We start from the raw sequence: 57,671 nt of genomic DNA, 5'->3' as shown, positions 1-57,671 counted from the left end.
TTATTGATGATGATGTGCAGTTAACCCCTGGATTTTTAGCAGCTCATGGGAAAAATTATCTGCAAAACCCAGAGGTGGGGGCTGTTGCTGGTCGGGTATTTGACAGAATGAAGTTGGGTGATTCTGGTGGAGAAATGCAGATTGAATATCTACCTCCCCAGGCAATGGACCCAGGAATTGCTTGGTATCATATTGATTTAGTGCATACGACTAAACCCCAACAAGTGCTGACAGCTAGGGGGTGCAATATGTCGTTTCGCCGCGAAATCTTTATCAAGTACGGATTGAGATTTGACGAGCGGTTTGGCGGTAGTGCGGTGCGGGAAGAATCAGATTTTTGTTTGCGGCTGCGGCAAACGGGATATAAGATTTGGTATGACCCAGAAGCTTATTTGGTGCATTTAGGGGAAGAGACGGGGGGTTGCCATGATATTAGTATGCGATCGCTCCAATATCAACTCACCTTCTACCACAACCATTTCTTAATGGGGCTGAAAAACCTGACTGCTACCCAAGCTTTACGTCTATACGCCCGTTTATTTGATTGTCACGTCTTGGGACACCCCCCTTGTTACAAAAGCGGTTCCCCGATAAAAATTGTCACTCGCGGTATTTTCTACATTTTGGGCTTTCTTAAAGCCTTGGGTACAGTCATCCAATCAATATGGAATGATGGGCAAGTTTACAGTAAATTGGATCAACAAATTTAGAATTTTATAACTCTATATTTCAGTAGACTGAGCATTAATCAGCCTACAATTACCAATTACCAATTACCAATTACCAATGAGAATTCTAGTTGCCAGCCACACATATATTGTAGACCTCAATTGTGAAAAACTACGCGCTTTATCCCAACTAGACCCCAGAATTGAAGTGACAGTTGTCGTACCAAAGTGCTGGCGGCCAGGCGGTGTCCAAAACAAAATTATTGAAACTGAATACCGGGATGAAGGCAAATTTAAAATAGTTCCTATTTCTAACTTTAGTCAAAATCATCAAGCCCTCCTCACTTTTGGCGCTGATTTGATATCTTTGATGCGACAGTTTCGCCCCCAAATTATCTATGTAGAACAAGGGTCTAGAGGTTTAGCTTATACTCAAATGATTGTCCTAAATCAGCTATTAGGACTTAAAGCCAAAAATGTATTTTTTACTTGGTGGAATCTACCCTACGAACTGAAATTACCAGTTGCTCTTTTAGAAAAATATAACCTTAAACATAGCCACGGCATTATTAGCGGTAATCAGGATGGTGCAGAAATATTACAACAAAGAGGATATCAAGGGCCAATTAAAGTCATACCGCAACTGGGTGTGGATGAAAAATTGTTTGTTTCTCACCCACAACCAGAATTAGCTGCTAAATTGGGCATTAAAACAGGGGATTTTGTTGTGGGCTTCGTTGGGCGTTTTGTCCCAGAGAAGGGTTTGTTAACACTTTTACAAGCCTTGGTAACTTTGCCTGATAAACCTTGGAAATTACTGCTGCTAGGACGAGGAGAATTGCGAGACGAATTAATTAGAACAGCAGTAGAAAACAACATTCAAGACAGGGTAATTATTGTAGAAAGTGTTCCCCACGATGAAGTCACTAATTATATTAATTTAATGAGTACTTTGGTACTGCCTTCAGAAACTACTTACAAGTTTAAAACTTTAACGGCTGTAGGCTGGAAAGAACAATTTGGCCATGTGTTAATTGAAGCAATGGCTTGCAAAGTACCAGTTATTGGTTCCGACTCTGGCGAAATTCCCTATGTAATTGGTGAGGCTGGCTTAATCTTTCCTGAAAGCGATGCTAAAGCGCTGGCTAATTGTTTATTGCAACTAATAGAAAATCCAGATTTAGCCCAAAGTCTTGGTGAAATCGGTTATCAACGAGCAATGGTTAAATACACAAATAAAGCTTTAGCACAGCAACAATTAGATTTTTATCAAGAACTTGTTAGTAGTTAGTAGTAATTAAACTTCTTGGAAAAGCCAATTTTATGAAAATGAAACCACAGATAAACCACAAGATTTACACGCGTAAATCAGGGTGTGTTTATCTACGGTAAATTATAAGAAAGTATAATTTTTGCCAGAAGTCTAGAAATTATTAGTAAACAACAACTGACAACTGACAAAAAATGAAGATATTACAAATTGTTCCCTCGATTTCCCTGATTTATGGTGGCCCTAGTCAAATGGTACTAGGACTAGCTCCAGCTTTAGCTAGAGAGGGTGTAAAAGTTACAATTCTCACAACTGATAGTAATGGCGATTCTGGGCAAAAATCCCTGGATGTTCCTTTAAATCACCCAGTAAAACAAGACGGCTATGAAATAATTTACTTCCGTTGTGCGCCATTTCGGCGCTATAAATTTTCCCTGGACTTACTACGTTGGCTAAAACGCCATGCTCATGAGTTTGACATCGCCCATATTCATGCTTTATTCTCTCCCGTAAGTAGTGCCGCTGCGACCATATGTCGTCAACAAAAGCTGCCTTACATTTTGCGTCCTTTGGGAACTCTCGATCCTGCTGATTTACGCAAAAAAAAGCAATTAAAACAGTTTTATGTGGCTATTTTAGAACGTGCTAATTTAGCAGGTGCGGCGGCTATTCATTTTACCAGCGAACAAGAAGCCAAAGTATCAGAAAGGTTTGGCGTATCTACGCGGGATTTGGTAATTCCTTTAGGCGTGATTCCTCTAGTTGGAGAGAAGGGGAAAGTACGGAGTCAGTTGGGTATTCCCGGTGATGTGCCTTTGGTGCTGTTTATGTCGCGAATAGACCCGAAAAAAGGGTTAAATTTGTTGATTCCGGCACTAGAGAAACTATTAGCAGAAGGCTACAATTTTCACTTTGTTTTGGCTGGGACAAATCCCCAAGACCCAATTTATGAAGAGAAAATTAAGTCTCAAATACAAAATTCCCCACTGCGATCGCACACTACGATTACTGGCTTTGTTAGGGGTGAACTAAAGGCTAGTTTACTACAAGCTGCTGATTTATTTGTTTTGCCATCATACTATGAAAACTTTGGAATTGCTGTTGCTGAGGCGATGGTAGCCGGAATACCTGTGGTAATTTCTGACCAAGTGCATATTTGCCAGCAAGTAGTAGATAGTGCCTCTGGTTGGGTGGGAACAACGGATGTGCAATCACTCAAAGATTTGCTGCAAGAAGCCTTCAAAAATCCCGCTGAATGCCAGCAGAGGGGATTAAATGCCCAAAAATATGCCTTACAGCATTTCAGTTGGCATGCGATCGCTCGTCAAACTATCCTTGCCTACAATCACATTATCGCCAACCAAAAATAAAGGAGACTTACATCTGAAAACTTAAAATTTTGTTGCAAACCGCTGAAGCCCGATGGGGGAACCGGTGTTTTGTGTCATTATGGCAGAATAGAACACATATGCCTTTTTAACTACTAGGGAATCTCGCATGACTCTCCGTCTTGGTGACACAGTACCCAACTTTACGCAAGCCTCGACACACGGCGACATAAATTTTTATGAATGGGCAGGTGACAGCTGGGTAGTGCTGTTTTCTCACCCTGCTGACTTTACACCTGTTTGTACGACTGAGTTAGGCACTGTTGCCAAACTGAAACCAGAATTTGATAAGCGCAACGTTAAAGCGATCGCACTCAGCGTTGATGATGTAGAATCCCACAAAGGATGGGTGGGAGATATCGAAGAAACCCAAAGCACCACTCTTAACTACCCAATTTTGGCAGATTCAGACAAAAAGGTTTCTGACCTTTATGATATGATTCACCCCAACGCAGCTGCAAACATCACAGTGCGTTCCGTCTTCGTTATCGACCCCAACAAGAAACTGCGTCTTAGCTTCACCTACCCCCCCAGCACAGGACGCAACTTTGATGAACTATTGCGAGTAATTGACTCCCTGCAATTAACTGATAATTACAGCGTAGCTACCCCCGCTGACTGGAAAGATGGGGATGATTGCGTGATTGTCCCCTCACTCAAAGATCCAGAAGTACTCAAAGAAAAATTCCCCAAAGGTTATCAAGAAGTCAAACCCTATCTGCGTTTGACTCCTCAACCTAACAAGTAAGTTCCGAAGATTATTCAGCACAACACACGTAAAGGCGCTAAGTCATATCTTGGCGTCTTTGCGTTTTTGCATCAGCATAAAATGCGTTAATTATGAGGAAAATTTGGGAGAAAGCTAGTTATTTTTAGCCGATAAAATCGTGTAAGCTTCATTAACTGACCTCATCTTCTCTTGCGCTTGCTTTTGCAGTTGTGGCTGATTCACAAATAAATCTGGATGGCATTTTTTCACTAAAGTTCGATAAGCCTGTTTGACTTCAGCAAGGGAAGCACTCGGCTGTAATCCTAAAATGCTATAGGCGCGAGTAATTTTATCTTTTTCTACCAGGTTATTAGGTTGATTAGGTGCTTTATTGCTTTGATTTGGCTGCTTACCAGTTTGCGAACCAGAGGAACGCATTTCAGCTTTCATCCGCGCTATTTCCTCATCTAGTTCCCAATTGCGGAATTTCGCCTCTACCTCTTCAGGACGCGGTGATGGTGGCGAAACTGGCTGACGCGGCAGTTCTACCTTTTTCTCGGTATTTGGAGCAGTGTTTTTCGGCGGTGGTGGTGAGGAAACTTTTTGACGCGGAAGTTCTACCTTTTTCTCGGTATTTTGAGCAGTATTTTGCTGCGGTGACGGTGAGGAAACTTTTTGACGCGGAAGTTCTACCTTTTTCTCGGCATTCGGAGCAGTATTTTCCTGTCTTTGCTGGTTCGTAGTCTGATTTACTGGGGAAGATTCCTTAGTGGTATTTCTAGATTTTGGTACTTCTTTATAAGGTTGATATTTGGCAGGTATATTTGCTTTTGCTAATTCTTGCAGCAATTGATTAAAACCATTTTGCAACCGCTGCACATCTTCCCGCTTCTTAGTAATTTCTAACGGTTCCTGACTAACTTCAAAGTGAATCACTTTTGCTGCTTTCTGCTCATATTCAGCCAAAATTGATAATCCTTGACTGCTAAAACGAGATAAATAATTTTCAGCCGCTGCTATACAAATTTTGGCAACCTGTTGATGGTAAGATTCCTTGGCTGATTGTTCATCTTGTTTTTGAATATTCTTATTTAATAAATAGGAAATACTGCCAACAACAGCCGCTCCCACTGGTCCACCTAATAACCACCCAATGCCACCACCTACGGCTATCGAACCAGGTTCATCCAAATTATTATTATTAGTATTATTTGGCTTCAGGGGTAGAGTTAATTCTGGTTCGTTGGGGAAAGGAATTAATAAGTCTTCTGGTCTTTCTCCCTGGAAAAAATCATAAGCTTGATAAAGCCATTTCACCACAGCTAACTGTAACTCTGTCAGGTCTTTTTTTAAGCTACCTACTTGCCAAGCTTTAAAGCTATTTTCTGCCATCGCCATAGCAGCATCAGCTTGATATTTCGCCAGCAAATTGGGTAAAGATATCCAATTGCGTAACTCAAAAATGCTAGTACTAAAGCCTTGTTTAATTAGGTTAGCAGCTTTCTGCTTAATTTCAATTTTAGCATTTTGTTTATCATCAAATAATTTAATTTCAATAGCTAGAGTATAAATCTTAGCAATTAATAATGGTAGAATTTGCGAGGCAATTGCCTGCACTCTTGGCAAGCGCACACCGCCGCGATTTTGTTGCAAAATTTCCACAATATTTTGTAAAGCTGTTTCAAAAGCGGCTAAACCGCTACTTTGTGCCGCCGCAACATCACCTTTTAATCTTGCTCGTAAGGCAGGTAAAGCATCAACTCTATATAAATTACTAAAACCAGGAGGTAATTCCGCGCGAAAACTTTCAGCCATAAATAGCAGGCGATTTTGGATTTGTTTTTGCTCGTCTGGTTCAAGTAAGTTAATAAAATTAGCAACAAAGATAACTGTTTTAATGCCGCGATCTAATAGCCAATCTCGCAAGTTTTCCCGCTCACCTAAAGTCATTAACTTGCGTGCATCTAGTAATTGGATAACTAAGTCTGCATTTAAAAGGCGATCGCGCACTAATTGATCTTGTGCTTCTCTGTCATTTGTCCCTGGTAAATCAACAAATTCCACACCCGTTTCCAAGAAGGAATGGGGACAAAAAACTTCCACAGACGCCACATCTTTTCGCATCTGCCTATTGCCATCAAGAATGGCAAACTGTTGTAAAATTTCTGTCCCACTGCGGTAGATTTCTGTACCATCTACCAACATAATGCGAGTTCGCAAATTTGTGCCATACTTAACAGTAATAGCTGCACCTGTTGTCGGAATCAAATCTATCGGTAAAGTGCGATTTCCCAGCATGGCATTTATCAAAGTTGACTTGCCATGATTAAAAGGGCCAAATACCGCAATCCGTAAGCTGGGATTAGCCAGATGATCGCAGATGGTAATGAGATCTTGATGCAGTTGCGATTTACGCTCTAAATTTAGTAATACAGCCGCAGATTTAAGAGAATCTGCAAGCTCCCTGTAACCTTCGTACTCTTGTTGCATAAATCCCTATTCCATAGGTTCGTTTCACCCCTCCCTGCTAGCAGAGAGATGTTAGGGGAGTGATTGGGAAGTGAGGTTAATCGTTAGCTATAGTAAGCTAATAAATTACTATATGCCGCTTCAATTTTTTGCAATTGTTCAATTACATTTTCCTGCAAAGTTTTAAATCTTTTTAACTCACTTTCTCGATTGATTTCCCGTGTTTCTTTCTGCTTCAGCAGATTATCTAATTCAGCTTTGCGAGATGTAATATCATCATTAATCCGCTGACTTACTTCTTTTTCGTAAGCATCAAAGCACTCTTTGACAGCATTATATACAATTTGAGATTGCTGCGAAGCTACTTGCGGTAGATATTTTACTAATTCTTTTTTAGCAGTTTTTACTAACTCTTTACGCGCTTGATCTGCTTGTAAAAATCCCACTCCCAAGCCTAGTAGCGCAAATCCAATGGGACCAAGAAAAACTCCTGTTACTGCCGTAATCATCCCACCAATACCAATTACGGTGAAATAGTTTAACAAGATATTTTTCCAATCAAAACCTGCACCCGCTAGCGCTACACCAGCCAAGTTACCACTAGACAAAGATAACAATCCTATGGCCCATTTTGCCCATCCCGGAGAATTATCATCTTCTGTAGTAGTATTGACTGTGACTTTCTGTCCTGTAAGCTTTTCGGTGATTTGGTCTGTTACTTGACTGTAAGATGCGCCATATTTTGCCGCACTACGAGAGAGTTCCCGAAAAGCTGCATTAATATCTTTTTCAGCAGCTAAAGTCCAAGCAGAAAGCTTATCAGTAATGTATTGTTCAAAGGCTTTTTGTAATACAGCGTTAAATGCTTCCCGTTTACCATTGCTGAGAAAATCAAACAAATTTAATTCTGGTTGATAGCGCAGGAAATCGTTTTCAAAGGTATCACCTAAACTTAAGACGTAGCTGCGGAATGATTCAGAAGTTGCTCGCGCTTGGGTATCCCTAGTATTGATAATTTCTTTTTGGAATTGATCTCGAATAGTTGTGAGTTTGTTGAACTCTGGTTCTACAGAATCAATCCGTTTTTTTAATTCATCAACATCTTGGTCGAGTAATGGTAAGCGTCTGGCGATCGCTTCACGGGTATGATTACTGGCAAGTCTGGCTAATGTTCTGACTTGACGCAGTTCAGCGATCGCTCTTTCTCTAGTGAGAAAAGTATTCAGCGCTCCCATAAACTGAGGAAAGCCAGTTCCCCCTAATTCAGCTTGGGGGTTTTTCAACCGTCGTCTGAGTGCTTGAATTGAAGAAAGTTCAAACACACGCTCTTCATAAACATTTTGACCATCTATAGCACAATATTCTGCTAAATTGGCTTTAAATACTTGTCGTAATCTGTTTTCAGATGCTGCTAGTTCCTCTATATCATCAGGATCAATTAATGATTCTCGCACCTGATCCCAAGCATTGATTAAGAAGAAAACCGTCAATCCTCGACCTTTGATATAATTTTCTAGGTAGCGACGCTCACCCAAAGTACAGGGTTGAGATGCTCGCATAACAAACAGTATAGCGTGGCAATTATTTACATAACCTAGAGATAGTTCATTCCGCGCTTCTGTATCATTCAAACCTGGACTATCGACAATTTCAATTCCCTTTTCCAGTAGGGTTAAGGGATACTCAACTACGGCATGATCAACATCTGGAAACGCTTGCTTTTGCTCTTGTTCTAGTTTTTTAGCTTCGTCTGGGTTAATAGTATATTTATATTTGAAGCTTTGAAAATCTAACTGTTGTGGTCTTTTGCCATCATTAAAATGTATAGTGACTTTCTTTTCCGAGCCATAGCGTAAAACAGTTAACACTGCTGTACAAGGATTAACATCACTCGGCAGCAAATTTTCACCAATTAACGCATTAAGAAATGTGCTTTTTCCCCGTTTCATATCGCCCAGAACTAACAGACGGAACACACCTTGGCTGAGGTTTTTACTGGCTACGGTAATATCTTCAATATCTCGTGATAAACTAAGTTTTCCGGATGAAATATCGCCAGATAACTCAGATTGGTTAATTGTGTCGGCGATTTTTCTCAAGCAGATAGAAATCTCTGAGCGCACTTGAGCAACACGCTCTAAATCATTGATGAATTTGTCAGTTCCAACTTGATAACTCATGGTAGCGATGCTCTAATTAATATTTATTTATTTATTTTGGATTCAAAAAATAGTTTGTAAACTAACCAACCCAGAGCAGCGAACATAATAACTCCCACTACCTTTGAGGCTATTTGCGCTGCAACAAATGTCGCAACAGCAATACCAAAAAGCTTTGCACCAAGAATTGCTTTTTTCATCCACGGTTTTTGGATATCTATAGGCTGATGCTTCTCAGTTTTATGAAAAGGTGCAGTAGCATCTAGATCATTGACCTGAGTTTCTAGTTCCCGGAGTCGTCTTTCAACCCGGCTTTGAAGTTCTTTATTGTGTTCATCTTGAGATGTCATCGGTGTCCACCCTGTCTAGGACAGTGAAATGATATCAGCCTTTATTAGTCACTAATGTTGTATATTAGCTGACTCATTTATTTAAAAACCACCGTAAAGTTACGTTTAAAATGCTGTTACATGAACATCTGTTCATGCCGTGTAAATTTTATGGGAAGATAAAATAAGACCGTCCCTGAGTTCAACGAGTTTGTAGAGCAACTATCTCAGCGAACGCGAAGCTAACTTGACTGATGCCACACTACAAGATGCCTCTTTAGAAGGCACAATATTTAGGGATACCATTACGCCAGATCGAAGTATCTGCAACGATAACTGTTATTCCCCATCTTAAATGCAAGGCTAAGAGCGAAAATGGTTGTTAAGTCTTCCGGCAACGGGAGAGCAGATCCCCAAATTTTTATAGACAAGAACTTAGGAAAATACAAAATGGATATCAAAAATGGATTTGTCGGTACAATTGGTAACACACCGCTGATTCGGTTAAACAGCTTTAGCGAAGAGACAGGTTGCGAAATTCTGGCAAAAGCTGAATTTCTCAATCCTGGGGGTTCCGTTAAAGACCGCGCCGCACTATATATAATTGAAGACGCGGAAAAAAAAGGTTTACTTAAACCTGGTGGTACAGTTGTCGAAGGCACCGCTGGTAACACTGGCATTGGACTGGCGCATATTTGCAACGCCAAAGGCTACAAATGCCTAATTATTATTCCTGATACCCAATCACAAGAAAAGATCGATGCACTGACGACTTTAGGGGCAGAAGTCCGTCCTGTACCCGCTGTACCCTACAAAGACCCCAACAACTACGTCAAGCTATCTGGCAGAATCGCGGCTGAGTTAGATAACGCTATTTGGGCAAATCAGTTTGATAATTTAGCTAATCGCCTCGCCCACTTTGAAACCACAGGGTCAGAAATTTGGGCACAGACCAACGGCAAAATTGATGGTTGGGTGGCATCCACAGGCACTGGCGGTACTTATGCTGGTGTGGCGTTGTACTTGAAAGCACAAAATCCAGCGGTTAAGTGCGTCGTTGCCGATCCTTTGGGTAGCGGTCTATATAGCTATATCAAAACTGGTGAAATCAAGATAGAAGGCAGTTCTATCACTGAAGGTATTGGTAACAGTCGCGTCACAGCCAATATGGAAGGCGCACCTGCTGATGATGCTATTCAAGTTGATGACCAAGAAGCTTTGCGGGTTGTTTACCAGTTACTACGGCAAGATGGTTTGTTAATGGGCGGTTCGACGGGTATTAATGTTGGGGCAGCTGTCGCCCTTGGGAAGCAGTTGGGGCCAGGACATACGATTGTTACTATTTTGTGTGATAGTGGTTCCCGGTATCAGTCACGGATATTTAATCATGAGTGGCTGGCATCAAAAGGATTATCAGTAGATTAGTCAGTCGCTGCACTCCGATTCAAAATTCAAAAATTAGATTCTTGATTTTGAATTGATTTGCGTCTTCTGTGATTCGTAAAAAAATGTCAGACACAACTCAACCATCAAATTCCCCAATCACGAACAAACTAAGTTTTCCTAGATGTGTGCGGGTCTGCCAATATCGCGCCTGTCAAAGGCAAGGTGCAGCAGAAGTGTTAGCAGCTTTTCAAGCTTTGCCAGTTCCTGATGTGACAGTCACATCTAGTGGCTGTTTAGCACAATGCGGCAATGGGCCGATGGTGCTAGTGTTACCAGATAAGGTCTGGTATAGCGGCGTTAAGCGGGAAGAAGTACCACTATTGGTAGAACAACATTTATTAGGTGGTCAAAGAGTCAAACAGATGCTTTATTATCGGTTTCATCCTCAGGGATAAAGCCGATTGAAATTCATAAAGTTTAAATTTTGTTGACTGAAGCGAGGAAAGTGATGGACATTCAGCAGCTACGTCAATCATTGAAAATGAAGTGGCTGATTTACTACGAGCAAAATCGTCTCTGGTTGGTCAAAATGCGAGTTTGGGACACCTATGATGGTCTGCGGCGTCCTCTGTCTGGTTATATTTTGGCGACTCTGTCTGTTTTGGAACCGCAGTTTGAGCAGATACTTTCTTTTATTCTGGATTTGAATAACGATCCCGATCAGATCGTTGCGGCTTTAGGTCTTAACTTTAATCCTGATGAGGAGTTAAGGTTACTAAAATCAGAGCTTTCTGTGGCTACAAACCAGATGAAAATTGAGTCGCCTGACAAGGTGATTGCTGAAGATCAACCTATACCACAGGTTAAGCTTCAGCCTCCGGTAAAAACGCCATTCACTGGGGGATCTAGGGGAGAAAAATCATTTTCATTTAAAATTCCTACGGGGGTTGAACACCAGCGCCAACCTGTATCATCGGTTGTAGCCACCACCCAGGTTAATCGCCAGCCTCCAGTCAGGACGCTAGTTTCCCAAAAACAGCCTACTAAGCTGTTACGCGAACCTCCACCTGTGCGATCGCCTTCGGCACTGCGCTTCGCGCAATCGCTCATCATCGCCACAAAGATTCCCTATAAAACTAAATCCCTGCCAACTCTGGCAATAGCCACCGAGATTCAACACATTGGAAAAACTCTGCCAACTCTAGCAATAGTTACCAAAGTTCCCAGCAACGGCAAATTTGTCAAGATGCCCAAGTACATATCATCCGGCACTAATGCCCGGTGTTTGGCGAATTGGGTTGATGAGTGTTGTCAAGGTGCAGGATGGGATCGAGAGGAAGTTATTCCTATGAAATTTTCAGATTTCTCCTAAAAGGGGAATGGAAATTGTAGAGATGTTATGCGTAATGTCTCTACATTCCTAAGGTTGGCGTTCTGCCTGTAATTGATTCAGTTGCGCTCCGACTGACTATGGGTATTCATGGGAAACAAACGGGACTGCGACTATTTCCCCCTCGGTTTCTCCTACTAGGACTTTTAAGCCAATACCACCTGCTTTGCTGCGGATATAACCTAACCCAAAGTAACCATCAGCGGTTTCTGTGTAACTGGTAAGTTTACCGACTTTTTCATCGCCGATGGTAATCACGCTGCCCACTTCAACGGGACCACTGAGACGAATACCCCAAAGATATTGTTTTACACCTTTATATGTGTTTAACCGGGCGATGGTTTCTTGTCCGATATAACAGCCTTTACTAAAGGAAATTGTCTGCCATAAACCAGCTTCTAGTGGATTGTAATCATCTGTCAGTTCTAAATCTGGGGATGGGCGTCCTTGGATGATTCGCAATGTATCCCAAGCGCGATCGCTCAACTCTACTGCCCCTAATTCTAAAATTTGCCTCCACACCTTGTCTTTGGCAGCACTGGGCAGAATTAGTGTATATCCTGGAGTTGCCAAGCCGCTACCGACAGCAACTATCACTTTGCCATCAACTAGCAGATGATTACCATAGGGTTGGCTGATAATTGCCCCAGCACCCAGCTTTTCGATGATAGCGTCACTTTCTGGACCAATCAGGCTGAAGGTTGCAGTTTCATTGGTGACATCGGTCAATTGCACCTGATCGGCAAAGAAGATATAACGATCTAGCCATTGTAAGAGGAATTCGCGGCGGTTAGGCGAAACCAGCAACAGCACCGCATCATCGAGAACGTAGGCACTGGCCAAGTCAATCGTGCGGGCGGTGGATGTCACCATCACAGTATCACAGCCTTCTCCTGGTTTGAGACGCAGGAAATCGTTAGTGCTTTGGTTGTGTAAAAAGCGGAGACGGTCGGCATCAGAAACACGGATGCACCCCCAATGGGAGCGATCGCACACTGCAACCCCTTCTTTCGCTGCTTGGATAGAAAGTGCGTCTGTACCGTTAATTGCAGATGTTGGCATGGTGATGAAGAGTTGCCTTGTTGATGATGTTTTCACCTTGGAAATCTTAGCAAATAAGTTGCTCTGCCGCTTCTCTCTTTTTCTTTCCTATGGGTGTAGGCAAGGATAAATAAACGCAGGTAGTGGCTGGATAATTTTTGTCATCTGTCAAACTCAGGATATAGCATTCCCTATTTTGTCCTCAAAACCAAACTGTATACGTCAAAGTAAAGATGTAAAAATTGGCTATTTGGTGTTAAATGTTGGATAAATACCGAATTTGTTGACCAAAATCAACAAAATCCTTTATTTATCTATTGTGGACAAATTCTTGTTGGAGTGAATGTGAATACTATGTTTCTTCGTAAAAGTGTTTTTTGGTTGCCAAGTGTAACTGCGATCGCCATCCTACTAGGTAGCGGCTTATCCGCAGTCGCCCAGACAGTAGACAAGGTGAGCAATCAGCCATTAACCGGATCTGCTAACCAGTTAAATGCGGAACCACAGACTCAAAACCAAAACCTCTCTACAGTATCCGATGTGACAGGAGTGCAGCAGTTCCCCAATATCACGACAGAGACCACCCCCAGTTCTATAGTCACACCCTTTCCAGGAACAGTGGCCACCTCATCAGCAGCCCTAGTTTCTGGGTATACAGAGCCTAATTCTCAATCATCTGCACCTCAAGTGGTGCAACCGACTAAAGTGGCGCAATCGGATATTGATGCAGGTAGAGCTACCCGTGGAGGCAGAAGCTATATCGGTGTCGCTGGCAACATTGGTTTGGGTGGCGGTGACTCCGCCTTAGGTGATGGTAACTTCACAGTCATCAGCAAAGTTGGTCTGACAAATACTATATCTGTGCGACCATCGGTAATCTTGGGCGACAATACTACATTTCTCATTCCCATTACCTACGACCTTTCCTTGCGGCAGGGAGGAGATGTATTTAATGAACCGCTACCTATCGCTCCATACGTAGGAGTAGGTGCAGCCATTAAAACTGGTGACGATTCCCAAATTGCCTTCTTAGTAAGTGGTGGTATCGATGTACCTTTAAATGCACAATTTACAGCCAACGTTGCAGTAAATGCCGGATTTTTTGATCAAACCGATGTCGGTTTATCCTTAGGAGTCGGTTACAACTTCACTGGCTTTTAGAAGTTTTGAGTTTTGAGTTAGAAATTTTTAACTCAAAACTCAGAATTTAGTAAAAATTATGCATTGACAATATACATCAAACCTGGATCAGGTCAACAGACCTTCAGTTTTTTTCTCCTCGACTTCTATACTTAGGCGAGAGGACAAAAACGAGTACAAGAAGGAATATGGTCATGAATAAAACAAATATGTTGTTTACCCTAAGTTATAAATTTATCCAGCTTTCTAGGTGTTGCTGTTATAATTATTTTTATTACTGTATATATGATGTTATAACTTTAAAAGTTTAAAGTATTGACTGATGAGTTTTATACTTATTGTCAAATGTGCGTATATCTGAGTTAAAACGTTGATACAATAAGCCTATATTATATATTACTAAAGATATATGCTCTTAATATCCATAGTATAGTATTTATTGAAAATAACAGTAAAAAAGCTTACAATTATTTTTCTTACGTGTTACCCTTACTACAGCGCAATTAAAATTTGTGCCTGTATCAAGTAAGGAGAAATCTAAGTGACAGCAGAAGTTTTAATTATTACAAAAATGGCAGTAGCCCTTGCAGCAGATAGTGCTGCAACAATATCATTGAGAGCTTTGCCTAAATCTAAATCTAAAACTTATAATTCTGCCAATAAATTATTTGCTCTTTCAAAGAATTACCCAGTAGGCATAATGATTTATGGTAATTCTGAAATAATGAGTACTCCTCTAGAAATAATTATAAAATTTTATCGAGAAAAATTAGAGGAAAGACACTTTAAAACTCTAAAAGAGTATTATGATGATTTTATAATTTTTTTAGAAAACTTTTTTTCAAAAGATGATCAATCTAGTTATGTTTTTAACATAACTAACGATATTTTCGAGTACATTAGAGAAGCAATTCAAGAACGAGTCCTTCAAAAAATTAAAGAAGAAGAATTATTAGAGGAGGAAGTTGAAATGCTCAACCTTGAAATTTCTAATGAGATAATAAGTAATTTTCATGAAACGTGGGCAAGTAAAGAGGTTTTGCCTTTTGCCGTCAATTTAGATGAGTTTCAAGAATTATTTAATAAAAATTACGAGCCAGAGATTTTAGAAATACAAAAAAAAGTTTTTGGTCAACTGAATGTAGATGATTTGTCGAGAAAAAAACTTTTAGAGATTATCACTTTTTTCTTTTGTAAAGATATTTTTAATAGTCCTACCGACATTGTAATAGCTGGATTTGGAGAAGATGATGTATTTCCTTCTATGTTTTCATTTGAAGCTGAATGTATAATTTGTGAGAAATTAAAACATAAGGAAGAAGATACATACGAGCAACAACAAGTAAAACAACAAGGTGCTCGCGTTTTTGCTTTCGCCCAATCAGATATGATAAATACTTTTACCTTTGGTATAGATCCGGCTTTAGAATATTTTGCTACTCAGTTTGTGGAAAAAAGTTTTAACGAGTATTCAAAAACTATTGAACAAGAAGTATTAAAAATTATGCAAACCTATGAATCTGATACAGGGAACATAAATGAACTAAAAGATAATCTGAAGAAAACTATTGAGGAAGTTAATCAAAGATTTAATATGATTGACAACTATAAAAAAGAAATGATAAAATATCAACTTGAGGAGCACTACATACCAATTATAGTACGGTTAATTAAATTACTATTTTCCTGCTTTAATGGTGTATATGTAACAGGTAAATTACTACTATTAGATATATCAATGAATTCCATGCTATGCTTTTTTGTTTTTAGATATGTATATCCCAATACACCTTCATAAAGCTTGAATTTTGCTAATAATTCTCTTTCTGATATGTTGTTTGTACGGCACACCATTTGAAGGTTCCATTTAAATAAACCTGCCCTTACAGGAACAAAAATAGATAGCCTTATATTATCTACCAACCTATGTTTAGTTTTAATATTTTTTTTAAGTTCTTTTAGTTCTAACTCTATACCTGGAATAACATTGTCTTTAATTACACTAGCTAATTCATTATCTTCTTTTGCTTTATTGTTTAAATCAAGCGCCCAAACAATTAGATATAGAAGCAAAATTATAATGACAGAGATTACGGAAGCACTGTATTCATTTTTGAACAAAATCCATTCTCTAGGAATTGGACTTTGTTCCCCAATAAAAAATGATGTTGTATCACCAAAACCAGTGATAACTAAACTGAAAATGGAGATTATAAAAATAAAAGCTTGAGTAATTTTTAATTTTCTGCGTAAATAATCAACTTCGTAAACCACAATCTTCTTTAAATAACGCCCTTCTATTTTTCTCATGCTTTTAATTACTTTACAGGGAATGGATGGTTATATATTCTATCGATTTCAAACATCACAGTAGTTTGATTATTCTGCCAGATTAGTTTACAAATAATGATATCTGCATACGCCATCCAATTTTGATCAACTAGAAGAATTGGTGTATCTATAGGAATAATTCTGTAATCTTCCTTGACAGCTTGATACTGTACTCCTTTTGTTAATTCTGCTGGATAGCCTTGAGATGGCTTGAGTTTAAGGATACTGTTAACTTCACAGGGCATACCCATATTTTTATCCTCAACTTAATAATTAGTATTAATAGCTCTATAATCTGGTTTTAGTGCTAATTCTTACATTATATATTAGTATTACATGCATATGCCATCTTAAGCGCGAGCGAGAAGCTAAAGTACAGTAATTTTGGTTCTTTTGTACTTACTATGCTAAATTGGTTTACCAGGTTCTAAAACCCTTGCCATATATGGATTTTAGGTTAGATCATCGATCTATTTGACATAAATTTGGCATCAAAAACAATAAAACCCTTTATTTATAAGGGTTGTAGGGTAAATAAACTAAGATTTGGTTTACCAAGTTCTAAAACCCTTGCCATGTATGGATTTTAGGTTAGATCATCGATTTATTTGACATAAACTTGGCATCAAAAACAATAAAACCCTTTATTTATAAGGGTTATAGGGTAAATAAACTAAGATTTGGCATAATAGGTACTGAAGACACGTATTTTTTTAGGGTTGATGATACAGTTACATCTTCAGGACTTACGCACAAGTAACGGAAAAACGTAGACCAAAGGGCCTGCCGTAGGCTACCACAGAGGACGCAGAAGACACGGAGGAATAAGAGTCTGAGAGATTTTTTTTGTAAGTCCTAATCTTTACAAGCACTTGTTGAAGATATCTGTTGTAGAAACCATCAACAACATTAAAACCTATTCTACATATGGATTACAGACAAAATAGTATAAATAAAAGACCCTTCTAGTTCTGGGGTTTTCACACTACATTTTCATAAAAAATAGCGAATTGAAATTAGTTTGTCGGATGGGTGAGACACCTATTATCCCCTTGAACTTAATTTCAATTCGCTACGAATTTGGGAAATCCTGTATTTAAAACTTTCTATTTAGGGCTAACTTTGTCAATCACCTTAATTTTGCCATCGTCTCCTACTGTCCAAACATCATAGACACCGACGACATCACCGTTGGCGTCAACATCGACGTTGCCGCTAGCACCTTGGTAGTTAATCTTTTTACCCTCTTTCAGCAGTTTCAGTCCCTCACAAACATCAGTCACTTCTGTGCCAGTCCCGCTAGCTACTTCACGAATTTTATTAGCTATGCCAACGCCTGTATTTTCTTTAGCGGCTTGTGCTGCCAATGTTAATAAAGCGGCAGCGTCCCAGGCTTGAGGAGCGTATTCTCCTGGTACACCGCCTTTTTTCTCTTGCCACAGCTTGTTGAAAGCTGTTAATGCTTTACCATCAGAACCAGGTACTGTACCGATCGCACCAGATAAAATATATTTACCGTCGCTACCTTTGCCGACTTGCTCAGGGAAAGTCGGCGACTTCACCCCATCTGTGAGCATAACTTGTACCCCTTTAGTCACACCTTGCTGGTAGGCTGCTTTGAGAAATAGACTGCCGGTTTCGGCGTACATCACAGCTAGTACTGCTTCTGGTTTACCTGCAAAAGCAGCAGTGGCTTCGGTGTCAAATGTCTGGGCTTTGGGGTCGTAGCGGATAGGCTTATCTTTATTAACTATGGTTCCGCCCAATTTCTCAAAAGTTTGGACAAATGCTTTTTCAAAGCCGACGCCATAGTCGTTGTTGATCACAACTGTGGAAACTCGCTTGAAACCTTTTTTCTTCGCAAGTTGGGCTAAAGCTAGGGCTTGGTAGGTATCTGGGGGTGCAGTCCGCGCCCAAAAGCCCTTAAAGTCACCTTTTTGTGCCTTGTCAGTAAACACGGGACTGGTGCTACCAGGAGAAACCAGCATGACTTTATTCGGGGTGGCGACTGAGACTGCGGCTGTAGAAACGCTGCTGGCAAAGGAACCAACTACACCAGCGACTTTATCTAAGGTTGCCAGTTTAGTCATGCCAGCTGCACCGGCTTTAGGGTCGGTTTGGTCGTCTACTTGTACTAAGGTAACTGGTTCGCCATTCACTCCACCGCAAGCGTTGACGGTATCGACGAGTAAGGGGACGGAACCGACCATTTGCTGTCCGATGGAAGCCAAATCACCGGTTGTCGGTAACAAACTACCAATTTTCAGCCCTTTGGCACTGCTAGCTGTGGTAGTTGAGTTGGCTGCTGGGGTGGCGGTACTGCCGTTGTTGGCTGCGCTATCAGGTGGGTTAGGACTTGGGCAACCTGCTAATAAGAAACCACTGGCGATGGTTGTTACGCTCAGGGCTAAGGCGATATTAACTCTTGGCATAGATTACTTTGACTCTTCTGAATATTCAGGAGCCTGAAAGTAAGATTAAAAGCTAGACTTTCAATTTAGCTTGAATCCTATCAAGGCTCCAAAGCATAAATGATATCATCCCTCTAAGAGAGTAGAATTGTTTAGCTAGATATTCATTTTTATTTACAGACACAAGTACAACTTTGCGTCTCAATAAATTAAAAACGGAGAGGGAGGGATTCGAACCCTCGGTACGGAGTTGCCTGCCGTACAACAGATTAGCAATCTGCCGCTTTCGACCACTCAGCCACCTCTCCAGGTCATGAAAAATAAGTTTAGCAGATTTTTTTGGGGGAGTCAATAGTCATTTGTCAGTTGTTTTTTCTGCTACTGACTACGGGCGGGGAAACCCCGCCCCGACTGACCACTGACCCTGTTAAAGCACTTGCGATCGCATCCAAGCCACTGGCAAAGTGCCTAACTTTTTCCACTGGGGGACGTAGGCACGCTGACTGAATACATCGTAACCGTTGCGTTCAATCACTCCCAAAATCTGTCCATAGAGCATTCCTGCTGCCCACACAGGCCAACGGGCATCGGGTGCTAGGTAAGAAATTCCCTTTTCTGCCTTGGTATAGAATTGGTGTGCCCGGTCGATTTGAAAGCGCATCAGCGATCGCCAGCGCTCATCTACCACTCCTTTAAAGAAGTCTTGTTCGGTGTAGTTGAATCGTGCCAAGTCTTCGAGGGGAATGTAGATCCGCCCCCGCTTGGCATCTTCTCCCACATCGCGGAGGATGTTAGTGAGTTGATTGGCAATGCCCAAGGCGATCGCTTCTTCTGTGGGAACATAAGGTTGTTTGTGCTGATGCCACGGTGCTGTATGTATGGTGGTGTCCACGCCCATAACCGTTGTTGACATCAAGCCTACAGTGCCAGCGACGCGGTAACAGTAGAGGTATAAGTCCTCAAAGGTTTCATAGCGACTGCGATATAAGTCCATCTGCTGACCGGCTATCATATCCCGGAAGGGCTGAATGTCTATCGGAAAGCGTTGGAGAGCATCTACTAAAGCGACATCGTAATTGTCTAATGGGCGTCCCGCAAAAATCGATTCCAGCTGCTGCTCCCATAGGTCTAGGGTTTCTGGCGTGGTAATAGCAGATGCGGGCCCATCCACTAATTCATCTGTACGGCGACACCAAGCGTAAATTGCCCAAATAGATTGACGTTTTACCGGACTCATCAGCAAAGTACCCAGATAAAAAGTCTTGGCATACTTGGCTGTGAGATGCCGACAAAGTTCGTATGACTCGTCTACAGAGACCAGCGTTTTCATGCGCGGGGGAGAATCAGGCAGTTGCAGCATTCGTTGCGGGCGGTCGGGTGAGCGTTTGCAGGTTTGAGGTATTGCCTACCGGTAGTGCTTCAGATATCGCCTGCGCTGTCAGCTTACCAGAAAGTACGGCACCTTCCATACTCGCTAAGTAGCGTTGCATGGTGTAATCCCCAGTCAGATAGAAGTTGCCAATGGGGGTTTTTTGGGTGGGACGGTGCTGTTGACGACCAGGGGTCGCTGTGTAAACTGAACGTGGCGTTTTCACCACATGATATTTCAGCAATTTTGCTGGATTGTCTGCCCCAAAGTGGTCGGGGAAGAGTTTTTCCAATTCGGCAAGAGTTGCAGCAACAATTTCCTCATCGGATTTGGCAATCCAATCTTTTGCTGGTGCGAGAACTAATTCCAGCATTGAGCGATCCGGGTTAGCGTATTCGCGGCAGGTATTGCTCATATCAGCATAAACGCTGAGGAGGGGCGATCGCGAAAATAGCAAATGGTCAATTTTTGTTAGTTTTCGGTCAAACCACAGATGCACGTTAATTACAGGCACACCTTCCAACCCTTCTAGCTGTTGGAAAAACTCCATTTGCTTCCAAGGTGCTGGCAAGATCACCTTTAAGGGGTCAACTGGCATGGCAGATACATACAAGTCAGCCGTGAACACTTGATCTTCTGCCCCATTGTGCCCCCGCAGCGCGAATCCTTTCACCGTACCGTCAGCGTTCAGCAAAATCTCTTTCAAGGGTGCATTTAGTCGCACTTCCCCACCTCGTTCGGTGATGTAATCTACTATTGGCTGACATAACCGCTCAGTTGGGGAACCATCCAAGAAAGCCATTTGCGAGCCTTTTTTTTCTTGGAGGAAGCGGTTGAGGGCAGTTAATAGGATAGTGGCAGAAATTTCATCCGGTCCGATGAAGTTCAGCGACTTAGCCATGGCAATAAAGACTTCTTTATTGACCCGTTCCGGAATATTTTGCTTACGCAGCCACTCTGTCCAAGAGTATTTGTCCATTTCTTCAACATACTTTTGCCCTTGAAGCATCGCCGGGATTAAACCGATGCCAAAGCGGATTTTTTCCGGCCATGTCAGCATGTCATTGTTTCTCAAAATTGCCACTACACCATTTAGGGGTGCTGGCAAATCAGGGAAATCAAAGCGGCTGTAAGTACCTGGTGCATCAGGCTGGTTGAAGATCATTGTGTGTTCTTTCCACTGCAATCGATCTTCAATGTCCAGTTCTTTAAATAGCTGCAACATATTGGGATATGCCCCAAAAAAAATGTGCAGACCCGTTTCGTACCAGTCTCCATCAGAGTCCTTCCACGCTGCCACTTTGCCGCCCAGTACGTCCCGGCGTTCCAAGACAATGGGAGTGTGACCTGCGTCCGTGAGATATTTCGCGCAGGAAAGTCCTGCTAGCCCAGCACCCGCGATCGCTACTCGCATTTCAACTTACTGCCCTTAAATATTTCTTTATCGTTTTGTCGTTCTCATTATACGTTGCAATCCGTTACATTTGGCAGTGATTGTGCATTCGCTTTTAGTGGGCGCTTTGCGCCATTGCTTCTGTAACTATTGCGAATACTGACTACTAACCTAGCCTGGTCTAGTCTTCAGCAATTGCTTCAGCTATGCAGGCCTACACGCTACATTGTGGGGCTGGTTTTGGATTTAGCTAAGAAACTGCTACACAAAGATATTTTATTAGTCAGCAACGGCGACAGCAAAGTACCAGCATATTGTTGTGTTTAATTTTCTAGGAAATGCCTACAGCGTCGGTAAAAATTGACATTTCATTTCCAGCAGATTTCGCAACAGCAAATCCAGAATTATTTTTGTAACATTTAAAGCAAGTTATTCTTGTTTTTACGTGCTAACACAGTTAAGTGTGTATCACTTGTGTATTTAAGACCAATCTAGAGCAAGATATAAAAAAAATAAATTTAAACCTTAGTAATCATTAATAACTACCACTGAAGATTTATTTACTTATTTATTCATAACAAGATATGATGATCCCTGCTGGGTTATGCAGCATTTACCCCCAAATCTCATAGTGATTTTCTTTATCACATAGAAAATCATTCAGATTTTCTTTTTAGATAAACCTTCTTTACCAAGACTGGAATCACATTTCTTTAGAAGTGTGCGCTTACCATAAAATTAACCGGATTATGCTATTGATTGGACTTCTTTGGATTACATCATGTATTGGTGCTATCTTGTCGTTTGGACAAAACTTACCAGCAAGCTTAACAACGAAAGTTTTGCTGACAAAAGGCTCATCCCATTTAGTTAAACTGGTAAATCAGCATCGTCCATTTTTTGTGCTGCCAAACCAGCAAATCAATCTTTGGCAAACGACGCTACTACCCGCCAAGTTTTTAAGAATCGATTGGGGCAGTGAGGGGTCACAAACAAACCCAGTAAACCAGCAAGATTCTGCTGTGACTACGGTAAAAGACAGTAAACAAAAATTTTGCTCTGCTGTGCCAGAAATTGTAGTTGAACAACCAAAATTCAAAACTGCCAGTAATTTGCTACAGCCGACGTTGATGCAATCCAGTTCTACTCACGAATATTTTTTCTCCAACAAAATTCTGCGATCGCTACAATCTTTCTTCCGCTTAGAAAATCCTGTTGAGCAAAATTATAGTTCTGCTTCCCTACCAGTAGCGGTTGTTAACCGAGATGAGCAGAACTATGAAGTGTGGGTAAATAACCGCAAAGTTGCGAATTTGCCTAACGAAATTGCTGCACAGTCGATGAAACAGCGCTTAACGCAACTGGTAAATTCGCCAAATTTAGATGCTACTCAATTAAGACCTGCCTTAGTTAACGGGATACCCGCCTTAATGCTGGGTCATCGCTTTTTGTTCGGCATTGATAAACAAATCTCTCGCCAAATCGAACGGAGTAGCGATCTGTTAGCAATTGAATGGGTGAATAATCTGCGTATCGCTTTAAATGTACCAGCCCTCACACTTTTGCAAGGGCAGATGGCAATGTATGGCTTGCGGCCTTCACAGACAAAACTCTCTGGTGCCGCTTCTTGGTATGGTGACTATTTTCATGGTCGCTTAACAGCAAACGGTGAGACATACAACCAAAATGAACTCACAGTGGCCCATCGTTCCCTACCTTTTAACACTTACTTGCAAGTGACGAATTTGCAAACAGGCAAAGCTGTAATTGTGCGCGTGAACGATCGCGGCCCCTACATTCCACTGAGAAGCATCGATTTGTCACGGGAAGCGGCTCGCTGTCTCGGTAGCGAAATTACTGGAGTCGTGCCCTATGAAGCGGTGATTTTGCAACCCAACGCCCCGAAAACAATCTTGGATTCTTCTATGCTGGCAAATAAACCAACTAAAGAACTGAGATTAATTTCAGACTTTTGAGTCATTTGTCATTACTCGTGGCTAATTGCATGAATCACCACTAGCAATTACTATTGCCATGAGTTGACAACCGTAGGTAAGACATTATGCCAGCATTGCAGCAGTTACAGCGCTTTGGGAACCACCTGATTCTCGGTATTTCTGGTACTACATTGAGTGATGACGATAAACGGGCCCTGAGTGAACTAAAGCCGATTGGGGTGATATTCTTCGCAAAGAACTTTTTGGATAGCACCCCATATCAGGTATGGCTGGAAAGCTTTAAGCAGTTAATCGACCAAATCCGCCAATATGCTGAACGTGACTCAATGTTCATCACTTTGGATCATGAAGGTGGAAGGGTGGTGCGGACACCGTTACCGATTACCCGCTTCCCTTATGCTTATTTGTTGGGAACTTACGCGCGTCAGGTAGCACAAGCCACGGCTGTAGAATTAAAGTCATTGGGTATCAATCTATCTTGGGCACCTGTAGCCGATATTTTTTCCCATCCCCAAAACCCGATCATTGGGCCTCGCGCCTTTGGTACGACTCCAGAAACCGCTGCTCAAGGTGCCCGTGAATACTTCCTTGGACTCCAGGAATCGAGCATTTTGGGATGCGCCAAGCACTTTCCTGGACATGGAGACACTAGCAAAGATTCTCACATTGAGTTACCAACACTCAATCTAACTTTAGAAGACTTGCGAAATCGGGAACTTATCCCCTTCAAAGCGCTAATTGAGGCGCAAGTACCTTTGATTATGACAGCGCATATCTTGTTTCCTAAAATAGATCCTGATGTGCCGGCGACACTCTCTCAGCCTATTTTGCATCATCTCCTCCGGGAGGAACTGGGGTTTGAAGGTGTGGTGGTATCTGACGATTTGGATATGAAAGCTGTTTCTGAGATGTTTATCCAACCTGGGACTGTGGCGCGGGCATTTCGTGCAGGTTGTGATTTATTTATAGTATCCCGCAATATCAATTCATCATCGATTGAGCGTACTTATCAGATAGCTGAAGATTTCGCTGATTCTCTCAAGTTAGGTAGCCTCGATGAATCGGTGGTGGAAGCAGCTAGGGAAAGAATTGAGAAATTACTGGCGGTAACTCCGCAGTATCCAGTGTATCAGCTTGACAAGGAGACTTTAGCGCGAAATGCTCAATTAGCGTTCGCCCTTGGCGCAGCGTAGCTGTTCGCTTGTTGTTTTCAAAGTAATTGAAGATTTTCAAGCAGAGGTACGTGGAGTTTTTGCTTCAAAATCGAGTTACAAATTACCCGAATCTTGAACGTGTCCACAATGCTTACAGTACAGCAACCCTTTGTATGTAAGTTCGTGACAGTTTTGGCATTCAATGTATTGATCATAACCGCAGTGCGGACAGTAGACATCATTTGGCTGAATCTTCTTGGCACACCTGATACAGCGTGATTTTTGCACTCTGCTAACTGCCTGGAGTTTAGCGTTAAAGACAATTTTTTGAAAAAATGTGATTATTCCAAAACCAACCAGGGGAATCAGCAAGATATAAATATAACTGACTAGGAAAAGCAACCCACCAAAAAGAGCGCTAATAATATCGAAGAAGAATTTAAATATTACGCCAATTTGCAGAAATTCAAAGATTTTAAGAATCAGCGGGATAAAAAAGATAACTAGCAAATGCCAGCTAATTAGCGCGATGAGTCCATATCTTTTTCTTTGAGCAAAGTTGTGAACTAATAAAGCGATAAATATCAGCGGTAGAAGAAAGATGGACTGAAAACCAAGTTGGATACTTGGATACCAAAATGATGCCGCCTTATAGCCTTTTTCGAGTTCTTTAAAGTTATTATCATCCTTAATAAAGCCTAAAAAGCCTACGCTCTCTGGTTTGGCAAGAAGTTGATTTTTTAAATTGGAAATTTCCTGTTTCAGGGTAGAAATTTGGCGGTTATTTTGTGCTAATTCCTGTTTAGCTTTTTCAGCACTGACTGCATTAATCGATTGTTCACGAGTCTGTCCAGCAATTTTTTCTAAGAGTGTCGAGTCATATTTGGCTTGAATATTGCGGTTGGTTTGTTCAAGGGTACTGATTTTGGTTTGTTTTTGGGCAATGGATTGGAATGTTTGCTGATTTTCAGGATTTATAATCTTATCTTTTGATTCGGCATATTTTAAGCATGTTTCAGAAACTTTACCCAGACGTCCTGCTGCGTTTTGTTGATAGTTTTGCTGAAGACTGGGTTGATATTCTCTTTGATATGGTGATGACAAATTGACAATTTCATAGTCTTTATCTTTAGTGGTACTTGTTTGGTAATTTTCCCACTCGGAATAACATGGATAAGCCTGAGTCGGGCTGATATGCCATCGGCTAATATCATCAAGTCCTGTAAAAACATTGATTAAGATAAAAATATCAATCAAAATAATGACAATCAAACTCACTTTATTTAGTGGTTCATTGTTGATTGTGTTTGACTTACTAAATAATAGACTCAAAAGTCGGCGGATTTTGGTAAACATCTTGTTCTTAGATATGTGGTAATTTAATCTGAATTGACTTTAAATCACTAGGTTCAGTTAACACAGAAAATAAACAAAAATTTGTCTAGCCAACTTCACAAAAACCTAGTTTAGCATAATTTTTTTAGAGGATGTCTGATTCGTATCAAAATTGATCGAGATCCCCCCAACCCACGCCACTTGCTTTAAGCCGGGAAACCCGTCCAACGCAGTGGCTCCCCTTTCCAAGGGGGGCAAAAACCTCTCAAAGTCCCCCTTGGCTAGGGGGATTTAGGGGGATATGCTACTGTTTGAGTTGTCACAAATAACTTTTCAGACATCCTCTTAGGAATATTAGTAATTCAAATTCCATGACTTTTACCAATTACCCAATTACGCCGGAAAAATCGGGCTAAAGCAGGTTCTTCTAATGATAAATAAATCGGGCGTCCGTGGGGACAGGTGCGGGGGTTGCGAGTGCGTTGCCAATCATCTAAAAGCTTCTGCATTGCTGGCAGTTGCATCGGTGTACCATTACGAATAGCGCTACGACAAGCAACAGCAACTTGGGCTGTTTGTAAGTCTCCTCCCCAACTGAGTTCTAAAATTGCTTCAGCACAATCTTCACGCTGCTGCAACATTGTAGGTAAGTTACGGACTGCCCAAAGTTGTTCGCCAAAGGTTTCAATATCTAAACCGATGCGTTGTAGTTGAGAAACTTGCGCTGGGGATAATTGATAAAGAATGATTGGCGGTTCAACGGGGACGAGTTGCCAATCATCACACAATTTCTCATATAAAACTCGCTCATGGGCAATGTGCTGTTCTACTAACCACATTCCCCCAGGATGCTCCGCCACAATATAGGTGTTGCTAACTTGAGCAACAGCTTTTAAATAATTCTGAGTATCGCTATTCGCATTTTGAGAATTAAAGTTGTAACTACCTTTTTCTTCTGCGGCTTTGAGTAATTTACTCACCCGTGTTGTGTGGACGGATTCTTTGATGTTGGCATCAGAAATGCGGAGTGCTTGGTTAATCGCTTGGGTAATTTGCTCTTGCCAATAACTGATTTCGTTGAGATAAATTTCGGTTTTTGCGGGGTTGCGGTTCCAGTTGATTTGGTCGGGGGAAATGGCAAGATGTAAAAAACAAACTGGATAGCGATCGCGTGGTAATGTTCTATGAAAAGCTGAAAGGATTGTCTGCTCTAGTTCTGGCGACTTTACCATCCGGCCGTTAATCGCTACCCGCACCCAATCTGGACGATGGCGATGGCAACGGTCTGGTAATCCTACAACCAAAGTCATTGCCGAACGTAGGGTCTCCCCGCCCTCCTCCTCCTCCTTCCTCTGCTTCCTCGAAGGATTTGGTAATTCTAATTTCACCTCTTGCAAGTCACCCTGACGCAACTGTGGTATGAGTTGCGGTAGCAGTTGTCTAACTGTGGTAGCGGGGCAAATGGTAAACCATTCCCGGTCATTTTGCCTGATTTGGTAGGTAACATGGGGATGACAAAGGGCGATTTGCTGAATTATTCCTTGCACAGCTTTGATTTGCTGTGCTGTGGTGGGTAAACCCTGACGCCGTGCCGGGCAATTAGCGAATAAGTTAGCAACTGTGACGACTGTACCAGGAGCAATGGCGGTTGCTTCTGCTTGCATGACTTCGCCATTATCGCCATAGACAACCCGCCAGCCACAGTTTCCATCTCCTGGACGACTCAAAATTTCTAAATCTGCCAGCATGGTTAAACTGTGCAACGCCTCGCCGCGAAACCCCAAACTGGTAATTTTCCACAAATCCGCACTAGAGTAAATTTTACTGGTGCTGTGAGATGCTGCCGCTTGTTGCAAATCATCGAGGTTCATTCCGCAACCGTTATCTGCTACAGAGACTCGCCACAGCTGCGGCCAGATTGAAACCACAATGCGCGTTGCACCAGCATCTAGGGAATTTTCTACCAATTCCCGCACCACAGAAGCTAAAGAGTCGATTACCTCTCCGGCTGTAATGAGATATACGACTTCTGTTGGTAAAGCTTGAATAGTAGATGCCATAAATTCTAGTGTAGGCGAGTAGCCAACCACTGAATAGGATAAGCAATTTTATTTACGCTTCAACAGAAATTTTGATTAATTGTAAAGAAAGCCGAATTACCACGGAATCTTTGATAGATTGCTTGTAAGGTTCTAAGCGAGTAATGCTTATGAGTAGTAGTTTGTTAGCTGATGTTCATGATCTCAAGTCTCGTCTAGAATGGGGACAACCAGCTTTTACAATTGTAGATGTGCGCGATCGCCACACTTACAACTACAGTCATATCACTGGCGCTATCCCCATTCCCTTAGATGACTTAGTATCCCGCGCCAAATCTGCTCTGCATACAGAACGCCAAATCTATATCTATGGCGAACATGATGCACATACAGCCCATGCAGCCCAAATTTTACGGGAATCTGGGTTTGCTGATGTATCGGAAATCCAAGGTGGTCTGACCGCCTGGAAAACAGTTGGTGGTGCCACAGAAGGTGTTGGCGCTTGAACTTACTTATTTCTCGATTAATATTTTTTGTTTTTGTGTACTGCACATCGTGCAGTACACATTTATCTAAAAGATGCAAAATTATTCTCTTATCGCCAAAGTTTTAGGAGGTTCCGGTTGTAGCAACCCGTTCAGCAAGGATGCGGGACGTTGGGCGTAGGGCCAAGCAAAAGCATGGCGGAAAGCTGCATCTTGACAAGCTTGTAACTGTTCAAAATTGATAATGTCGTAAGTTAAGAGATTTTCGTACTCAAAGGGCAAACGCATATTATGCAACCCAGCATTATCAGTACAAATGGCGATATCTACTCCGGCCTGAAAACAACTGTCAAAAACTGCCTTGAGTTGACGAATATCCTGCAAAGTCCCAGTTTTTAGGTAGGTAGTGGGGCAAACTTCCAAACATTGTCCACGTTTAGCTACATCCTTAAGTAACTCTGGATATAGCAGAGGAATTTGGATACCGTGACCAATCCGCATCAGATAGGGTAAGAGTTCTGGATAACAACCAGCCTTGGTTTCGTAAAGGTGTCCGGTGGTGTTAACGCCCAAAGAGCGGGCATATTCATAGAGGCTAACCCATTCTTGGAGGCGATCGCGATAATAGCTATCTCCCCCAGCCACATCCACTGCACAGACATATTTTTTGTTTTGTGCTGCCAAATCAACAATCGCCTTATTAACCTGATATGGTAGGCGCGTGTGCATACAGAGAATTTGGCTAGTAACGATTGGATATTCTGGCAAGTGGCTAGCTTTTCCCACAACCTCAACAATTTCTGCCATCTTGTCAATTCTCTCAGATTGACTCAGATGTTCAGGTGTTCGTAAATATGGGGTGTAGCGCAGTTCCAGATAAGCCAAATTTTCAAAGATATAAGCACCACGCAACAAGCGGTAGATAAAGTAAGGCAAAGTCTCTACAGTTTGCACACTTTCTACTAGGGTATGTAATTCCAGATACTCATCTAGGGTGTTGCGGGGACGGGTGTAAAACTCTTCAAATTCTGGATATTCAGCAAAGCGAGAAATTAATTCAGAGGAATGTCGCTCAAAATATCGCCACAAAACTCTGGGTACTACCGAACCGCCTAGATGCCTATGTAATTCAGCGTATAAAGCCATAGTGATTTTTTTAGATAAAAATTTTAATAATATTAACAAATACACAGAGAAAAACAATCTACACCTAAAGAGATATTCTATAAACCTCTTCCAGTTAAGGCATCAGCCATTATTAGTTGATTCAATCTATTTACCCGAAATAAGTACAAAATCATACTAAATTCCAGGAATATACGAGTTTTTACGATATTTTCAGAGTCACCGAATTTTAGACTTCGTCGTGAGCGCTCAGACATTCGACGATATGAGATTTTCCTCACGGATAAATCCGGGGGCAGAGAACAAAAAAAATATTTGGCTAGTTTTCATCATTTAGAGCGAAAGAAGAATTTACGAAAATGTTTTGCAATTGGCTTGACAAAAGTGACAAAATCTGTAGATAATGACTATTTGTGGAAACTTTACCTCTTAATATAAACTCTTGGCTAACGTCATTGTCATAGGTGCCCAATGGGGCGATGAAGGGAAAGGTAAAATAACTGACTTACTCAGCCGCTCCGCAGATGTTGTGGTACGTTACCAAGGGGGTGTGAATGCTGGACATACAATTGTAGTCAAAGGTCAGACCTTTAAACTGCACTTAATCCCTTCCGGTATTTTGTACCCCGATACCGAGTGCATTATCGGCTGTGGGACAGTCATCGATCCACAGATTTTGATAGAAGAACTCGACCAACTAAAAAAATTAAATATATCCACTGACAAACTGCTGATTTCGGAAACGGCTCACGTAACGATGCCTTACCATCGGTTGATTGACAAGGCATCAGAAGAGCGCCGGGGCAGCCATAAAATTGGGACAACGGGTAGAGGCATTGGCCCGACCTATGCTGATAAATCTGAACGTACAGGCATCAGGGTTTTAGACTTAATGGACCCCGATGGACTACGGGAGCAGTTGGAGTGGACGATTAATTATAAAAACGTCATTTTAGAGAAGCTGTACAACTTGCCGCCTCTAGATACCGAAGAGGTGATTGACCAGTATCTGGGATATGCAGAACGCTTGCGACCTTACGTGATCGACACTTCGCTGAAAATATACTCTGCGATTCAACTGCGGCGCAATATTTTATTTGAAGGCGCACAAGGTACACTCCTCGATCTAGATCACGGAACTTATCCTTATGTCACCTCCTCTAACCCCGTAGCTGGGGGGGCTTGCGTTGGCACCGGTCTAGGGCCGACAATGATTGACCGGGTGATTGGGGTGTCGAAAGCTTACACTACGCGAGTAGGAGAAGGGCCATTCCCGACTGAACTGGACGGGGAAGTGGGAGAATTATTGTGCGACCGCGGTGCGGAATTTGGCACAACCACTGGACGTAAGCGCCGTTGCGGCTGGTTTGATGCGGTCATTGGTCGCTATGCCGTCCGGATTAATGGCATGGATTGTATTGCGATTACTAAACTAGACGTTCTCGACGAATTAGAGGAAATCAAAGTTTGTATCGCTTATGAAATAGATGGCGAACGCTGCGATCACTTTCCCACCAGTGCGCGTCAGTTTGCCCGGTGTCGCCCCATCTACAAAACCCTACCAGGATGGCAGGTTTCTACAAGCGAGTGCCGCACCCTGGAAGACTTGCCACAGCAAGCCCTAGACTATCTCAAATTCTTAGCAGAATTGATGGCAGTCCCGATCGCGATCGTCTCCTTGGGAGCTAGCCGCGACCAAACCATAATTGTAGAAGACCCCATCCACGGGCCCAAACGTGCTTTGTTGCACCCCGACGGTACACCCGTTTCTTTGCTGAGTGCATAACTGATGTAGGGGCACAGCACTGCTGTGCCCCTACCAATTGACAACTGACAACTGACAACTAACAACTTATATGGCTCTTTCAATCGAATCTCAAAAGCGCCCTGAAGGTAGTAAGCCGAGAGCTTTGCGCCGTTCTGGGCTAATACCTGCTAATTTGTATGGTCATAGCGGTGCTGAATCAATTCATTTAGTAGTTGATGCCAAAAGCGTTGAGCGTCTGATTAAATCAGCTACTGTGAACAAGACAGAGATTGATCTCAACATTCCTGAGCTTGAGTGGCGCGGTAAAACCGTGATTCGAGAACTTCAGATACATCCGGCAAAGGGTACACCTTACCACGTGAGTTTCTTTGTCTTTCCTAAAGACTAATATCAACGGTAAATTTGTTTTTACTGCTACTTGAAATTTGTGATAATTGCTGATCAGACCAGGGTTTAAACCCTGGTTTTTTTGTTAAGCTATCAGCGGTCAGTATCTCATCTATATTTGATACGCAGATTATTGGCAGTGAAAAATCCGAAATTTTGGAAAAACTATGACAGAAGGGACTCTTCCAGCTTTAATTGAACAAATGTTGCAACCGGGATTTTATCCCCATGCAGTACAAGAACCGATTCAACTGATTCAAACCCACATTTCTTTTGTCTTACTGACTGGCGATTACGCCTATAAGCTGAAAAAGCCTGTGAATTTCGGTTTTTTGGACTTCTCAAGTTTAGAGAAGCGGCAACATTTTTGTCAGGAAGAGTTGCGGTTAAATCAGCGGGGAGCCGGAGAACTGTATTTGGAAGTTTTGACAGTGACTTTGGTGGGGGAGCAATATCATCTGGGGGGAACAGAGGAACCAGTAGAATATGTGCTGAAGATGCGCCAATTTCCCCAGGAAGCGCTGTTTAGTTCACTGTTTGACCAGGGTAAGTTAAATGAGACGCACCTAGAGGAGTTGGGAAGGGTGGTGGCTCAGTACCATGCTCAAGCTGAGACTAATGATTATATTCGCGGTTTTGGTGAAGTGCCGCGAGTGCGGGCGGCGTTTGATGAGAATTACGAACAGACTGAGAAGTATCTAGGTGGCCCCCAGACTCAGGGGCAGTTTACCCAAACAAAGCAATATACAGATAACTTTTTTGCTGAACGTCCAGAATTATTTGCTAGCCGAATTCAAAATAACTACATTCGCGAATGTCATGGGGACTTACATCTGAGAAATATTGCTTTATGGCATGACAAAATTCTCCTTTTCGATTGCATTGAGTTTAATGAGCCGTTTCGCTTTGTCGATGTTATGTACGATGTGGCGTTCACGGTGATGGATTTAGAAGCACGGCAGCGTCAAGATTTGGGCAATGCATTTTTGAATGCCTATGTAGAGCAAACTGGTGATTGGGAAGGTTTACAGGTGCTGCCTTTGTATTTAAGCCGTCAAGCTTATGTTCGGGCTAAGGTGACTTCTTTTTTGTTAGATGATCCTGGTGTGCCTGTGACGGTTAAAGAAGAGGCGGCAAATACAGCGGCTGGATATTATCGGCAGGCTTGGGAGTACACTAAACCAAAGCAAGGACAACTAATTTTAATGTCTGGGTTGTCGGGTTCTGGAAAGAGTACAACAGCAAGGTATTTAGCCCGGCAACTGGGAGCAATTCACCTCCGCTCTGATGCGGTGCGGAAACATTTGGGGGGAATTCCGCTTTGGCAACGGGGTGGCGATGATTTATATACACCTGAAATGACTGAAAAGACTTATAAACGGTTGTTGAATCTGGGAATTATCCTGGCAAATCAAGGGTGGAAGGTGATTTTAGATGCTAAGTATGATCGCCAGCATTTGCGGCAAGATGCGATCGCTCAAGCGGGACAACATCAACTACCCCTACAGATTATCCATTGCACGGCACCGCTAGAAGTTTTACAAGAGCGTCTTGTTAACCGTACTGGTGATATTGCTGATGCCACCGCTGATTTATTGGTGTCGCAACTAAAGCAAGCTGAACCTTTTACAGATAAAGAACAACCATACATTACAATTTTGGATACAACTCAACCACTACAGCCACAATTAAATAAAATAATTCGCCAATAGCCTTTTTAAATTTGATACCAAATGGGGATAGCAACTAGGTGAAATAGCCTAAGCATCAATATTCCCAATTCAAAATCCAAAACCCAAAATCCAAAATTGGTATATGGCACCAAAAAATAATCTCTTGGGCGATCTTCTATCCTCTTCGCCAAACTTCTTTTCTCAACTGCTATTTGGGTTGCTGTTAATCATTATCTCAACGAGGGCAGGGGCCTCAGTACCCCTGAGCCTATTTCTGGGCATCGTGGGCGGTTTTGCCTTGGGGTGGTTCACTACAGCAACTGAAAATAGCCCCCAACCGCCAACTATAGCCTCCTCTGATGGCATTGATGCGGGGCTGAAATACTGGTTAATTTTCATCGTCGGCTTTTCATTTTTGCGTTATCCCCCAGAAATGAGTATCTTGTTGGGGGCGATGGCTGGTTTAGGAGGAGGCTGGATGATTGCTTGGTGGAAAAGCAAGGAAGAAACTAGAACTCAGCTACCAGTTGAGACTTTAGAAGACACAGAAATCGAACAGGCGAATGAGAGGAAGCCCAGACAGCCAAAAAGAAAACCCATCCGGCGTTACCGTCGCACTTCTGGATTTAATTTCCGGTTTTGGGAAAGGTAATATTAGGGGTTGGTAACGGGTAATTGGGAAAAAGGAAAAAACTATTACCCATTACCCATTACCATTAGCCATTACCCAGTATGTTTTTATATCTCTCTAAATTACTACCACTATTTTTTTATCCGTTGGGACTAGCGAGTATAAGTTTGCTGGTGGCATTGGTAACTTTATGGAAACGTCCACGCACTGCGGCAATCGCGATCGCCTTTTCACTAACTTTATTACTTGTTTGTAGTAATGCTTGGGTGGCTAAATCTTTGGTGCGATCGCTAGAATGGCAAAATCTCCCTCCTGTTCCAATGCCGAATGCTGAAGCAATTGTGGTTTTAGGTGGTGCCACTAAGTCGGCTTTTCCCCCCAGGCCGACTGTGGATTTAAGTGAACAAGGCGATCGCGTTATTTATGCCGCTCAACTATATCGCCAAAAAAAAGCGCCGATAATTATTCTCAGTGGCGGTCGCATTGATTGGCGCGGTAGCGGTTCACCAGAGTCGGCAGATATGGCAAATGTACTGACTTCCCTTGGTATACCATCCGAGGCAATTGTCCAAGAGCCTAATTCTTTCAACACTTATGAAAATGCTGAGAATGTCCGCCAAATTCTAGAGTCTCGTGGCATTCGTCGGGTGCTGTTGGTGACTTCGGCCATGCACATGCCGCGATCTCTCAAGATTTTCCAGCGTCAAGGTGTTGATGTGATTGCTGCACCGACTGACTTTCTTGTAAGCCTTGGGGAAATGCAAGAAATTGGCAGCACTCCCAAAGCCGCGATACTAAATTTATTACCTGATACAGAAAACCTAGACCAATTTACTAGAGCGCTGAAAGAATACGTTGGTAGTTTTGTATATCGCTTGCGCGGTTGGCTATGACAAAGTGCCGAACTGCAAGTTTCAGGAGTTTTACTGCTAATCGCTATAATTTCAATAGTTACAGAGTTTTGATTTCTAAATTCCTCAGGACTGGCTACCCAGCGCTCTGAAAATTATGTCTAAAAATTTACCGTATATCATATTCACTCCTCAACCCGAAGTCGAGGAAACCTTTGCTACTCATCAAGCAACCCGACAGTTTTACCAAGAAGTTGAGACACGTTCAGAGTTTCAGCGTTATTGCGAGTGGTACCGGCTAACAGCAGCACAAAATCGTCGAGACTTAGAAAAAATGCGCGGCGAATTGAATATTTTCCAGTGGTTTCGCCGCCGATAAGTTAGATAATTTCTAATTCATTTTCACGCAAATGGGCTTTAAATTTTTTACTAAACTGAACTAATAACGGTAGGTTAGCGCTGACAGGTCGATCACGCCATTGGGTGACAATAGCAACGATTTCGCCTTCTGAACCTTTGAGATCAAAAGCCTGACCGCGATGCTCAGGATGATGGTAAACTACTACCGAATCTTTAACGCGGACGCGATCGCCAACTTTCATAACAACGTCTACACCTAGCTTTTGCTGTTCCACAACCATCTCCCCAGCCATCCCTAACTGAATTTGCTTTTTTCAAAATAGACTGCTGGCAACAGTCCCGCTTCATCTCTTAATCTGTATACAAACAAAGCCTGCCCATGCAGGCTTTGATGATAATTAGTCAGCGACCGATAAATCTGAGCGGTTGCTTTTACCAATCGGCAGTTGGTGGGAAAACACACCATTTTTGCCTCCTCCTCAATGCACTTGTCCACTCCCACGGGTGTCTCAGAAGCGCTTTTATCGAAGATAGGCAGGCTTATAAGCCAGTAAAAACCTGTTTTGACAGTAACTTCAATTCTACAACAAGATGGATATTCCTCATCCGGCGCTGAACTCAAAACCTTTTCTTACTCGCGCTGCGGACACAGTAACTGTAATTTTTGGGGATATTGCCGACACATCTGTTGGAAGGATTGCGGATTAAGTTGCCACCAAGCAAATAATCCCAGACTCGTACCCCCCACCAGCAACACCAACAATCCAACCAGTAGCACCAAAGACTTACCCAGAATTGGTTTCTTCACTGGACTGGGAGTTGGTTCTGCTGTGAAATCCAAATCTAGCAGCGCTTGCGAACTTTCTGCCAAGGCTGATTCGGCTACTAGTTCTAGTTCTAAATCTAGTTCTGGTTCTGGTTCTGCTTCTTGAATCTCTATAGACAGTTGCGATTGAGTAATTGGTACCAAATATTCTGAAGAGACACGGCAAAGAGTCAAAACCACGGTGGTGTTATCATGACCATTTTTCTCATTTGCGAAGTTAATCCAGTTGCGGGCAGCGTCTGCAACGGTCAGTTTCCCTGTTAACAAGGGAATAGCGTAATCTTGCCAGGACTGTTCAACCCAGTTATTGTCACTTAAACCATCAGAACATAGCAGCAAGATGCCATCTTCTTCCAAGATAAATCGCTTAATCAAAAAACGCAGTGATTCAGCCTCTTTTATCCCTAATGCTTGGGTAAGGGACGTCGCATCGGGTCTTTGAACTGCTTGGCAATAGAGACTCCGGGCCAAGCGGACTTCTCGCGTCACCACATCATCATCTACGGTGAGTAGCTGGCAATAGTTGCGAGTTATCCAGTAAGCACGACTATCTCCAATATTAGCTAAGTAAAGTTCATGGGCATTTTCTGAGAGCCACCCAGCGCTTGTTGGCACTCGTTGCGGCACCTGCACTGCCATCACCAGGGTTGTCGCCATGCGTTCTCTACCTTGGCGATTTTGCTCGTTATTGCGAGACCAAATCAGATTATTGACTACTCGCAAGCTAGCCTCTATTTGTTGCGGCAACAAGTCTGGTGAGACAAGTTCAGTTTGTTCTGCTACCTCTGCTAGTAAGGCACGCATTTGCAACTTTGCCGACTGTGCAGCCAGTTGACTGGCAACCTCACCGCCTTCGTGTCCGCCAATGCCATCGCAAACAATTGACAACCTCGACAGTAAGGGGTCATCTAGGTCACTAGAAGTGGGGTAGCAACTGTCTTCATTGTGCGTCAGTTCTGTCCCAGTATCTGTGTCTCCAGCCGCCTTCAGGGTTAAGGGTAATTCTGCTACTGATGAGAGTAATAAGGCATTAAGTTGAGTGGCAATGGCAGCTAAATCTACCTCAGCTTGGCACATCTGCTGGACTATGTTCTGTAAATCTTGGGCGACGGTGATGTTTGCCGACACTACCCAAGACTGCCAAGACTTACCCAAATCTGCCAAACTAGATTGTGCTGTTGTTTTGTGAAGTTCCAACAAGCGCACACACCAACCTTGGACACGTAAGTTGTCTGGTATGAGTAAACTTTGGGCAACTGCCAATTCTGAAAGAGGTTTCCAGAGTTGGAGAATTTGCCATAGCCAATATACTTGTCTGACGGCTGTTGCTTGCTCCCAGGCGTCGCTGATAGTCGGATAAATAAAGCCGCTCTCATCTATGGGCGCATTTTCTAACAAGAGAATATCTTCTGCATCTCCTGTTAAGGAACCAACAAATCCATAAGCTTGGGGGAGGTGCAAGCGCTCTTGATATAACCGTAGGTAAGGAGTAACGAATGGCGGTAATAGTTCTGGTACGAATGGCGGTAGTCCCGGTTGAGTATCTAACCAAATCTGCTGTGTTATAACCTCATACCTATCTGCTATCTTCGTGCCTGGTGAGATTTCGACGGACATTGGGGTACTAGCCCAGAGATAGCGGTGAATTAGGGGAGTTTGACAACTGGCGCAAAAGCGATCGCCTACGGGATTAATCGGCTGATTACAGTCTGGATTTAGACAATAAATTATCCGCTGAGTAGAAATCATCAAGGTATAAATTAAATGAATAAATTAACTCGTGAAGTTCGATTAAATTTAGCGGTCGTTGGGTCGAGGGCTAGAATACACTGGATTTGTGTACCTCAAGCTACACCATGCTACTCAATTTAATCAAAATTTGATTGCTAAAAATACTAGGTTTTGCTGACCGTAAATTGTTAGTAACTGGGTGTATTTAATCTCAGAAATGTGTGTAGATAAGCTGTTCCAAGTTAATTTACATACAGTCGACGGCTAGAATAATAGCCAGTACTGGGTTTTCGCATTTTGAATTTTAAATTGTTTAAATGTAGTGTCTAGGATGGCGCTATGCCAAGTTTTACTTTAATCTGGCTGTTGGCAGGAGCGGTTCTGTGTTTAGTGGAACTCTTTTTACCATCAGCTTTTGTGGCTTTCATGATGGGAATTAGCGCTTTAGTCGTAGCTGTGCTGTCCCAATTAGGTTTGGGAATATGGCTGCAAGTTGTGGTTTGGCTATTGCTTTCCATCTCGCTGGTTTTGCTAACAAGGCGGTTTTTGCAACCGCGACGACGTAAGTCGAAAATTCAGGATGCAGTTATTGGAGAAACTTTAACAGCAATTCCCGCTGGGCAAACCGGAAGGGTGCTATACGAGGGAAATTCTTGGCGGGCAAAATGTGATGATGACAAACTCAGCGTAGCACCCCAGCAAACAGTTTATGTAGTTAGAAGAGAAGGCACCACGTTGATTGTGATGCCAGAAAATGTGCTGCATTCTTAGTCAATCGTGAGCCAGCGAGGTCTTGGGGGTTTCCACGCCACATGCTTCTCCCAAGGGGAGACGCTGCGCGAACAAGTCGGCGGAGCCGACGGCAGTCGCTTTATGCCGGGGAACCCGTCCACCGCGCTGCCTCCCCAACGCAGTGGCTCCCCATGAGCGACTGGTGTTCGCCTTCAGGCGTGCCGGAGGCATCACCCGTAAGGGTAATTAGTCAATTGAAACCTATTTATCAAAAATTAGGAGACTTACAATGGAACAGTTCTTTTTGCTAGTCTTTTTGGCTTTTGGTGGTTCTGCTGTTGCGGGATCTGTGAGAGTTATTAATCAAGGTAATGAAGCTTTGGTCGAAAGATTGGGTAGCTATAACAAAAAAATGCAACCAGGGCTAAATTTTGTGATTCCTTTTTTTGATAAAGTCGTCTACCGAGAAACTATCCGGGAAAAAGTTTTAGATATTCCTCCCCAAAAGTGCATCACCCGCGACAACGTTGGTATTGAGGTGGATGCGGTGGTTTACTGGCGGATTGTGGATATGGAAAAAGCCTGGTATAAGGTAGAAAATCTCCAGTCGGCGATGGTGAACTTGGTGCTGACCCAAATTCGCTCGGAAATGGGACAACTGGAGTTAGATCAAACCTTTACTGCCCGTTCTCAAATCAATGAACTTTTGTTACAAGATTTGGACGTTTCAACTGATCCTTGGGGTGTGAAGGTGACGCGGGTAGAACTGCGAGATATTATCCCTTCTCAAGCGGTGCGGGAAGCAATGGAAATGCAAATGTCGGCGGAACGGCGCAAACGGGCATCAATTTTGACTTCAGAAGGCGATCGCGAATCTGCTGTTAATAGCGCTAGAGGTAAAGCTGATGCCCAAATTCTCGATGCAGAAGCCCGGCAAAAATCGGTAATTTTGCAGGCTGAAGCTGAACAAAAGGCGATCGTTCTCAAAGCACAGGCTGAACGCCAGCAACAGGTTCTCAGGGCACAAGCTATAGCTGAGTCGGCAGAAATTATTGCCCAAAAAATCAAAACCAACCCTGACACTAACAAAGCCATAGAAGTTCTGTTTGCTTTGGGTTATCTGGATATGGGTGCAACCATTGGTAAAAGTGATAGCAGCAAGGTCATTTTTATAGACCCCCGGACTATTCCCGCTGCCTTAGAGGGTATACGTTCCGTTGTCTCAGATTATCAGGCTGATTCTCTGCTCAATGGTGAAATTCCTGGAAAAAACAACCGTATTAGTTGAGAAATGGGCAGACGAATCAATTCAAAATTCTTTAATGGAACGCGGAAGTCCCCACCTTCAATGTACTCATAAGGTGGGGATTGTGAGCGGGGGATGAGGATTGCATCTGGAATTGATTTTTTGCACAGCAAAAACAAATATCAGATGGATGACGAATCCCCAGGTTTTCTGGTAAGATATCCATCTCTTGACCACCAATGCCGTAAGCGAAAACCAAGCTGATAGGTAAGTGTCGCAAGTAAAAGGTTTAGGTCTTGGGAACCAGGACTTCTGCCCTTGGAGGGAATGTTAGACCAATAGAACTACGGAGTCCTTGAGGCTATTCCCGATGAATTGGGAAGCTCTGTCCGTCTTACGGCAGAGTAGTTCACTGACTCAGTTCAGCAGCTTGATTTACCTGACATTGGTTACACAAACCAAAAAACTCTAGAGTGTGATAAAAAACTTTAAATTTGTGGGTGTTCTGCAACTGCTCTTCTAGATCATGAACGGGGCATTGATTAATTGGGATTGAGACACCGCATTGCAGGCAAGTTAGGTGGTGTTTGTCTTGCTGCGATAGGCTGTAGAGGGCTTCACCGTTGGCCAAAGTCCGCACTTGCACCAGTCCTTCGAGTTTTAGGACTTCCAGTGAGCGGTAAACTGTTGCTAAACCTATACTCTGACTGCGGTTACGTAATTCTACGTAAATATCTTGGGCGGAAATGCCTTGCTTAACGGTTTTCAGCAGGTTTAAAATACGCTCTTGACTGCGGGTGCGGATGGCTCTCATAGACAATGGTGTTAATTTGCCTCTGTAGTTGAAGCTGTTATACTAGCTAATTGATAAACTAACTGTAACTGCTCTGTGAGGTTATTTTCACTCAGTTGGAGCAGAAAGTTATAGTATAGCGATCGCAGCATTCAGCAAAAGCCTGTGCAAAGGAAGTATCTAGCTAAAATTTTCGTGACGCTTCGTCCTTCAGTCTTAGACCCTGCTGGTGTGGCTGTACAATCTGGCCTCAAGCAACTGGGATACGACAACGTTGAACAAGTGCGGATCGGCAAGTACATTGAAATCACCATCATCTCGCCTGATGAGCCGAAAGCGCGTCAAAACCTTGATCGCATCTGTGATCAAATGTTAGCAAATCCGGTGATTGAAAATTATCGCTTTGAGTTGATTGAGGTGGAATCACAGACGGGAGTCATTTGATCTGGGGAGATAGGGAGACGACAAATTCCCTATCTCCCCTATCTCCTAATGACTAATAACCAATGACTAATGACTAAAGTATGAAATTTGGGGTTTTGGTTTTTCCGGGTTCTAATTGCGATCGCGATGTGGCTTATGTCACTAGAGATTTGCTGGGACAGCCGACGCGCATGGTTTGGCATCAAGAGACGGATATTCACGATTTGGATGTGGTAATCGTGCCTGGTGGTTTTAGTTATGGGGATTATCTGCGCTGCGGTGCGATCGCCCGGTTGTCACCTGTGATGCAGCAGGTTGTCGAACACGCCCAAAAGGGTAAGTTTGTCCTCGGTATTTGCAATGGTTTTCAGGTATTAACTGAAGCTGGTTTATTACCTGGAGTATTAACCAGAAATCAGGATTTGCATTTTATTTGCGATCGCACTCCCTTAAAAGTTGAGCGGAATAATTTACCTTGGACTCAAGGTTATGCTGAAGGGGAAATTATCACCTTACCCATTGCTCACGGAGAGGGGCGATTCTACGCTGATAAGGCAACTTTATCAGAAATTGAAGATAACGGACAAGTTTTGTTCCGCTATCAAGGGGACAACCCCAACGGTTCGCTGAACAATATCGCCGGGATTTGTAATCTTCAAGGTAACGTATTGGGGATGATGCCGCACCCAGAAAGGGCTTCAGATTCCTCCCTGGGTAGTAGTGATGGGTTAAGGTTGTTTCAAGGCTTATTAGAGAAAGTAGCGGCCTTGGCGTAGAGCAAATATAGGGCGTGAAAATTTAAAAAGCGCCCTTTTCTAAAAATTTTCCGGTGCTAGATCCAGCAAATAATTATTCAACTTAAAAACCAATACTTAAACCAATGATTTATACTAAGTAGCTATAACAAACCATGTTGATACTACTTAGGAGTTAACCAGGTGAATAGTATAACCGACGGACAAGATTTAGTATATGTAGATTATACTGATTTATTAGCGAAAATTTTATTAGTTTTACAGAAACCAAATCAGGAAATAGTTAAAACTTCTGATGATAACAAACGGTTACGAATCAATATTGATCAGGTAGCTAATGAAGTTGCCGATTTGCAAGTAGAGAATCCCTTGGGTTCATCTGCAAACAGCGTGCGTTCTGCAACTATAAATATTAGTCCAGGTTCTGACAAAAAGTTTCAGACTCAAATTCGCACTATTAGAGATTGTGTCAAAAAATTATTAGAATCATCATTAGGAAATAGTGAATCAATAGAGGAATTTGTTAGCAAACTAATTACAGATTTACAGAATTTTAAAGGTACAACACCTAAATTAGACTTTACCTATCCTTTTCTTTCTTATAAAAATCTGCAAAAGCAACGGTTAACATTTAATAAAAAAAATCCTGAAAACAGAGAACTGCTAAAAGTTCATAAACTAACTATTTCCGTGCAGAAGACACATGATTTTGATGCAGAATTACGAAAAGGTTTAGAAAATTATATTCGTGTAAAATTTGCAGGTACAAATTCTGAAGAAAGACAAGACTTAGAATACATTCTTGAAGACTTAGAGAAAGATAAAAATTCTGACCTTTTCCGTTTGCGAGATGTTGTCAACAAGCAAACATTAGGGAAACTAAAAAAACAAGCACAGATCAATTATTTAGAATTTCTGCTAGAAAATATTAACACCAATACTAGCAAGCTGAATGCGGCAGGTGCTATATATTTACAAGATTTAATTAGAAGACTAAAACTGATAGAAGAATACATCAACAATATCAACAAAGCTGATGGTGATTACCTCGTAAACTATGCAGGTGCTTCAGTTAATTACAAAGATGCTTTTTCTCGTGGTGAAGCATTTAATATGCTACCAATTATTCCCATAGTAGAGGGGTCTTTGGGAGAAACAAAAGATGAAAATCTGGGAGAAATTCAATTTGTATTTGGACTGAAATTGAAGTTTGATGGTAAAGTTCATACTGACGGTGGTAAAAGCGTTTTTGATTCTCGTCTAAATATCCTTAACCCAGATAGTAAAGAACACAAAGATGCACTTGCAGATCCTTAACAACGAGAATTATTTGCAGCAAAGGTTTTAAAAATAGCGTTTTTATACTACTTTTTATTTGCGTCTTCTCTCAATCCTAAAAATGATAATTACGAGCCAAACGATGAATTAAAATATGATCCTGTAGAAGCTTTTGATAAAAAAGTAATTAAGAAACTACAAGGTTCTGACGAAATAGCAAAAGACCAACTTCTTCGGAGTATTTATAAATATTTACAAGAATTTAATATTCAGTTTAAAATCAATCGTCTCAAAGGTGTGCTGCAAAATATCCTCAAGCGCAAAACTTCCTTCCCTACAAGAGAGTATCCTGTACATATTTCTGTAAAAAACGGCATTCTTGAAGAAGATACTCAGAATATTTTTAATAACAATACATTTTTCAAACCCGTTGTGAGAGGAAATCCCAAAGAAGTTTTGAAATACATATCTCTGGGAAAACCGAATACAGAAACAAATTCTCTTTGCACTCTACCAGCTAAAGTTACTATCAACGACATTCACTTTTTTGCTACAGATGATCAAGAAACCTTTAGCATGGAATATGATTTAACCAGTATTCGTGCATTACCAGTAATTTTTGCACCTTTAAATGATCATAGATGTTTTAAAATTTACAATCAACATTTCAACAATCGCCAACTTTTATTATTTCCCTATCGTCTAGAAGATAAAAAACTAGAACCTCATCAGGCTTTTGTTTATAAATTTACTTATGGTTTGCTTGCTTATATCTGCCTCAAACTCTTATTAGACAAGCAGAAAAGATTATTTATTCCAATTTTAAGATTACATCTGAATAATAAAGAAGATGATGCACCAATAGAAAAATTTATAGTTTCTTTGTCCGCTGTTTTATCCCATTTATTCAATGAAACACATCGTGCTAATCAACAGGGAATAGATATTAGAGATTTGGCATATAAAATTCCTAATGTGATGAGTTCTTTATACTCTGTTTTACCCAAAAAGTTTAGTTTTAATACTTACTCTAAATCTCCCCAATTAGACAAACTAGCCATTATTATTGTCTCCAGTCGTGAAAGCGATAGTCAGTGGAATAGTTCTGCAAAAATCTCTAACTTAATGGGAGAAATTATCGGTGTAAACATGAAAAATGGGGTGGTTAAATTTCAGTTACCTACAACTTTTTCTGACAACTATAACAATCAACAAATGTTTACAAATCCCAGCGTGATTATAGATAAAGTGACTGAACTTTACAACTTGGGATATAAGCACATTGTCTATATTGCTAAAGCACCTTATACCAGCACCTTGCACATGACACAAACAGAAGAAGGTGATGGGCTTTTCTTCATGTCAAGAGATGTAATTAAAGGATTAAAATCTGAATATCATGATATCAAAATATACCCGATGTTTTTTGATAAATACTATGCAGTTAGACTAGAGGATATCGAAGCAAGTTCCTTATACATTCAAGACACAACAGAACTGACAAATTTACTCGAAGATCCTAGCAAAAAATCAGTTTTATTTTTCAACTTATTTAATGGCATGAAAGTTGGTAAAGATGAAGAAAGATACTACAGAGGTGTCATTTCTTATGCCACACTGTTAAATATTTATCAAGGAATTCTCGATGATGAAGATATTCGCAAAGGACTTATTTTTGATGGTTCGTTAAAAGATGATATCTTGCAGTATTTGACTTTATTTCATTTCTCGCGCTACCAAAAAGCCGACAAAAAAATTCATATCAAACTAGATCCCTACGAAAATCTGATCGGAGATAAATCCGTTGGTAAGCTTTCTTTGTTTAATCACATAAGAGGAAGAGGTGAATTTAACTCTTTAGCATTTTTAACTCTTGTGAGAACAATATTAAACGCAGAGTGATCCAGAGGTTAACGCAGAGCCAAAAAGAGTCTTTTTGTCAGAATTGAAAAAAATATATTTAGAAAACTCAACAGCATGAAATCCAAAATAGCTGAAGATTTGGGACGTTTGTTTGAAGTAGGTTTTAATATTGGTATTCTTGCTTACATTGAAGAAAATAAAATTAAGCAGAGATTTGGTGATTTATACCGTCAGGAATTGCAGCAGCTAAAGTTACCTAAAATCCGACAGCGAGTTGTTGATAAAGTTATCAGCAGTTTAGAAAGAGATATGGCTGAAACTTGGAGTATATTTTTTATTCAAAAGGGTTTTTTAAGTGGCTTTAATTTCTTTCGAGAATACATAAAATCTGCGGGTTGGGATAAGCCATACAAGTTACAAAATGTAGAAATCTTATATTATCAATGTCGGTTTAATGGTGATAACAGTATTGGTACTTATGACAATAAAAATGATTTCCAGTGGTTTAGTGAAGTATTATCTCAATTTGACAACTTAGATAACATTTCTCAATATATTGCAAGCTATAAGAAGAAAGGTGAATTTCTCAATGCAGATACTTTAATTTTATTACGTTATCGGAGAGAGTATCGAGTTATTTGTGTTGATTTATCAGTGTTTTCTATCACCTCTAATGAAGATGTAAAAAATATTGATTATATAGAAATTATCCGCCGTTTATTAATGAGAGATATTAGCTACTTACGTTCAAAAAGTGTCTTTTCTAATCTTCGGATTGATACTGAGTCTTTAGGTTTAGAATTCTCAGAAGGTTTAAAGACATATTTTACTGCTTTTAAATATAGAGATAAAGAAAGTACCAAGTCAATTCAAGCTGCTTGCTATCTCCATAGCTTCTATGAATTTCTCCAAGAAACCACTATTCTCCCAGATACAGCAGGTGCAGTCTTCAATTCCATAGGATATAGCGATCGCGGAATCAGCACAATATCCATTCAACGCGAAAATGTAGAGATTTTGAAAACCTGTTATCAGATTTATAAACATGATTCGAGTCCCAAAGATATTCCCGAAGCACGTAAGCAAGTTTTAAATCAAATTAAGCGTAGTGCATATCGTAGTTTTGAGCGCGGTAAAGAGTTTGTTGATTCTCTTTTAGCAATTCCTGCGGATAAAATCACCATTTTACCTCGTCACACAGAGAAAATTACTGGATTTATCAACTCCGTGGGATTAGTTCCTTCAGCATTGATGCACGAGCTAGGATTAACTGGAACCATGAAATTAAGAGATGCTCATGCTGAATTAATTAAAAATACTTTAGTTTCTCAATCGACTTATATATTTTTGACCGGAAATCCTGGAATTGGTAAAACTACCGCAATTGTCGATTTTTTGAAAGCACATATAGATGAAGGTTTTCTCTTCTTTTATGTCAGTCCTCGCAAACAAGTGAATCTGGATATAATCGAAAAATTTAAAGATAAAAATACCAGAAAATTATGTAGTGACAAATTATTAGCTATCAACACCAACAGTAACCTAATTACAGATAACTGTGGACGTTACACAGTTCAATATACCTCTAACCAGCGTCAGGGTAAATTTACTGAAAAGTCTGTTGACTTTCTGGATAGTAGAGATGTTGAACAAAAAGCACGACGTTCTGACAGGCTTAAGCGAACTAAGGAAGATGTAATTCAAGACATTGGACAAAAGAAGCTGGGTGTTTTAAATAGTATTTGCGAGGCTATCTCAACAATTATAGAACAAAAAACATCAAATAATATTATAGCTACTGCTTCTATTCAAGCCTTGAAAATGACTGATACTGGTAACACATTAAAGCATTTTGATAAAATTTTTAGAAGTGCTTACAACACCAAGGAAGGTCAAGTTTTACCTCAAAAAATGCAAGAAATATCTGGGAGAATTAAGCACTTATTTATCATGATAGATAAAATCACAGGTGATGATGGAGGTGTGGAGTTCTTAGATGGAATTCATCAGATAATAGACAGGTATCAATTAATGGATTCTCAGCATGGTTTTAATACCAAAGTAATTGTTGCTGATGCTTCTATTGTTGATAAAAATGTGATTATTCAACACTTATCTGATACTTCACCAGAACCAGATAAAATATATTTCCGTCGTGCTGTAGATACTGCTCAACCTCTTTCTGTTCAGCCATTAACGTTTAAAGGTCTACAAGCAACTGTTATTAATACTAACTCCTACCCAGCCAGTAGTTTATCTATTAGTTATCAAGTATTAGTTGAGTCTTGTAAATTTAGCGAAGAAGCGGGATTAAAGCAAAAATATAACTTAGAAGCTGGGTTACAAAACGAGATTTTAAAAGATATTGAATCTCTCTTACAACGGTCAGATGTTGAACAGGTAATAGTTTATATTCAAAACAAGCGTAAATTAGCAGAACTAATTGATAAAATTAAGCGACATCGGGGCAAATTTGAAAAGTGTACAGATTACTTAGAAATACACGCAAATATTTCTGAGGAAGAAAAGAAAGAAATTCAAAAACATCAAGAAAATGTCAAAGTCATTTTTATGACTGCTTCCGGTAGTCGGGGTTTATCCTTTCCTAAAGCTAAACATATTTTGGTAGAAATTCCCAAATTTGAAATCGAGAAAAACCTGATGGAAGTAATTCAGGTAATTTACCGAGGACGGGGAAATGAGCATATAGATAATCAGGATAAAGAGCTAGTTTTTTACTTAGCAGAACAAGCAGTTTATTATCAAGATGACCCACAAATATCTTTACAAGAAAGTGTGCTAAGTCTGTTAAATATCTTATTGATTTTAAAAGCTTCTATCATGACCAGAATTTTTGGTTATGGTCGTATAGGTCGGGATAATTTTATTCTTATTCCTATAGGTGGAAAATCTGTTTTTGCTGCTGGTGAGACATTCTCTGCTCAAATGGTCAACCTGATCCGTCAATTAAAAACAGAATACCAACAAACTAAAAGCGATGTGTTGCTGAAACAAGTTTATACAAACTTAGAAAAGCTACTAGGACGAGCAGATTTTGTTATTCAAAATGCAACTGAGTCTAATTATTTAGCACTACGGGAGTCTTTTAACAATAAGTTTTTACAAATTTCTCATACTCTAGATAAGTTACTGGATTTGGGTGAAATTGAACCTGGGTACATTAGCGGTAATTTGCTGATAGTACCTATTGCTAACAATACTTTAGAAGAAACTTACCAAATGCGACTGGCTGATATAGCAACCTATGCTAATGAAGAACTGTGGAAGAATATGCACGAAATTATCCGTCGCAAATCTTCTTATCCAGAAAGTTTACGGTTTGCTATTAAAGATGCTATGGAATTGGTGAAAAAGTTAAGAGATGGGGTGGAGAAAACACAAAGACTGGAACAGAGTAGTCAACACACTGATCAATATTACGCTTTACCATTATTTGCATTTATTAGCGGTGAGGTGATGAGTAAATATTTCGCCAATGAATCAGAAGAACCAGAAGACCAACGCTTCCGGGATATTTTGGCTGCATATATTCGCTTGTTGTATCCTGTAGGTAATATTTTACCTATTGGCCATAATTATAAAGATTTTCCTTTTGTTGTTTTTAGAAGTTATAGTCTAGAAGAAATTAGGCAAAAACTTTTGACAGATAAGTATCTTTTAAATTCTCATGAGTTAAATGTACTGAATTTGATTCTTTCTCAAGAAACTTAGTACAGCTAACAGCTTATTGAAGTGATGAATATTCAGCAGATGCTTCTGGTGTAAATCTTTGTGGTGAATAGCTGCGTAGAAATTCGCAAATACTCTTTGCATATAATTTGCTAGTAAGATGCAGACACAACCATACTCAGTTAGAGGAGAATAGCTCCATTGCAGTATTCACAAACACCATAAAATCTCAACTAATTTGATAAATTTGTAATTTAGACGAAAAATATAGGGAAAGGCAAATTTATACAAGCTAGTAGATTACCTAATGACTATTATGGAGCCAATTCAACAATTTATCACCTGGCTACAAGCCTTTGAGCATCATCTTTTACAAAACGAAGCTGATGTAGCAAACAAGTTTGTTTTACCTGTGTTTCAATATCTTGGCTACCCAGATAAATGTAGGCATGATCAATACCCTTTGAAAATACATAATTTGGGAAACCAGGTAATAAAGTCAGAAATTGCTCATATTTATTTTTCTACAAATGATGTCGAGAAACAAAATGCAGATACAGCACTCATTATTGTTCAAGTTGAAGAATTGCAACAAACGAATTTAGACCAAGCAATTGAGCAAGCTAAATTTTATAGCGTTCATTTAAAACCATTATTTTTTATTGTGACCAATGGATATTATATAAAGGTTTTTCAGCGACTGCATTACCATTGGGAAGAATTAGTAATTGATATTAATATAGATGCGCTAAAAAATCCTCACATAGCCTCAGAGTTTTATAAAAAACTAAATTTTTGTTTTGTTAAAAGTATCGATAAATATGCAACCAATATTCTAACTTATACTAAATATAAACTAATAGAAAAATCTTTTATAAATCATCCACATTTACAAAATATTTTAGAAAGAAGTAATTTTCAGCCTGCCAATTCAAGAGAAAATAACTGTGTAATTGTCGTTCAACCTAAAATAGCAATAGAGTGTAATTTGCCCAAAGCTTTTGTCGGTGGTGATTGTGTAATAGAGTTTAGTGGTGTTATTTTAAGAGGTCTAAAAATTAGCTTAAATCATCAATATATTTTGGGAAAATTTATGATAGGAATGAACACTAAACCTGATTGGGGATGCCGTTCTTTTCTTAGACAACTAGATAAGAATGCTTTCGAGGTATATTTAGGGCAAACTACGGTAATTTTATCAGATTTAGAAACGGTTGACTTGTGTTTTTGTATTGATGCAGTTTGCCAAGAATACCAAAAGACAATTATTGAATTTGAAAATGCTCTGGAAACATGGAATTTTGAATTTATAGAATTTATGGGTATTCGAGGTTTTTATCTGTTTTCTGTTGAGCAAAGTTTGTGGGAGTTAATGCAAAAGTTTGCTAATGAATTCGATTATGCTCAAGGTAAATCAGAATGGCATATTTTTCATCAAGGAGATATTTCAATTCGTGTAAGTCGTGGTATTCGTGATCATGCTTTTATCTTGCCTAAATATGGGGTTAATTTTTCTTTAACACCTAATAAGCAAATTAATATAATTTATGAATTAAATGATGTACATTTACAATCTTTGGAGCGAGGAAAAGTAACTTCATGGCAACAAGATATCGGCCCACGGGGAACTTGGACAGCTAGATACACTAAACAATGGTTATTAGAAAAATATATTCCCAAAGTTATTAACTATTACTCTCAGCATTCACAATTATCTGAAGCTGAATGGCTATCAAAAATTAGCATTTATCAATATGAGCGTGCCTCTATTAAAGAAATTGATGATATTAGAGATTTAGTCCCTTATTTGCGGGATATCCAATCTTGGCTGCATATATATAAAGAAAATATTGCTGCTTCCCTATTGCGTCCATATTATAAAGCTTTTACAGATTTGGTGCGGAATACTGATTCAGCAATTTTGGGTATGGATTATATTATGGGAAATTTACGCGGTGTTGAGTGGAGAAATTCACCAGAGGAAATTAATAGTAATTCGCTGGGTTGGACTTTTAAAGATGCTCTTAATTGTTTAGATGCACAAGTTGTGAGGATAAATAATTGTGAGTATGAAAAGAGTTTGCAAGCAGATTTAATCACTCGAACATTTATATGGATGATAGAACATGGAAAAATTTCTTTTTCTCAATCTCAGATTAATGCTGCTAAACAGGCTTTGTTACCACTTTGGGAATTAAGCCGCTTTGAAATGCGTCATGTTTATCCTCATCGGTAGTTAAATAGGAAAATTAACCCCTCTCCAAACCTCTCCCCGAAACGGAGAGAGGCTTAAAATGCACTTTAATATTAGACTATAAAACCTAAGTTCTATCATGTCCGGCAAATTACTTGTGATACACAATGTTAACTGATTAACCGGACACGATATTACAAAAAATATCCAATCTAAAAAACGGTTATTTTTATAAAATATCTGTCAAATCTAAGATAAAGCCTGGTAGAATATTTTCACCAGAAAGGCTAGTAGGATTTTTCAAAATTTCGACATCTTGCTGAGGACGATAAATTTCTACACGCTTATTTTTTCTATCTATCAGCCAAGCTAATTTAACTCCATTCTCGATATATTCTTGCATTCTCTTTTGCAATGGTTTTAAGTTATCGCTAGGAAAACGCAATTCAATCACAAAATCAGGTGCAATAGGTGCAAATTTACTTTGTTGTTCTGGAGTTAAACTATCCCATCTCTCTTTTTTAATCCAAGCAACATCAGGAGAGCATTCTGTACCATTGGGAAGTTTAAAGCCGGTGGAAGAGTCGAAACCTTTACCTAATTTAGTTTGTTTATTCCAAATTCCTACTTCAACAGCGATATCAAAGTTACGATTACCAGTATCGCTGCCGGTTGGTGACATAATTAGTAGTTCTCCTGAGGCTGTGCGTTCAAATCTCAAGTCGCGGTTGTTCTGACAAAGTTGAAAATATTGCTCGTCTGTCAAGTTGATTTTTAATTTCAGGGTGGGAGGTAAAGTGGTTGTAGCGGCTTGCATTGGTTTACCCTAATCTAATTTTGAGTATACACTATTCTTATACTTAAGAAGAGGTGGATATATCTCCATTCATTATATTCTCTATATTTGTATTGATTATTTCCTCTATATCTAAAAAGTCATTTTTAATGAAATCCTGCCAAAAATACTGCATTTTTTTAATTAACTCCTCAATGTCAGCGTTTTTATAATCACTATTATTCAAAATTGCCCTCTTATAAATAGGTGTATATTCTGGATTTTGTTTGGTCTTTTGGAAAATTTTTGAATGCTGAGGCTTTTGTGATAAATCAAATATTTTCTGACGGATATCTTGATTTTCACTTGATCCAATTTGCAGTTTGATTACAAGAGAATCAGGAAGATTTTCAAATTGAAAATAAATCGGAAGGATTCCTTTTGATGCTGCTGGGGAATTTGCAAATAGTTTTTAAATTTATCCCGATTGGACAATTGAAATTCTCTCACCAGAACAGAACACTACCAAAGTAATTAGAAATATTCTCTACTGTTTGAAATACGGTACAAAGTTAGGATGGTTAATTGACCTAGATGAACGGGTGATATTAGTATTTTTACTAGGACAAGAGCCTTTAGAAATAACTGGCGATGAACGCTTACCGATACCACATTTTTTGCAACTGGATCTAACAGCCACACAAATCTTTACATGGTTAAAACCAGCAAAATAAAATTCCTCATACCCCCCTCCACGAAATAGTGGGGAAGGGTTCAACGTAAACAGCGAATTGCTTCTAACAACCCTCTCGCTTTATTTAGGGTTTCTTCGTATTCTTTCTCTGGTTCAGAGTCAGCCACCAAACCGGCACCGGCTTGGACTGTGACAGTCTTATTGTGTAATACCATTGTGCGAATGGCGATCGCACAATTTAATTGTCCTTCAAAATCGTAATAGCCATAAACACCGGAATAAACACCCCGACGGCTAGGTTCTAACTCATGGATAATTTCCATCGCCCTGATTTTGGGTGCGCCGCTAACTGTTCCCGCTGGGAAGCTAGCCTTGAGTAAATCCCAGGCATTCTTATCAGGGGCTAATTTACCCACCACATTACTCACAATGTGCATCACATGAGAGTAGCGCTCAACTACCATTAATTCATCCACTCTAACGCTACCGCTTTGGCAAACACGCCCTAAGTCATTCCGTCCTAAATCAACCAGCATGACGTGTTCAGCGATTTCTTTGGGGTCTTGGAGTAAATCTTCGGCTAAGGCGATATCTTCTTGATATGTCTTACCCCGTGGACGTGTCCCCGCTATCGGGCGGACTGTTGCTATTGTCCCACCATCAGGATCGCGTTCTGCTTTCACCATCACTTCCGGACTGGAACCAATAATTTGCCAATCTTTAAAGTTAAAGTAAGCCATGTAAGGCGAAGGATTAATCTGGCGCAGCGAACGGTAAAGGGCAAAAGGATCGCCTGTGTATGCTGTTGATAATCGCTGGGAAATTACGACTTGGAAGATGTCGCCAGCTTTAATATATTCTTTGGCTTTTTCGACGCTGGCGCAGAAATCTGGGCGGGTGGTGTTGCTGGTGTATTCATCTGTTCCCGCTTTTTCCCTCGTTCCTGGTGGTGTCCAGGTCAATTTGGTATTTTGTGGCGATAGGGGTTGAGATAGCTTGCTTACCATCTGGGTAACGCGATCGCATGCTTGTTGATATGCCGCTTCTAAACTAACTTCTTTGTCACGTAAATCAGCATAAGCGATCGCCCAAATTTTCCGTTTCACTTGGTCAAAAACTAACAGGTGGTCTACCTGCATCCACAATCCATCCGGGATATTTCTTTCATCCGGTGGATAAACTGGCACTCGCGGCTCAATCCAGTGAATTAATTCATAACCCCAAAACCCAAACAAACCACCAATTCCTGAAGGTAGTTGCGGTAACTTGACTGGGTAATATGGTGCGAGACATTTGTCTAATGCTGTAAAGGGATCACCTGTAAACACAACCTGGGAACCATCCCGCTGTGTTTGAATCGTGCGATCGCCCCTTGCTTCCAAAATCCACTGCGGATCACCACCCAATAAACTATAACGTCCGAGTTTTTCTCCACCTTCCACCGATTCCAACAAAAAGCTATAGGGCTGATCTGCACAAACTTTATACCAAGCAGATACAGGCGTATCCAGGTCGGCGATCCATTCCTGATACACTGGCACAAAGTTGCCTTCTAAAGCTAGCTGGGAAAAATGAGAAAAATTGGGGGAGATCATAAACTACTAAGGAATTTGGTATTAGGTAATCGCTAATCGGTAATCGGTAATTGGTAAGAGTTTTTCCTCTTTACCAATTACCAATCACCAATTACCTAGCCCCTATGCGTCGTGGGTAGCTTTACCACTAAACTTGAGTTGTGCTGGACTGGGGTTTTGGCCGATGCGGCGTGGTACATAACGCACTTTGTCACGACCTGGGTTAACTTTTTCAGGGAAGACACCATCAGCCGGGTGAATTAAAGTGGTTTCCCCTTTGGGTAAAATCCGGTAAATTTTGTAGTCTGTGATTTTGAATTTCCGGAGTTGACCACCCAAGGCGATGCCTTGTTCTTTCCGCGCTAAGTACAAGAGGTTTTCGCCCTTTCGCATAGTAGCAGCGCCACCTGTAGGCAATTCAAATACCTGCTCTTTGGCGCTAGTCCAAGTGATAGCGTACTTTTCTTCTTGTTCTGCTTTGCTCAGGAGTCCACCAGTGCTGCCACCATAGAGCGGCGTTTGTCCAGATAGCTTTTCTGCCATAAACTATTCTCTCAACGTTTAACGTTTTTACGGCATCGTAACACCGCTACTTGGATCATATTGCGATCGCGTCATAGACTGTAACAGTTATTGGTCATTAGTCATTGGTCATTGGTCATTAGTCATTGGTCATTAGTCATTAGTCATTAGATTTAAGAGTTGTTTCCCAGTCCCCAGTCCCCAGTCCCCAGTCCCCAGTTCCCAGTTCCCAGTTCCCAGTTCCCAGTCCCCAGTTCCCAGTTTCTCGTCCCTAGTCCCCAGTAGTGCCTTGAACTATGGGGATGGTGAAATGAAACTGACTGCCTTGGTCTTTGCCCGTTGACTTGGCCCAAATCTCACCCCCCCAGCCATTGACAATTTGGCGAGAAATTGCTAATCCCAGACCAGTGCCACCGGTGGTACGGCGCAGTGCTCCCTCTTCTTGATAGAAGCGGTCAAAAACTATTTCCAGACGATTGGGTTCAATGCCTCGTCCCGTGTCAGCCACGGTGACTTCAACCATCTGATTGCTGTTGCGTTCAGCTTTAATGGTGATCTCTCCGAATGACGGTGTAAATTTGCAAGCATTGTCTATGAGTTTTGCCAGTACCTCCACCAGCCAATCACCATCAGCCCTAACCAAAGGCAGGTTTTCGGCAATTTGAGTTTTGACTTGGGGCGGTTTATCCTCTGATGTGCGCGATCGCAGTCGGCTGAGAGCTAAATCTACACATTCTTGCAAGCTAAGGGATTCTGGATGCCATTCCACTCGACCACTTTCTAAGTTGGAAAGCGTCAGGAAATCTTGCACCAGTTTCCGCATCCGTTCTGAGTCAGAAAGAGCCGTACTCAACATCACTTGCTGCAACTCTAGAGGCATATCTGGTTCGCTGGCCAGACTTTCCAGACACACTTGAATAGTAGATAGGGGGGTACGGAGTTCATGTCCAGTGATAGCTATCAAGTTACTGCGGGTGCGGTCTAGGGCTTCTAGCTGCTTGTTAAGTTCTTCTAGGTTAGCGAAGGCTTCTGCTTGGATCAGCGCTGCCCCCACTTGAGTAGCGATCGCTTTTACCAAATCCAACTCCCCAGATTGCCACTCGTGGGGTGGCAGACGGCAATAGTGTAACTCCACAATCCCCAACAATCGCCCCTGATAAAACACTGGTTCCATCAGCCAAGAACGAATGGCGAACTTTTTGGCAATTAAGGAAAGCGCCGCCGAATTGGTAACACGATAGTCAATCAGCGTATCAGCCACACAAACACCCTCACCCTGTTGGATGATTTCCCGAAAAAGCGGATTGCTCTCTAATTCCCAGGTTTGCCCGCGCACAGAGACAATGCCAGGAGTCAAAAACTCATGTTCAATAATGGCTTGGGCATCCGTGGCTTGAGCGCGATAAATTAAACAGCGGCAAGTTCCCAAATGCTGCCCCAATTCTTGGGCTGCCACATTGAGAACTTCGCGGGGATCAAGAGATCGGCGAATAGCGGTGCTAATTGAGTTAACCAAGCGTTCCTTGCGGGCTTGGGCAGTAATAGAACGGTAGGCTTTGTGTAATTTGTACTGACTAGCTTGCAGGTAAGTCACTAAGCGCTGCACAAAGGGGTCAGTATCAATATCACAAGCATACTCATTGAGGGCTGCGCCTCCAGAGTTACTTCTAGGCTCCCCGATGCCAAACCGCTGGCGTGCCTCCTCAATTTTTTCTGCCAAGACTGGTCTATAAACAACAATCCTATCTAATAGCAATTGGGCTGCTTTTAGACTGACACCCCGCTCTGATGTCCAAATCCCTTCAAATCTTCGCCCTGTGTCCGTATCCAAACTAGGGCTGATCTCCGGAAGTTGCTTATTTTTAGCAATGGAGCCGAGGCTTTCCCGGCAAACCAAACAAGTAGCATAATTATCCGCAATCACCACCAAATGCCACTCTTGACTTAAGCCATCCTCTGGCTCAAAGGCTACTTTTTCATAGTATTCCGAGCTATTGGTGAAATCCGTTTCCGGTGCAGATAATACATATATTTGATTACTTCGCTGGGAAAGCCGTTGGTAACGATGAGCTTCTTGGCGGTAAAATCGCTCTCGTTGGAAACTAGCAATTACCAGGGGCTGGACTAAAGTCGCAGCCAAAACCTGATCTTCCATCGCATGGGAGAGCGCCGTTAGTGAAGCCTTGAAATATAGCTGGGGCCGCAGGTAGGGTAGTGACTTTAGCAGATCACTCAGCACAGAAGTCGAAATACTCATGAATATCGTTAAACGCCCAATCTGGAAAAGATCCACCTCACAACTGCATTGTACAAATTACAACGGACTCACAAGTTAAACTGAAAGTTGCGATATGTAAAGAATGCTCAATGGATAGTCTATTTCTTTGTAATTGCTGGCAGTTAGTCCTCGATGGGAAACTTGGTATACTTAACCTAAGTGAAGCGCAGGATTTAGGCAACTACAGTCAAAGCTTAGTATCTTTTTGCTTGATTTTTTAAATATCTACATACCCCAGTCTATAATTTGTTTCCGTCTAAATCAAGCCCATCAAGGTTTGTGAATCAAGCTGAATCAGATTGGTGTGAAGAACTTCTGCTGCCGAAGCGAGAAAGTGGAATAAGCTGAGTATTCCCTATGTCTAATCTCTCTGAATGTTCAGCAAGCATTAAATCAGCTAAAAATACCCAATTTCCAGCCTTGACTTCAGATATAAAAAATATACATTAAGAAGGATTTGTCGATATCAGTTTGATGCCTGCCTTGATAAAACCAGTGTGTGAGGATTATTTTGGCGTTAATGGCTCAAATGATTTTTCGAGAACGTCTTTTTACTGAAGTTCTGATGTCTCCCACAAGCCGCCCTCGAGGCGACTAGGATAGAGACTGAACCTCGGACTAATCTTTTATTTACCCGAATACGATCGCGCAAATCTAGCCCTGTACACGGAACTTTGCCCCATGACACCGGATACACTAATCACACCGGAAAAGATTTTCTTGGACGGAAAAACTTTTATTCCCGCAGAACAGTTACCTATCCCGGAATGGCCTTGTGTTGTCAGTGAAAGACAACAGCCAACTCTCACGGTTAAAGATGATGATTTATTTTTGGTGACAGACACGATGGGGAACATTTCCGGTTGTTCCCTGAATGATGGCAGCCCCAGTATGGGACTATTTTGCTGTGATACTCGGTTTCTCAGCCGTCTGGAGTTGCAGATTGATGGGCGATCGCCGGTTCTCCTCAGCAGTACCGCTGAAAAAGGGTTTTCCCTCTCAGTTTTGTGTACTAATCCCAGAGTTGAAGAGCGTCTGAAAGCTGATAGTGTGGGGATTCGCCGGGAACTTGTACTCA

46 protein-coding genes, 1 tRNA gene and 1 pseudogene (2 of these 48 cut by a window edge) are annotated in these 57,671 nt (G+C 41.2%); 28 read left to right on the top strand and 20 right to left on the bottom strand.

Annotated features, from left to right (window positions below; translation table 11 throughout):
- From hpsN to CYLST_RS14955, 4 genes are all read left to right on the top strand, one after another.
- A protein-coding gene (gene hpsN / locus CYLST_RS14970; RefSeq protein ID WP_015208565.1) for a hormogonium polysaccharide biosynthesis glycosyltransferase HpsN crosses the window boundary here: on the top strand, positions 1-710 show its 3' portion. The gene continues 271 nt to the left of window position 1, outside the view; the window shows 710 of its 981 coding nt (coding positions 272-981); the start codon falls outside the window, past its left edge; the stop codon is at positions 708-710.
- A gap of 76 nt (positions 711-786) precedes the next feature.
- A complete protein-coding gene (gene hpsO, locus CYLST_RS14965; protein ID WP_015208564.1) occupies positions 787-1,959 on the top strand; it encodes a hormogonium polysaccharide biosynthesis glycosyltransferase HpsO in 1,173 nt (390 codons plus the stop codon).
- A gap of 173 nt (positions 1,960-2,132) precedes the next feature.
- Entirely contained in the window at positions 2,133-3,308 is a 1,176-nt protein-coding gene (hpsP, locus tag CYLST_RS14960) for a hormogonium polysaccharide biosynthesis glycosyltransferase HpsP (protein WP_015208563.1), read from the top strand.
- 127 nt (positions 3,309-3,435) lie between these two features.
- Positions 3,436-4,074 (top strand): peroxiredoxin, encoded by a 639-nt coding sequence (locus tag CYLST_RS14955; protein WP_015208562.1) that lies wholly within the window; start codon positions 3,436-3,438, stop codon positions 4,072-4,074.
- A 114-nt stretch (positions 4,075-4,188) separates the two neighbouring features.
- Here the strand turns inward: CYLST_RS14955 and CYLST_RS14950 are convergent, their stop codons facing one another.
- The 3 genes from CYLST_RS14950 to CYLST_RS14940 form a co-directional block, all read right to left on the bottom strand.
- Positions 4,189-6,525: a dynamin family protein gene (locus CYLST_RS14950; protein ID WP_015208561.1), complete on the bottom strand. Its 2,337-nt coding sequence runs from the start codon at positions 6,523-6,525 to the stop codon at positions 4,189-4,191.
- 83 nt (positions 6,526-6,608) lie between these two features.
- A complete protein-coding gene (locus CYLST_RS14945; protein ID WP_015208560.1) occupies positions 6,609-8,684 on the bottom strand; it encodes a dynamin family protein in 2,076 nt (691 codons plus the stop codon).
- A 23-nt stretch (positions 8,685-8,707) separates the two neighbouring features.
- Positions 8,708-9,013 carry a hypothetical protein gene (locus CYLST_RS14940; RefSeq protein ID WP_015208559.1) on the bottom strand — a complete coding sequence of 102 codons (306 nt, stop codon included), beginning with the start codon at positions 9,011-9,013 and terminating at the stop codon, positions 8,708-8,710.
- 220 nt (positions 9,014-9,233) lie between these two features.
- Between CYLST_RS14940 and CYLST_RS36790 the strand changes: the two are divergent.
- From CYLST_RS36790 to CYLST_RS14925, 4 genes and pseudogenes are all read left to right on the top strand, one after another.
- Positions 9,234-9,347 (top strand): annotated as a pseudogene (locus tag CYLST_RS36790) (pentapeptide repeat-containing protein); the annotation flags it as partial.
- A gap of 95 nt (positions 9,348-9,442) precedes the next feature.
- Positions 9,443-10,417, top strand: a complete 975-nt coding sequence (locus CYLST_RS14935; protein ID WP_041233665.1) for a cysteine synthase A — start codon at positions 9,443-9,445, stop codon at positions 10,415-10,417.
- 83 nt (positions 10,418-10,500) lie between these two features.
- A complete protein-coding gene (locus CYLST_RS14930) occupies positions 10,501-10,833 on the top strand; it encodes a (2Fe-2S) ferredoxin domain-containing protein (protein WP_015208557.1) in 333 nt (110 codons plus the stop codon).
- 53 nt (positions 10,834-10,886) lie between these two features.
- The gene (locus CYLST_RS14925; RefSeq protein ID WP_015208556.1) at positions 10,887-11,750 is read left to right on the top strand and encodes a DUF5331 domain-containing protein; all 864 of its coding nucleotides are present in this window, start codon (positions 10,887-10,889) and stop codon (positions 11,748-11,750) included.
- A 96-nt stretch (positions 11,751-11,846) separates the two neighbouring features.
- On the opposite strand, the gene ygfZ is transcribed toward CYLST_RS14925, so the two are convergent.
- Entirely contained in the window at positions 11,847-12,830 is a 984-nt protein-coding gene (gene ygfZ / locus CYLST_RS14920) for a CAF17-like 4Fe-4S cluster assembly/insertion protein YgfZ (protein ID WP_015208555.1), read from the bottom strand.
- Between the two features lie 333 nt (positions 12,831-13,163).
- On the opposite strand from ygfZ, the gene CYLST_RS14915 reads away from it, so the two are divergent.
- Entirely contained in the window at positions 13,164-13,970 is an 807-nt protein-coding gene (locus tag CYLST_RS14915) for a hypothetical protein (RefSeq protein WP_015208554.1), read from the top strand.
- A 1,623-nt stretch (positions 13,971-15,593) separates the two neighbouring features.
- Here CYLST_RS14915 and CYLST_RS36785 read toward each other — a convergent pair.
- The 6 genes from CYLST_RS36785 to pds all read right to left on the bottom strand — a co-directional run bounded on the left by CYLST_RS36785 (position 15,594) and on the right by pds (position 21,474).
- Complete coding sequence (locus CYLST_RS36785) at positions 15,594-16,259, bottom strand: hypothetical protein (protein ID WP_015208553.1); 666 nt, start codon at positions 16,257-16,259, stop codon at positions 15,594-15,596.
- Between the two features lie 8 nt (positions 16,260-16,267).
- A complete protein-coding gene (locus CYLST_RS14905; protein WP_015208552.1) occupies positions 16,268-16,531 on the bottom strand; it encodes a DUF2584 family protein in 264 nt (87 codons plus the stop codon).
- 855 nt (positions 16,532-17,386) lie between these two features.
- Positions 17,387-18,712, bottom strand: a complete 1,326-nt coding sequence (locus CYLST_RS14900) for an ABC transporter substrate-binding protein (RefSeq protein ID WP_015208551.1) — start codon at positions 18,710-18,712, stop codon at positions 17,387-17,389.
- A gap of 195 nt (positions 18,713-18,907) precedes the next feature.
- Positions 18,908-18,999: transfer RNA gene (locus tag CYLST_RS14895), tRNA-Ser, on the bottom strand.
- A gap of 119 nt (positions 19,000-19,118) precedes the next feature.
- Entirely contained in the window at positions 19,119-20,051 is a 933-nt protein-coding gene (gene crtB, locus CYLST_RS14890; protein WP_015208550.1) for a 15-cis-phytoene synthase CrtB, read from the bottom strand.
- Complete coding sequence (gene pds, locus CYLST_RS14885; RefSeq protein WP_015208549.1) at positions 20,035-21,474, bottom strand: 15-cis-phytoene desaturase; 1,440 nt, start codon at positions 21,472-21,474, stop codon at positions 20,035-20,037. Before pds ends, crtB begins: the two co-directional genes overlap by 17 nt.
- 728 nt (positions 21,475-22,202) lie before the next feature.
- On the opposite strand from pds, the gene CYLST_RS14880 reads away from it, so the two are divergent.
- Together CYLST_RS14880 and nagZ are read left to right on the top strand one after the other, a co-directional pair.
- Entirely contained in the window at positions 22,203-23,429 is a 1,227-nt protein-coding gene (locus tag CYLST_RS14880; RefSeq protein ID WP_015208548.1) for a septal ring lytic transglycosylase RlpA family protein, read from the top strand.
- A gap of 86 nt (positions 23,430-23,515) precedes the next feature.
- A complete protein-coding gene (nagZ, locus tag CYLST_RS14875; RefSeq protein ID WP_015208547.1) occupies positions 23,516-24,604 on the top strand; it encodes a beta-N-acetylhexosaminidase in 1,089 nt (362 codons plus the stop codon).
- A gap of 75 nt (positions 24,605-24,679) precedes the next feature.
- Here the strand turns inward: nagZ and CYLST_RS14870 are convergent, their stop codons facing one another.
- Entirely contained in the window at positions 24,680-25,921 is a 1,242-nt protein-coding gene (locus tag CYLST_RS14870) for a zinc-ribbon domain-containing protein (RefSeq protein ID WP_015208546.1), read from the bottom strand.
- A 341-nt stretch (positions 25,922-26,262) separates the two neighbouring features.
- Positions 26,263-27,960 carry a DNA mismatch repair endonuclease MutL gene (gene mutL / locus CYLST_RS14865; RefSeq protein ID WP_015208545.1) on the bottom strand — a complete coding sequence of 566 codons (1,698 nt, stop codon included), beginning with the start codon at positions 27,958-27,960 and terminating at the stop codon, positions 26,263-26,265.
- A 149-nt stretch (positions 27,961-28,109) separates the two neighbouring features.
- Between mutL and CYLST_RS14860 the strand changes: the two genes are divergently transcribed.
- A complete protein-coding gene (locus CYLST_RS14860) occupies positions 28,110-28,445 on the top strand; it encodes a rhodanese-like domain-containing protein (protein WP_015208544.1) in 336 nt (111 codons plus the stop codon).
- An 81-nt stretch (positions 28,446-28,526) separates the two neighbouring features.
- On the opposite strand, the gene CYLST_RS14855 is transcribed toward CYLST_RS14860, so the two are convergent.
- The gene (locus CYLST_RS14855; protein ID WP_015208543.1) at positions 28,527-29,570 is read right to left on the bottom strand and encodes an adenosine deaminase; all 1,044 of its coding nucleotides are present in this window, start codon (positions 29,568-29,570) and stop codon (positions 28,527-28,529) included.
- Positions 29,571-29,991: 421 nt separating this feature from the next.
- On the opposite strand from CYLST_RS14855, the gene CYLST_RS14850 reads away from it, so the two are divergent.
- The 6 genes from CYLST_RS14850 (at position 29,992) to CYLST_RS14825 (ending at position 35,238) form a co-directional block, all read left to right on the top strand.
- Positions 29,992-31,335, top strand: coding sequence for an adenylosuccinate synthase (locus CYLST_RS14850; RefSeq protein WP_015208542.1), 1,344 nt, complete (start codon positions 29,992-29,994; stop codon positions 31,333-31,335).
- A gap of 70 nt (positions 31,336-31,405) precedes the next feature.
- The gene (gene rplY, locus CYLST_RS14845) at positions 31,406-31,705 is read left to right on the top strand and encodes a 50S ribosomal protein L25 (protein WP_015208541.1); all 300 of its coding nucleotides are present in this window, start codon (positions 31,406-31,408) and stop codon (positions 31,703-31,705) included.
- 166 nt (positions 31,706-31,871) lie between these two features.
- A complete protein-coding gene (locus CYLST_RS14840) occupies positions 31,872-33,416 on the top strand; it encodes a bifunctional aminoglycoside phosphotransferase/ATP-binding protein (protein WP_015208540.1) in 1,545 nt (514 codons plus the stop codon).
- A gap of 103 nt (positions 33,417-33,519) precedes the next feature.
- Positions 33,520-34,029: a hypothetical protein gene (locus tag CYLST_RS14835; RefSeq protein ID WP_015208539.1), complete on the top strand. Its 510-nt coding sequence runs from the start codon at positions 33,520-33,522 to the stop codon at positions 34,027-34,029.
- Between the two features lie 80 nt (positions 34,030-34,109).
- Positions 34,110-34,901, top strand: a complete 792-nt coding sequence (locus tag CYLST_RS14830) for a YdcF family protein (RefSeq protein ID WP_015208538.1) — start codon at positions 34,110-34,112, stop codon at positions 34,899-34,901.
- A 115-nt stretch (positions 34,902-35,016) separates the two neighbouring features.
- Positions 35,017-35,238 carry a hypothetical protein gene (locus tag CYLST_RS14825; RefSeq protein ID WP_015208537.1) on the top strand — a complete coding sequence of 74 codons (222 nt, stop codon included), beginning with the start codon at positions 35,017-35,019 and terminating at the stop codon, positions 35,236-35,238.
- 1 nt (position 35,239) lies between these two features.
- On the opposite strand, the gene CYLST_RS14820 is transcribed toward CYLST_RS14825, so the two are convergent.
- Both CYLST_RS14820 and CYLST_RS14815 read right to left on the bottom strand, forming a co-directional pair.
- A complete protein-coding gene (locus tag CYLST_RS14820; RefSeq protein WP_041233114.1) occupies positions 35,240-35,512 on the bottom strand; it encodes a ferredoxin-thioredoxin reductase variable chain in 273 nt (90 codons plus the stop codon).
- 338 nt (positions 35,513-35,850) lie between these two features.
- A complete protein-coding gene (locus CYLST_RS14815; RefSeq protein ID WP_015208535.1) occupies positions 35,851-37,794 on the bottom strand; it encodes a 4-Cys prefix domain-containing protein in 1,944 nt (647 codons plus the stop codon).
- A gap of 321 nt (positions 37,795-38,115) precedes the next feature.
- Between CYLST_RS14815 and CYLST_RS14810 the strand changes: the two genes are divergently transcribed.
- Positions 38,116-38,547, top strand: a complete 432-nt coding sequence (locus CYLST_RS14810; protein WP_015208534.1) for an NfeD family protein — start codon at positions 38,116-38,118, stop codon at positions 38,545-38,547.
- Between the two features lie 250 nt (positions 38,548-38,797).
- Positions 38,798-39,796: an SPFH domain-containing protein gene (locus CYLST_RS14805; RefSeq protein ID WP_015208533.1), complete on the top strand. Its 999-nt coding sequence runs from the start codon at positions 38,798-38,800 to the stop codon at positions 39,794-39,796.
- Between the two features lie 367 nt (positions 39,797-40,163).
- On the opposite strand, the gene CYLST_RS14800 is transcribed toward CYLST_RS14805, so the two are convergent.
- Positions 40,164-40,568, bottom strand: coding sequence for a Fur family transcriptional regulator (locus CYLST_RS14800; protein ID WP_015208532.1), 405 nt, complete (start codon positions 40,566-40,568; stop codon positions 40,164-40,166).
- A 144-nt stretch (positions 40,569-40,712) separates the two neighbouring features.
- On the opposite strand from CYLST_RS14800, the gene purS reads away from it, so the two are divergent.
- The 6 genes from purS to CYLST_RS14775 all read left to right on the top strand — a co-directional run bounded on the left by purS (position 40,713) and on the right by CYLST_RS14775 (position 50,792).
- Positions 40,713-40,991, top strand: a complete 279-nt coding sequence (gene purS / locus CYLST_RS14795; RefSeq protein ID WP_015208530.1) for a phosphoribosylformylglycinamidine synthase subunit PurS — start codon at positions 40,713-40,715, stop codon at positions 40,989-40,991.
- Positions 40,992-41,071: 80 nt separating this feature from the next.
- Complete coding sequence (gene purQ, locus CYLST_RS14790; RefSeq protein WP_015208529.1) at positions 41,072-41,746, top strand: phosphoribosylformylglycinamidine synthase subunit PurQ; 675 nt, start codon at positions 41,072-41,074, stop codon at positions 41,744-41,746.
- A gap of 162 nt (positions 41,747-41,908) precedes the next feature.
- Positions 41,909-43,042, top strand: a complete 1,134-nt coding sequence (locus CYLST_RS35940; RefSeq protein WP_245587388.1) for a hypothetical protein — start codon at positions 41,909-41,911, stop codon at positions 43,040-43,042.
- Positions 43,043-43,300: 258 nt separating this feature from the next.
- Positions 43,301-44,905 carry a hypothetical protein gene (locus CYLST_RS35935; protein WP_015208528.1) on the top strand — a complete coding sequence of 535 codons (1,605 nt, stop codon included), beginning with the start codon at positions 43,301-43,303 and terminating at the stop codon, positions 44,903-44,905.
- A 75-nt stretch (positions 44,906-44,980) separates the two neighbouring features.
- Entirely contained in the window at positions 44,981-48,598 is a 3,618-nt protein-coding gene (locus CYLST_RS14780; protein WP_015208527.1) for a helicase-related protein, read from the top strand.
- A gap of 265 nt (positions 48,599-48,863) precedes the next feature.
- A complete protein-coding gene (locus tag CYLST_RS14775) occupies positions 48,864-50,792 on the top strand; it encodes a hypothetical protein (RefSeq protein WP_015208526.1) in 1,929 nt (642 codons plus the stop codon).
- A 187-nt stretch (positions 50,793-50,979) separates the two neighbouring features.
- Here CYLST_RS14775 and CYLST_RS14770 read toward each other — a convergent pair whose 3' ends face one another.
- The gene (locus CYLST_RS14770; RefSeq protein ID WP_015208525.1) at positions 50,980-51,567 is read right to left on the bottom strand and encodes a Uma2 family endonuclease; all 588 of its coding nucleotides are present in this window, start codon (positions 51,565-51,567) and stop codon (positions 50,980-50,982) included.
- A 434-nt stretch (positions 51,568-52,001) separates the two neighbouring features.
- Between CYLST_RS14770 and CYLST_RS33400 the strand changes: the two genes are divergently transcribed.
- On the top strand, positions 52,002-52,259 hold the full coding sequence (locus CYLST_RS33400; protein ID WP_281172825.1) for a Uma2 family endonuclease: 258 nt from the start codon (positions 52,002-52,004) through the stop codon (positions 52,257-52,259).
- 40 nt (positions 52,260-52,299) lie between these two features.
- Here the strand turns inward: CYLST_RS33400 and trpE are convergent, their stop codons facing one another.
- The 3 genes from trpE to CYLST_RS14750 all read right to left on the bottom strand — a co-directional run bounded on the left by trpE (position 52,300) and on the right by CYLST_RS14750 (position 56,572).
- Positions 52,300-53,814 (bottom strand): anthranilate synthase component I, encoded by a 1,515-nt coding sequence (gene trpE / locus CYLST_RS14760; RefSeq protein WP_015208524.1) that lies wholly within the window; start codon positions 53,812-53,814, stop codon positions 52,300-52,302.
- A 102-nt stretch (positions 53,815-53,916) separates the two neighbouring features.
- Entirely contained in the window at positions 53,917-54,336 is a 420-nt protein-coding gene (locus CYLST_RS14755) for a photosystem I reaction center subunit II PsaD (protein ID WP_015208523.1), read from the bottom strand.
- 250 nt (positions 54,337-54,586) lie between these two features.
- Entirely contained in the window at positions 54,587-56,572 is a 1,986-nt protein-coding gene (locus CYLST_RS14750; protein ID WP_015208522.1) for a DICT sensory domain-containing protein, read from the bottom strand.
- 702 nt (positions 56,573-57,274) lie between these two features.
- On the opposite strand from CYLST_RS14750, the gene CYLST_RS14745 reads away from it, so the two are divergent.
- Positions 57,275-57,671, top strand: the beginning of a protein-coding gene (locus CYLST_RS14745) for an amylo-alpha-1,6-glucosidase (protein WP_015208521.1). 1,889 nt of this gene lie beyond the right edge of the window; the window shows 397 of its 2,286 coding nt (coding positions 1-397); the start codon lies at positions 57,275-57,277; the stop codon falls past the right edge of the window.

Origin of the sequence: Cylindrospermum stagnale PCC 7417, from assembly GCF_000317535.1 — a bacterium.
Lineage (GTDB): Bacteria > Cyanobacteriota > Cyanobacteriia > Cyanobacteriales > Nostocaceae > Cylindrospermum > Cylindrospermum stagnale.
The sequence above is the reverse complement of the archived record's forward strand: the minus strand, read 5'-3'. Positions and strand labels throughout refer to the sequence as shown.

Coding starts and splice junctions, on each gene's coding strand:
- hpsO (WP_015208564.1), top strand. CDS start 787: ATGAGAATTCTAGTTGCCAGCCACACATATATTGTAGACCTCAATTGT.
- hpsP (WP_015208563.1), top strand. CDS start 2,133: ATGAAGATATTACAAATTGTTCCCTCGATTTCCCTGATTTATGGTGGC.
- CYLST_RS14955 (WP_015208562.1), top strand. CDS start 3,436: ATGACTCTCCGTCTTGGTGACACAGTACCCAACTTTACGCAAGCCTCG.
- CYLST_RS14950 (WP_015208561.1), bottom strand. CDS start 6,525: ATGCAACAAGAGTACGAAGGTTACAGGGAGCTTGCAGATTCTCTTAAA.
- CYLST_RS14945 (WP_015208560.1), bottom strand. CDS start 8,684: ATGAGTTATCAAGTTGGAACTGACAAATTCATCAATGATTTAGAGCGT.
- CYLST_RS14940 (WP_015208559.1), bottom strand. CDS start 9,013: ATGACATCTCAAGATGAACACAATAAAGAACTTCAAAGCCGGGTTGAA.
- CYLST_RS14935 (WP_041233665.1), top strand. CDS start 9,443: ATGGATATCAAAAATGGATTTGTCGGTACAATTGGTAACACACCGCTG.
- CYLST_RS14930 (WP_015208557.1), top strand. CDS start 10,501: ATGTCAGACACAACTCAACCATCAAATTCCCCAATCACGAACAAACTA.
- CYLST_RS14925 (WP_015208556.1), top strand. CDS start 10,887: ATGGACATTCAGCAGCTACGTCAATCATTGAAAATGAAGTGGCTGATT.
- ygfZ (WP_015208555.1), bottom strand. CDS start 12,830: ATGCCAACATCTGCAATTAACGGTACAGACGCACTTTCTATCCAAGCA.
- CYLST_RS14915 (WP_015208554.1), top strand. CDS start 13,164: ATGTTTCTTCGTAAAAGTGTTTTTTGGTTGCCAAGTGTAACTGCGATC.
- CYLST_RS36785 (WP_015208553.1), bottom strand. CDS start 16,259: ATGAGAAAAATAGAAGGGCGTTATTTAAAGAAGATTGTGGTTTACGAA.
- CYLST_RS14905 (WP_015208552.1), bottom strand. CDS start 16,531: ATGGGTATGCCCTGTGAAGTTAACAGTATCCTTAAACTCAAGCCATCT.
- CYLST_RS14900 (WP_015208551.1), bottom strand. CDS start 18,712: ATGCCAAGAGTTAATATCGCCTTAGCCCTGAGCGTAACAACCATCGCC.
- crtB (WP_015208550.1), bottom strand. CDS start 20,051: ATGCTGCAACTGCCTGATTCTCCCCCGCGCATGAAAACGCTGGTCTCT.
- pds (WP_015208549.1), bottom strand. CDS start 21,474: ATGCGAGTAGCGATCGCGGGTGCTGGGCTAGCAGGACTTTCCTGCGCG.
- CYLST_RS14880 (WP_015208548.1), top strand. CDS start 22,203: ATGCTATTGATTGGACTTCTTTGGATTACATCATGTATTGGTGCTATC.
- nagZ (WP_015208547.1), top strand. CDS start 23,516: ATGCCAGCATTGCAGCAGTTACAGCGCTTTGGGAACCACCTGATTCTC.
- CYLST_RS14870 (WP_015208546.1), bottom strand. CDS start 25,921: ATGTTTACCAAAATCCGCCGACTTTTGAGTCTATTATTTAGTAAGTCA.
- mutL (WP_015208545.1), bottom strand. CDS start 27,960: ATGGCATCTACTATTCAAGCTTTACCAACAGAAGTCGTATATCTCATT.
- CYLST_RS14860 (WP_015208544.1), top strand. CDS start 28,110: ATGAGTAGTAGTTTGTTAGCTGATGTTCATGATCTCAAGTCTCGTCTA.
- CYLST_RS14855 (WP_015208543.1), bottom strand. CDS start 29,570: ATGGCTTTATACGCTGAATTACATAGGCATCTAGGCGGTTCGGTAGTA.
- rplY (WP_015208541.1), top strand. CDS start 31,406: ATGGCTCTTTCAATCGAATCTCAAAAGCGCCCTGAAGGTAGTAAGCCG.
- CYLST_RS14840 (WP_015208540.1), top strand. CDS start 31,872: ATGACAGAAGGGACTCTTCCAGCTTTAATTGAACAAATGTTGCAACCG.
- CYLST_RS14835 (WP_015208539.1), top strand. CDS start 33,520: ATGGCACCAAAAAATAATCTCTTGGGCGATCTTCTATCCTCTTCGCCA.
- CYLST_RS14830 (WP_015208538.1), top strand. CDS start 34,110: ATGTTTTTATATCTCTCTAAATTACTACCACTATTTTTTTATCCGTTG.
- CYLST_RS14825 (WP_015208537.1), top strand. CDS start 35,017: ATGTCTAAAAATTTACCGTATATCATATTCACTCCTCAACCCGAAGTC.
- CYLST_RS14820 (WP_041233114.1), bottom strand. CDS start 35,512: ATGGCTGGGGAGATGGTTGTGGAACAGCAAAAGCTAGGTGTAGACGTT.
- CYLST_RS14815 (WP_015208535.1), bottom strand. CDS start 37,794: ATGATTTCTACTCAGCGGATAATTTATTGTCTAAATCCAGACTGTAAT.
- CYLST_RS14810 (WP_015208534.1), top strand. CDS start 38,116: ATGCCAAGTTTTACTTTAATCTGGCTGTTGGCAGGAGCGGTTCTGTGT.
- CYLST_RS14805 (WP_015208533.1), top strand. CDS start 38,798: ATGGAACAGTTCTTTTTGCTAGTCTTTTTGGCTTTTGGTGGTTCTGCT.
- CYLST_RS14800 (WP_015208532.1), bottom strand. CDS start 40,568: ATGAGAGCCATCCGCACCCGCAGTCAAGAGCGTATTTTAAACCTGCTG.
- purQ (WP_015208529.1), top strand. CDS start 41,072: ATGAAATTTGGGGTTTTGGTTTTTCCGGGTTCTAATTGCGATCGCGAT.
- CYLST_RS14780 (WP_015208527.1), top strand. CDS start 44,981: ATGAAATCCAAAATAGCTGAAGATTTGGGACGTTTGTTTGAAGTAGGT.
- CYLST_RS14775 (WP_015208526.1), top strand. CDS start 48,864: ATGACTATTATGGAGCCAATTCAACAATTTATCACCTGGCTACAAGCC.
- CYLST_RS14770 (WP_015208525.1), bottom strand. CDS start 51,567: ATGCAAGCCGCTACAACCACTTTACCTCCCACCCTGAAATTAAAAATC.
- trpE (WP_015208524.1), bottom strand. CDS start 53,814: ATGATCTCCCCCAATTTTTCTCATTTTTCCCAGCTAGCTTTAGAAGGC.
- CYLST_RS14755 (WP_015208523.1), bottom strand. CDS start 54,336: ATGGCAGAAAAGCTATCTGGACAAACGCCGCTCTATGGTGGCAGCACT.
- CYLST_RS14750 (WP_015208522.1), bottom strand. CDS start 56,572: ATGAGTATTTCGACTTCTGTGCTGAGTGATCTGCTAAAGTCACTACCC.